Origin of the sequence: Polaribacter sp. Hel1_33_78 (assembly GCF_900106075.1) — a bacterium.
Classification (GTDB): Bacteria; Bacteroidota; Bacteroidia; order Flavobacteriales; family Flavobacteriaceae; genus Polaribacter.
On sequence record NZ_LT629794.1, the window covers coordinates 1,775,071 to 1,832,741 of the forward strand.

The 57,671-nt window shown below is 30.4% G+C and carries 47 protein-coding genes and 1 pseudogene (1 of these 48 running past the window's edge); 25 read left to right on the forward strand and 23 right to left on the reverse strand.

The genetic code is table 11. The annotated features are described in order from the left end of the window. The 3 genes from BLT88_RS07540 to BLT88_RS07550 all read right to left on the reverse strand — a co-directional run. Window positions 1–1,081: the 5' portion of an adenylosuccinate synthase gene (locus tag BLT88_RS07540; RefSeq protein ID WP_036788201.1), read on the reverse strand. It extends 191 nt beyond the left edge of the window; the window shows 1,081 of its 1,272 coding nt (coding positions 1–1,081); its start codon is at window positions 1,079–1,081; its stop codon lies off the left edge, out of view. A 40-nt stretch (window positions 1,082–1,121) separates the two neighbouring features. Then, window positions 1,122–1,571 carry a Fur family transcriptional regulator gene (locus BLT88_RS07545; RefSeq protein WP_036786308.1) on the reverse strand — a complete coding sequence of 150 codons (450 nt, stop codon included), beginning with the start codon at window positions 1,569–1,571 and terminating at the stop codon, window positions 1,122–1,124. A gap of 72 nt (window positions 1,572–1,643) precedes the next feature. Next, window positions 1,644–3,866 carry a bifunctional (p)ppGpp synthetase/guanosine-3',5'-bis(diphosphate) 3'-pyrophosphohydrolase gene (locus tag BLT88_RS07550; protein ID WP_091954002.1) on the reverse strand — a complete coding sequence of 741 codons (2,223 nt, stop codon included), beginning with the start codon at window positions 3,864–3,866 and terminating at the stop codon, window positions 1,644–1,646. Between the two features lie 112 nt (window positions 3,867–3,978). Here BLT88_RS07550 and BLT88_RS07555 point away from each other — a divergent pair, with 112 nt between their 5' ends. Continuing rightward, a complete protein-coding gene (locus BLT88_RS07555; RefSeq protein ID WP_091954004.1) occupies window positions 3,979–4,455 on the forward strand; it encodes a hypothetical protein in 477 nt (158 codons plus the stop codon). 3 nt (window positions 4,456–4,458) lie between these two features. On the opposite strand, the gene BLT88_RS07560 is transcribed toward BLT88_RS07555, so the two are convergent. From BLT88_RS07560 to BLT88_RS07590, 7 genes are all read right to left on the reverse strand, one after another. After that, complete coding sequence (locus BLT88_RS07560; RefSeq protein WP_091954006.1) at window positions 4,459–5,691, reverse strand: M48 family metallopeptidase; 1,233 nt, start codon at window positions 5,689–5,691, stop codon at window positions 4,459–4,461. Next, window positions 5,691–6,437, reverse strand: coding sequence for a polyphosphate--glucose phosphotransferase (ppgK, locus tag BLT88_RS07565; protein WP_036786317.1), 747 nt, complete (start codon window positions 6,435–6,437; stop codon window positions 5,691–5,693). Before ppgK ends, BLT88_RS07560 begins: the two co-directional genes overlap by 1 nt. A 6-nt stretch (window positions 6,438–6,443) precedes the next feature. Then, complete coding sequence (locus tag BLT88_RS07570; protein ID WP_091954007.1) at window positions 6,444–7,238, reverse strand: RNA methyltransferase; 795 nt, start codon at window positions 7,236–7,238, stop codon at window positions 6,444–6,446. Between the two features lie 60 nt (window positions 7,239–7,298). After that, on the reverse strand, window positions 7,299–9,671 hold the full coding sequence (locus BLT88_RS07575) for a T9SS type A sorting domain-containing protein (RefSeq protein ID WP_091954009.1): 2,373 nt from the start codon (window positions 9,669–9,671) through the stop codon (window positions 7,299–7,301). Window positions 9,672–9,780: 109 nt separating this feature from the next. Next, window positions 9,781–11,076, reverse strand: a complete 1,296-nt coding sequence (locus tag BLT88_RS07580) for an amidohydrolase family protein (protein ID WP_091955715.1) — start codon at window positions 11,074–11,076, stop codon at window positions 9,781–9,783. A gap of 5 nt (window positions 11,077–11,081) precedes the next feature. Beyond that, complete coding sequence (locus BLT88_RS07585; RefSeq protein WP_172824280.1) at window positions 11,082–14,039, reverse strand: amidohydrolase family protein; 2,958 nt, start codon at window positions 14,037–14,039, stop codon at window positions 11,082–11,084. Between the two features lie 90 nt (window positions 14,040–14,129). Beyond that, window positions 14,130–15,206: a DUF3810 domain-containing protein gene (locus BLT88_RS07590; RefSeq protein ID WP_091954012.1), complete on the reverse strand. Its 1,077-nt coding sequence runs from the start codon at window positions 15,204–15,206 to the stop codon at window positions 14,130–14,132. 214 nt (window positions 15,207–15,420) lie between these two features. Between BLT88_RS07590 and dnaB the strand changes: the two genes are divergently transcribed. The 5 genes from dnaB (at window position 15,421) to bshA (ending at window position 22,720) form a co-directional block, all read left to right on the forward strand. After that, a complete protein-coding gene (dnaB, locus tag BLT88_RS07600) occupies window positions 15,421–16,932 on the forward strand; it encodes a replicative DNA helicase (protein ID WP_036786327.1) in 1,512 nt (503 codons plus the stop codon). A gap of 140 nt (window positions 16,933–17,072) precedes the next feature. Beyond that, on the forward strand, window positions 17,073–19,100 hold the full coding sequence (locus BLT88_RS07605) for a S9 family peptidase (protein WP_091954015.1): 2,028 nt from the start codon (window positions 17,073–17,075) through the stop codon (window positions 19,098–19,100). A gap of 98 nt (window positions 19,101–19,198) precedes the next feature. Beyond that, window positions 19,199–20,383: a hypothetical protein gene (locus tag BLT88_RS07610; RefSeq protein ID WP_036788205.1), complete on the forward strand. Its 1,185-nt coding sequence runs from the start codon at window positions 19,199–19,201 to the stop codon at window positions 20,381–20,383. Between the two features lie 183 nt (window positions 20,384–20,566). Next, entirely contained in the window at window positions 20,567–21,412 is an 846-nt protein-coding gene (locus tag BLT88_RS07615; RefSeq protein ID WP_091954016.1) for a transketolase, read from the forward strand. A 174-nt stretch (window positions 21,413–21,586) separates the two neighbouring features. Next, entirely contained in the window at window positions 21,587–22,720 is a 1,134-nt protein-coding gene (gene bshA / locus BLT88_RS07620; RefSeq protein WP_036786333.1) for an N-acetyl-alpha-D-glucosaminyl L-malate synthase BshA, read from the forward strand. Window positions 22,721–22,774: 54 nt separating this feature from the next. Here the strand turns inward: bshA and BLT88_RS07625 are convergent. Next, window positions 22,775–23,413: pseudogene (locus BLT88_RS07625) on the reverse strand (DUF937 domain-containing protein). A gap of 122 nt (window positions 23,414–23,535) precedes the next feature. On the opposite strand from BLT88_RS07625, the gene BLT88_RS07630 reads away from it, so the two are divergent. The 3 genes from BLT88_RS07630 to BLT88_RS07640 are packed head-to-tail and all read left to right on the forward strand — an operon-like array spanning window position 23,536 to window position 26,065. Beyond that, the gene (locus BLT88_RS07630; protein WP_036786337.1) at window positions 23,536–24,864 is read left to right on the forward strand and encodes a dicarboxylate/amino acid:cation symporter; all 1,329 of its coding nucleotides are present in this window, start codon (window positions 23,536–23,538) and stop codon (window positions 24,862–24,864) included. Between the two features lie 21 nt (window positions 24,865–24,885). Beyond that, window positions 24,886–25,734, forward strand: coding sequence for a sulfurtransferase (locus tag BLT88_RS07635; protein WP_091954018.1), 849 nt, complete (start codon window positions 24,886–24,888; stop codon window positions 25,732–25,734). Between the two features lies 1 nt (window position 25,735). Further along, the gene (locus BLT88_RS07640; RefSeq protein ID WP_091954019.1) at window positions 25,736–26,065 is read left to right on the forward strand and encodes a hypothetical protein; all 330 of its coding nucleotides are present in this window, start codon (window positions 25,736–25,738) and stop codon (window positions 26,063–26,065) included. Window positions 26,066–26,290: 225 nt separating this feature from the next. Here the strand turns inward: BLT88_RS07640 and BLT88_RS07645 are convergent, their stop codons facing one another. Both BLT88_RS07645 and BLT88_RS07650 read right to left on the reverse strand, forming a co-directional pair. Continuing rightward, a complete protein-coding gene (locus tag BLT88_RS07645) occupies window positions 26,291–26,947 on the reverse strand; it encodes an HAD family phosphatase (protein ID WP_091954021.1) in 657 nt (218 codons plus the stop codon). 13 nt (window positions 26,948–26,960) lie between these two features. Continuing rightward, the gene (locus BLT88_RS07650; protein ID WP_036786345.1) at window positions 26,961–27,377 is read right to left on the reverse strand and encodes a thiol-disulfide oxidoreductase DCC family protein; all 417 of its coding nucleotides are present in this window, start codon (window positions 27,375–27,377) and stop codon (window positions 26,961–26,963) included. Window positions 27,378–27,552: 175 nt separating this feature from the next. Here BLT88_RS07650 and BLT88_RS07655 point away from each other — a divergent pair, with 175 nt between their 5' ends. From BLT88_RS07655 to BLT88_RS07670, 4 genes are read left to right on the forward strand one after another with little or no spacing between them, the layout of a single operon-like run. Beyond that, the gene (locus tag BLT88_RS07655; protein ID WP_091954022.1) at window positions 27,553–28,245 is read left to right on the forward strand and encodes an ABC transporter ATP-binding protein; all 693 of its coding nucleotides are present in this window, start codon (window positions 27,553–27,555) and stop codon (window positions 28,243–28,245) included. A gap of 3 nt (window positions 28,246–28,248) precedes the next feature. After that, a complete protein-coding gene (locus BLT88_RS07660) occupies window positions 28,249–29,478 on the forward strand; it encodes an ABC transporter permease (protein WP_091954024.1) in 1,230 nt (409 codons plus the stop codon). A gap of 1 nt (window position 29,479) precedes the next feature. Beyond that, a complete protein-coding gene (locus BLT88_RS07665) occupies window positions 29,480–30,697 on the forward strand; it encodes an ABC transporter permease (protein WP_036786351.1) in 1,218 nt (405 codons plus the stop codon). A 30-nt stretch (window positions 30,698–30,727) separates the two neighbouring features. Then, on the forward strand, window positions 30,728–31,837 hold the full coding sequence (locus BLT88_RS07670) for an efflux RND transporter periplasmic adaptor subunit (RefSeq protein ID WP_091954026.1): 1,110 nt from the start codon (window positions 30,728–30,730) through the stop codon (window positions 31,835–31,837). A 55-nt stretch (window positions 31,838–31,892) separates the two neighbouring features. Here the strand turns inward: BLT88_RS07670 and BLT88_RS07675 are convergent, their stop codons facing one another. After that, window positions 31,893–32,702 carry a DUF1853 family protein gene (locus BLT88_RS07675; RefSeq protein WP_091954027.1) on the reverse strand — a complete coding sequence of 270 codons (810 nt, stop codon included), beginning with the start codon at window positions 32,700–32,702 and terminating at the stop codon, window positions 31,893–31,895. 56 nt (window positions 32,703–32,758) lie between these two features. On the opposite strand from BLT88_RS07675, the gene BLT88_RS07680 reads away from it, so the two are divergent. Further along, a complete protein-coding gene (locus BLT88_RS07680; RefSeq protein ID WP_091954029.1) occupies window positions 32,759–33,433 on the forward strand; it encodes a DUF2461 domain-containing protein in 675 nt (224 codons plus the stop codon). A gap of 168 nt (window positions 33,434–33,601) precedes the next feature. Here the strand turns inward: BLT88_RS07680 and BLT88_RS07685 are convergent, their stop codons facing one another. Continuing rightward, window positions 33,602–34,939: an MATE family efflux transporter gene (locus BLT88_RS07685; protein WP_091954030.1), complete on the reverse strand. Its 1,338-nt coding sequence runs from the start codon at window positions 34,937–34,939 to the stop codon at window positions 33,602–33,604. A gap of 104 nt (window positions 34,940–35,043) precedes the next feature. Here BLT88_RS07685 and BLT88_RS07690 point away from each other — a divergent pair, with 104 nt between their 5' ends. Genes BLT88_RS07690 through BLT88_RS07700 form a run of 3 tightly spaced genes read left to right on the forward strand, consistent with a single transcriptional unit; the run spans window position 35,044 to window position 37,210 of the window. Next, window positions 35,044–35,439 carry a thioesterase family protein gene (locus BLT88_RS07690; RefSeq protein ID WP_036786362.1) on the forward strand — a complete coding sequence of 132 codons (396 nt, stop codon included), beginning with the start codon at window positions 35,044–35,046 and terminating at the stop codon, window positions 35,437–35,439. A gap of 28 nt (window positions 35,440–35,467) precedes the next feature. Then, window positions 35,468–36,589, forward strand: a complete 1,122-nt coding sequence (locus BLT88_RS07695) for a DEAD/DEAH box helicase (RefSeq protein ID WP_091954032.1) — start codon at window positions 35,468–35,470, stop codon at window positions 36,587–36,589. After that, window positions 36,590–37,210: a trimeric intracellular cation channel family protein gene (locus BLT88_RS07700; protein ID WP_036786366.1), complete on the forward strand. Its 621-nt coding sequence runs from the start codon at window positions 36,590–36,592 to the stop codon at window positions 37,208–37,210. It abuts the gene before it with no gap. A 52-nt stretch (window positions 37,211–37,262) separates the two neighbouring features. Here the strand turns inward: BLT88_RS07700 and BLT88_RS07705 are convergent, their stop codons facing one another. Next, window positions 37,263–40,502: a S41 family peptidase gene (locus BLT88_RS07705; protein ID WP_091954033.1), complete on the reverse strand. Its 3,240-nt coding sequence runs from the start codon at window positions 40,500–40,502 to the stop codon at window positions 37,263–37,265. Window positions 40,503–40,604: 102 nt separating this feature from the next. Here BLT88_RS07705 and BLT88_RS07710 point away from each other — a divergent pair, with 102 nt between their 5' ends. Next, the gene (locus tag BLT88_RS07710; RefSeq protein WP_036786370.1) at window positions 40,605–41,069 is read left to right on the forward strand and encodes a MaoC family dehydratase; all 465 of its coding nucleotides are present in this window, start codon (window positions 40,605–40,607) and stop codon (window positions 41,067–41,069) included. A 451-nt stretch (window positions 41,070–41,520) separates the two neighbouring features. On the opposite strand, the gene BLT88_RS07715 is transcribed toward BLT88_RS07710, so the two are convergent. The 4 genes from BLT88_RS07715 to BLT88_RS07730 are packed head-to-tail and all read right to left on the reverse strand — an operon-like array spanning window position 41,521 to window position 46,657. Further along, complete coding sequence (locus BLT88_RS07715; RefSeq protein WP_091954035.1) at window positions 41,521–42,921, reverse strand: TolC family protein; 1,401 nt, start codon at window positions 42,919–42,921, stop codon at window positions 41,521–41,523. A gap of 30 nt (window positions 42,922–42,951) precedes the next feature. Then, entirely contained in the window at window positions 42,952–44,313 is a 1,362-nt protein-coding gene (locus BLT88_RS07720; protein ID WP_091954036.1) for an HlyD family secretion protein, read from the reverse strand. A gap of 5 nt (window positions 44,314–44,318) precedes the next feature. Next, the gene (locus BLT88_RS07725; protein ID WP_091955717.1) at window positions 44,319–45,983 is read right to left on the reverse strand and encodes a peptidase domain-containing ABC transporter; all 1,665 of its coding nucleotides are present in this window, start codon (window positions 45,981–45,983) and stop codon (window positions 44,319–44,321) included. A gap of 2 nt (window positions 45,984–45,985) precedes the next feature. After that, complete coding sequence (locus BLT88_RS07730) at window positions 45,986–46,657, reverse strand: TetR/AcrR family transcriptional regulator (protein WP_091954038.1); 672 nt, start codon at window positions 46,655–46,657, stop codon at window positions 45,986–45,988. Between the two features lie 244 nt (window positions 46,658–46,901). On the opposite strand from BLT88_RS07730, the gene BLT88_RS07735 reads away from it, so the two are divergent. Then, complete coding sequence (locus tag BLT88_RS07735; RefSeq protein WP_091954039.1) at window positions 46,902–47,354, forward strand: cold-shock protein; 453 nt, start codon at window positions 46,902–46,904, stop codon at window positions 47,352–47,354. An 80-nt stretch (window positions 47,355–47,434) separates the two neighbouring features. Here BLT88_RS07735 and aroB read toward each other — a convergent pair whose 3' ends face one another. Continuing rightward, complete coding sequence (aroB, locus tag BLT88_RS07740; protein WP_091954041.1) at window positions 47,435–48,493, reverse strand: 3-dehydroquinate synthase; 1,059 nt, start codon at window positions 48,491–48,493, stop codon at window positions 47,435–47,437. 89 nt (window positions 48,494–48,582) lie between these two features. Between aroB and BLT88_RS07745 the strand changes: the two genes are divergently transcribed. The 4 genes from BLT88_RS07745 (at window position 48,583) to BLT88_RS07760 (ending at window position 52,555) form a co-directional block, all read left to right on the forward strand. Then, the gene (locus BLT88_RS07745; RefSeq protein ID WP_091954042.1) at window positions 48,583–49,746 is read left to right on the forward strand and encodes a proline dehydrogenase family protein; all 1,164 of its coding nucleotides are present in this window, start codon (window positions 48,583–48,585) and stop codon (window positions 49,744–49,746) included. After that, window positions 49,746–50,033 carry an LETM1 domain-containing protein gene (locus tag BLT88_RS07750; RefSeq protein WP_036786379.1) on the forward strand — a complete coding sequence of 96 codons (288 nt, stop codon included), beginning with the start codon at window positions 49,746–49,748 and terminating at the stop codon, window positions 50,031–50,033. The genes BLT88_RS07745 and BLT88_RS07750 overlap by 1 nt, the downstream gene beginning before the upstream one ends. A 268-nt stretch (window positions 50,034–50,301) precedes the next feature. Next, window positions 50,302–52,074 carry a translational GTPase TypA gene (typA, locus tag BLT88_RS07755; RefSeq protein ID WP_091954043.1) on the forward strand — a complete coding sequence of 591 codons (1,773 nt, stop codon included), beginning with the start codon at window positions 50,302–50,304 and terminating at the stop codon, window positions 52,072–52,074. A 100-nt stretch (window positions 52,075–52,174) separates the two neighbouring features. After that, on the forward strand, window positions 52,175–52,555 hold the full coding sequence (locus BLT88_RS07760; protein WP_091954045.1) for a hypothetical protein: 381 nt from the start codon (window positions 52,175–52,177) through the stop codon (window positions 52,553–52,555). 55 nt (window positions 52,556–52,610) lie between these two features. Here BLT88_RS07760 and BLT88_RS07765 read toward each other — a convergent pair whose 3' ends face one another. Beyond that, window positions 52,611–54,149, reverse strand: coding sequence for a sodium/proline symporter (locus tag BLT88_RS07765; protein WP_091954046.1), 1,539 nt, complete (start codon window positions 54,147–54,149; stop codon window positions 52,611–52,613). Between the two features lie 266 nt (window positions 54,150–54,415). Here BLT88_RS07765 and BLT88_RS07770 point away from each other — a divergent pair, with 266 nt between their 5' ends. Next, entirely contained in the window at window positions 54,416–54,949 is a 534-nt protein-coding gene (locus tag BLT88_RS07770; protein ID WP_036786387.1) for a cysteine dioxygenase family protein, read from the forward strand. A 26-nt stretch (window positions 54,950–54,975) separates the two neighbouring features. Further along, window positions 54,976–56,358 (forward strand): aminotransferase class V-fold PLP-dependent enzyme, encoded by a 1,383-nt coding sequence (locus BLT88_RS07775; protein ID WP_091954048.1) that lies wholly within the window; start codon window positions 54,976–54,978, stop codon window positions 56,356–56,358. A 327-nt stretch (window positions 56,359–56,685) separates the two neighbouring features. Here BLT88_RS07775 and BLT88_RS07780 read toward each other — a convergent pair whose 3' ends face one another. Further along, a complete protein-coding gene (locus BLT88_RS07780; protein ID WP_091954049.1) occupies window positions 56,686–57,666 on the reverse strand; it encodes a permease in 981 nt (326 codons plus the stop codon). Window positions 57,667–57,671: the final 5 nt, after the last annotated feature.

Here is a 57,671-nt window from a genome sequence, read left to right on the forward strand (position 1 = left end):
TATTATAAGGTAAATGACTAATTTCTTGTCCTTTGTAATTATATGTAGTACAAATTTTTAAGGTTTCAAAACCAGATAAAACATCTCCTTTCATCATCATTAATTGTGTAACTCCATTTACATCTACAGCATATTTTAATGCAACTAAATCTAGCCAACCACATCTTCTAGGCCTACCAGTAGTTGCTCCAAATTCATTTCCAATTCTTGCCATTTCTTCCCCATCTTTATCAAATAATTCTGTAGGAAAAGGTCCAGAGCCGACACGTGTAGTATATGCTTTAAAAATTCCAAAAACTTCACCAATCCTATTTGGCGCAACACCTAAACCTGTACAAGCACCTGCTGCCGTAGTATTAGAAGAAGTTACAAAAGGGTACGTACCAAAATCAATATCTAATAATGAACCTTGTGCACCTTCAGCTAAAATTGTCTTTTTGTCTTTTATTGCTCGATTTAAAAACTCTTCGCTATCAATAAATGCTAATGTTCTTAATTTATCTATGCCTTTAATAAATTCTGCTTCTAACTCCTTTAAATTATATTCAACCTGAACATCAAAAAAGGCTAACATTTTAATATGTTTCGCTGTTAAAGCATCATACTTTTCTTTCCAGTTTTCTAATTCTAAATCACCAACCCTCATTCCATTTCTACCTGTTTTATCCATGTAAGTTGGACCAATTCCCTTTAATGTAGAGCCAATTTTAGCCTTTCCTTTAGAGGTTTCTGAGGCTGCATCTAACAATCTATGAGTTGGTAGTATTAAATGTGCTTTTCTAGAAATTAATAATTTAGAGGTATAATCAATTTTATGTTTGTCTAAGTTTTCTAGTTCTTTTTTAAAGATAACGGGGTCAATAACAACTCCATTTCCAACGACGTTTAATGCGGTTTTATGAAAAATACCTGAAGGAATTGTATGTAAAACATGTTTATATCCATCAAAAATTAAAGTGTGTCCTGCATTCGGGCCACCTTGAAAACGCGCAATGATGTCGTAATTGGAGGTAAGAACATCTACAATTTTACCTTTACCTTCATCTCCCCATTGCAATCCTAGTAATAAATCTACAGCCATTAGTTGTGTTAATTTGTTGTTTTTAGTTGTGTATTGTTTGTTAAGATTTTTTCTTTTTTGTTCCATAAAAATACAGAGAATGATTTTGAATATCAATATCAAAAATCTCTTCAATCGTTTTTTTGATAATTTGAATTCTTGGATCGCAGAATTCTTTTACTTCACCAGAATCTGTAAAAATTACATGATCATGGTTTTTATCAAAATAACTTTTTTCATAACGCGCCATTGACTGCCCATCAAATTGATGTTTTCTAACCAAGTTACAATCTAATAATAAATCGATAGTGTTATAAAGTGTTGCCCTACTAACCCTGTAGTTTTTATTTTTCATTTTAATATATAAAGATTCTATATCAAAATGCTCATCAGCATCATAAATTTCTTGAAGTATGGCATAACGTTCAGGAGTCTTTCTGTGCTTATGCTCTTGCAAATATGAGGTAAAAACTTTTTTAACTACTTCTTGATTATCAAGAGAATTACTCATGGTTTTTATTTTTACGAAAAAACAAATTTACAGTTATTTCTGAATAAAAATTGATTTTTATATAAATGATATTTACAAAGTATTAACACGTTCTACTTTTTTCACTCCATCTACTTTTTGAATACTTTTAATTAACCTATTTAATTGAGAGATATTCTTTACTCCTAATGATATTTTTCCTTCGAAAACACCTTCATTTCCAGCAATATTTATTCCATGTATTAGAACACCTATATTATTAGAAATGATTCGGGTTACATTGTTTATAATACCTTTATTATCAACACCACTAATATGCAATATAACCTTAAAGTCTTGCTTTGTAGAATCAATCCATTTGGCCAACATAATTCGATAGGCATAATTCGACTGCAAAGAAATTGAATTGGGACAATTTTTTTTGTGAATTTTTATACCATCATTAATGGTTAAAAATCCAAAAACTTTGTCTCCAGCAATTGGGTTACAACATTTAGAAAGTGTAAAATCTAACTTTTCTTCTTCTTTACCAAAAACTAAAGCGTCATAATGATGCGTTACTTCATTTGTATTCTCGGCTATATCAGTAGTTGTATTAGATCTTCGTAACTTGGTTTTAAAGAAATTTAAAATTGTGCTATTTCTTTGCGATACATATCCTTTTAACTGCGTATTATCTATCGCTCCATTTCCTAACCTATAAAATAAATCAAAGCTAGTTCTTAAATTAAAGTAAAGTACTAATTCATTAACAGTTTTTTCATTAAAAGGGATTTTTAAATGACGAAGTTTACGGTTTAAAACTGATTTTCCTTCTTCTGCTATTTGTTTTTCGTCATCTTTTAAGGCAGCTCTAATTTTTGTTTTAGCCCGAGCTGTAATTACAAAATCTAACCACCTCGAGTTTGGTTTATTTTTAGAACTCGTTATTACTTCTATTTGATCTCCACTTTTTAAGGTGTGACTTAAAGGAACCAACTTACCATTTACTTTTGCTCCTCTACATTTTAAACCAACATCAGTATGAATTGAAAAAGCAAAATCTAATGCACAAGCATCTTTGGGAAGCGATTTTAATTCACCTTTGGGAGTAAAAACATAAATCTCTTTAGAGTATAAGTTCAGTTTAAAATCTTCAACAAAGTCAACTGCATTTATACTTTGGCTTTCTAATGTCTCTTTCAATTTATTTAACCAACCTTCTAACCCGCTTTCGTTTTCATTTCCTTGCTTGTATTTAAAATGTGCGGCATATCCTTTTTCGGCAACTTCATTCATTCTTTCCGATCGAATTTGCACTTCTACCCATTTTGCATCGGGTCCAACTACGGTAATATGAAGTGCCTCATAGCCAGTAGATTTTGGTTGTGATATCCAATCTCGTAAACGTGCTGGGTTTGGTTTAAAGTAATCTGTAACAATTGTATAAATCTTCCAAGCATCAAATTTATCATCGTTTGAAGAAGGAGAATAGATAATTCTAATGGCATACTTATCGTACACTTCCTCAAAAGTTACATTTTGGTTACGCATTTTTTTTCTGATAGAATAAATAGATTTAAATCTACCTTTAATATCATACGTAAAATTCTCTTTATCTAAACCACTTTTAAGTTTATCAGAAAATCGTTTTAAATAATTTTGTTGTTCTTCTTTACTTTCTTTGATTTTATCAACAATACTTAAAAAAACCTCTGGTTCTGTATATTTTAAGCCTAAATCTTCTAACTCTGTTTTAATATTATATAAACCTAATCTATGCGCTAAAGGTGCATAAATATATAAAGTTTCTGAAGCAATTTTAACCTGTTTATGATCTGGCATAGCATCCATAGTCTGCATATTATGCAATCTATCTGCAATTTTTATTAAAATAACTCTAACATCGTCATTTAATGTTAAAAGCATTTTCCTAAAATTTTCTGCCTGTATGGAAGCATCTTGTTCTTTATTTAAACGTGAAATTTTAGTTAATCCGTTTACAATTCTTGCAATAGTTTCTCCAAACAATTGCTCCATATCGTTTATTGTATACTCTGTATCTTCTACAACATCATGCAACAAAGCTGCAGCAATAGAAGTGGCTCCCAAACCAATTTCTGTAGCAACAATTTTTGCAACAGCAATTGGATGAAAAATATAAGGTTCACCAGTTTTTCTTCGTTGTTTAGAGTGTGCTTCTAAGGCAACGTCAAAAGCTTTTCTTATCAATTCTTTATCTTTTTTTGACAAGACTTCATAAGTACCTTTTAACAACTCTTTGTAACGATGAGTAATCTCCTTATTTTCTTCTTCTATCGTTGCTTCATACTCCATAAACTGCAATTCAGATATATTTTAATAATCTAAAGTGAAGTTAGAACAAACATTTTTAACAAACAAGAAATTACTTTTCTAAATTTTTAATTTTTTTGGTTAATTTTACAACATGAAAAAAGCTTTTTTAGTATTCGTAGTATTGTTTTTATCTAGCAGTATTCATTCTCAACACTCCGGAATTGGAGATGATCATTTTAAACAAGTTGAGAGGGAAATAAAAATAGACATTGATGAAACTATTTTTCCTAAAGTGAATACCAATACTTATATGTCCGGCAAGCCTAAATCACTTTTTTTATCAGCGCTTGTTGAGAATTCTTATATGAATGGCAAAAGTAAAATGCTTAAATTTTTCTATGATAAAAAATTTGATAAAAAGGAAGAAAAAATGATTGCTAGTAAAAAAGTATTTTCTATTGAAGGCACTATAAATAAAGATGGAATAGACTTTGTAAATAAAAATTACTGTATTCAGTATAATGAAAAATCTACTATTATGATAACTACTTTATTAGAAGTTGAAGCCGATGCCGAATATAAAGGCATGCTTGAAAAAATAGTACAATCAGTAGTAGAGAAAAATTAAATATTAATTTTCTAAATTATTAATTCTTTTCAACAAAGTGGGATGCGAATAATGCATAAAAACATAGGCTGGGTGAGGCGTTAAATTACTCAAACTATTTTTAGATAGTTTTTTGAGTGAAGTAATTAACGGATTCCCTGCAAACGTTTCTTTTGCAAAATCATCTGCTTGATATTCAAATTTACGCGAAACGTAATTCATAAATAAACCTGTAATTTCTGAAATTGGTGAATATAATATTCCAAAAGCAACTAAGCCAATATGAAAACTTGGTGTAGAAACACTTAATGCTTTAGATAAAACTGGTGAGTTTATAAATAATGATAAAATATACAAGGTAAAACCTGCGATTAGAGTGGAGGTTACCAAATTAAAAATGATGTGCTTTCTTTTATAATGCCCAACTTCATGCGCTAAAACAGCTACGATTTCATCTGTTTCTAAATCATTTATTAAGGTGTCAAAAAGTGTAATCCTTTTCTGAGAACCAAATCCTGAAAAGTAAGCATTTGCTTTTGTTGATCGTTTAGAACCATCAATAACAAAAATATTATCCAATTTAAAACCAACATTTTTTGCATAATTTTCAATAGCTGATTTTAATTTCCCTTCTTCTAAAGGAGTCTGTTTATTAAATAAAGGAACTATCAGTTTTGCATAAAATAGATTCATAAATAATGAAAAAGCTGCTATTAAAATCCAAGCATAGATCCAAAAATTTTTACCAGTAAATTGATAAAACATCATGATTAATGATAAGATTCCACCACCTAAAAGAATACTCATGAACCATCCTTTTAATTTATCTAACCAAAATGTTTTTTTTGTTGATTTGTTAAATCCAAATTTTTCTTCAATTACAAATGTTTTATAATAAGAAAAAGGAGTTGTTAAAATATCTGAACCAAAAAGAATAATACCAAAAAATATTAATGCTATTAAAATTGAATTATCTGAAAAGTTTCTTGCAAAAATATCTAAAAACTTAAATCCGTTGGCAAAAAAGAAAATGAGTGTTAGTACTATTGAAAAGGTCGATGTAAGAATAGAAAATTTAGCGTTTGTCTTTTTATAAGCTTGTGATTTTTTATATGAATCTTCATCATAAACATCTTTTAAATCATAAGGAATTTCATCATCAAAGTGTTTCGAATTCAAGGTATCTAAAACCTTATCAATAATAAAACTGATGATTATAATTGTTATTAAAATGTAAAATAGGGTAGTATGTTGCATTATTTGTTTTCCTTCTTACTAGCATACATTGCAGCACCAATTATACCAGCATTATTTCTAAATTCAGCTACTTTTATATTAACATCTGTAGTTAAATATTCTTTAAATTCATTATATTTTTTACTGATACCACCACCTAAAATAATTAAACTTGGTGAAAATACAATTCTGGCATAATTCAATAATATATCAAAACGCAAAGCCCATTGTTTTAATGATAATTCTTCTCTTTTTCTCACAGAATCTGCAGTAAAGTACTCAATGATTCTTCCATCTGTGTGTAGCATTTTTCCTATTTCCAAATTCGGAATTAATTTACCATTAAAAAAAAGGCCTGAACCAATGCCTGTTCCAATTGTAATTGCAATTACAACTCCTTTTTCACCTTTTCCAGCTCCTAAATTTACTTCTGCAACTCCAGCTAAATCTGCATCATTACTAACATAAAAAGGCAGTTTACATTCTTTTTTGAATAGTTTATCAACTTTTACATTCAGCCATTTTTCACTTAAATTTCCAGAATGAATACATTTACCGTCAACAATAGTGGTAGGAAAGCTACAACCAACGGCTTTCTTCCAATCAAAATGAACTATCATTTCTTTAATAACTTTTACAACATTTTCAGGTGTAGCGGGTTTTGGAGTGGCTATTCTATGTCTATCGGAAAGCAATTTCCCGGTTTTTGTGTCTATAATTGCCGCTTTAATTCCTGATCCACCGATGTCTATTCCTAATACTTTCATTAATAATTATTTAAATTCTCTTTGTCTTTTTGTTTCAAAAACTATAATTGCTGCAGCAACAGAAACATTCATAGAATCTATTTTTCCTTGCATTGGAATATTTATATTTTGAGTAGCTTTTTCTCTCCAAATTTCTGATAAACCAGTTGCTTCCGTTCCAACTGCAATTGCAGAAGCATTTGTGTAATTTTCTTTATGATATTCATTTGAATTTTGCAAAGTGGCAGCATATATGTTTATATCTTTTTCTTTCAGGAAATCAATAATTTCTTGGGATGTTGCCATTGCAATTTGATTGGTAAAAACACAGCCTACACTCGAGCGAATGATGTTAGGATTATATAAATCGCTTTTAGCATCTGCAATAAAAACAGCATCAACATTTGCAGCATCGGCAGTCCTTAATAAAGCACCCATATTACCAGGTTTCTCAATACTTTCAGCAACTAATATTAAAGGATTGTTATTTTTAAATTGAATATTTAGTAAAGAGAAATCTTTTACTTTCGTAACAGCTATAATTCCTTCCGTAGAATCTCTATATGCTAATCTCTGATAAACTTCTTTTGAAATTTCAATTCTATTTACATTCGCATTAAAAAGGTGTAAAATTTCTTTTTCCGAAATAATTTCGGGATAAAAAAGAATAGTATCAAATTCATATCTTGAGGAGATAGCTAAAGAAATTTCACGTTTCCCTTCAATAATAAATAAACCTTGTTTTTTTCGTTCACGAGATTTATCTTGAAGTTTTAGCAAGCTTTTTATATATGAGTTTTGAATACTTGTAATTTCTTTCATTATCACAAATATACCAAAATAAGCTTCAAAAAAAAGGCCAATAATTTTAGGCCTTTTTGTTTATTCAATGATTATTTTTTTAGTAATTATTTTTTTCTTTTTAGAATACATGGAAAGTAAGTAAACACCCTTACTGATATTTTCAATTTTGATTTTAGATTTATTATTAGAGTTAACAACGTAGTTTTTTTGATATTCCTTTATCAATTTTCCTTGTAGAGAAGTAATTCTAAATGTTGGATTTTGAATTTCAAAATCATATGTTATACTAAGATAGTTCTCTGAATTTACAGGGTTTGGATAGGTCGTTATTAAATTAGACTCAAAATCATCAATACTTGCAGTATTACTTGGATCTGCTTGTGCATATAATCCCGTATCAGTACCGACCAATAATTCATCATAAAATAAACAATTAATTTCTGTTCCTACGGGGTAAGAATAGCCTAATGTCCATGAAGAAGAACTGCTAGTTAAATAATAAATTTCATGATCTACTGCACAATATAAAGTATTTGTTCCGTCATGAACAATAGCTTTTCCTTGTTTATTTATTGTAGCTGTTGACGTTGGAAATCCAGAAGAGGTATTTACTGTCCATAAATTAGTACCTCCTAAAGGTTTGTAATATGAAACTGGATGATTTGTTCCTGCATCTGTTCCAGTTGCATAAATTGTATTGGTATTAACATTATAATCTAAATCATTAATTGTAACAACAATAACTGATCCTGTGCTTGTTCCTGATGAACTCATATCTTGAGACACACTCCATCCACCAGAAGTTTGAGTAACTTTATAAATACTATATCCTGAACCAGCTCCAGTATAATCAACACCTACATAAGCATTATTTGTACCAGATTCATTTGTAAAAGAAATAGCTCTAACGTCAACATCTTTGCTACCAGATGTTGAATGTAATAAAACTTGTGACCAAGTATTTCCAGCATCCTCAGAAATAAATAACCCCCCTTTATCTGTTCCTTGAATTTCTACTCCTGCAAACACAATATTTTCGTCAAAAGGACAGATTGTTAAAGCTTTTATTTGTGTACCAACATTTGGATAGTTGTATGGTGAATTTTCTGGGGTAAATACTTTTGTCCAATTTACACCATTATTACTGGTTTTGTAAACTCTAACATTACCGGCATACGCCGTGGCATCATCAGAAGGTTTCATTGCTATTGAATAATAACTAGATCCATCACTATTTGGCCAAAGTGAATTTGTCCATACTGGAGATGTATCATAATTTGTTACTTTTCTGATTCCAGATTTAGACGCTATCCAACCTGTTTTTTTGTCAGAAGTCATTTCCATATCATTCACCTGAACGGCTTCAATACCATCATCTGCACTTGAAACATTTTGTCCTTGATTATATGAAATTCCCAATCCTTGATCTGATGTCGAATAATAAATATTTGAATTATTTGGGTCTACAAAAACAACACCATCATTAGGGTGCGTATAATGCGATGATGTTCCAAATTTTGACCAAGTACCATCAATCCCGTTATTGTTACTGAACATAGATGCAAAAAGCACATGATATGAAGTTGAAGTCCCTGAAAAATCAAAATTAGTTCCTGACGTTCCAATAATAAAAGAATTATATTCTAAATATGTTGCACCACTATCATCAGAATAAGCAATGAATTTTGATGAATTATCATTTCCACCTAAAAAGAATCTTCCATCAGGACCTATACCAAAACCTGTCCAATTTACAGAAGCACTTGTTAGAGTGGGAGAGATATCTGAAAATGTTGTTGCTCCTGAAAAATTATCATAAGTATCTGATGAAACAAAAAGTTGAGGCGATGTCCCTTTACTAAAAATATACATTTTGTTTGAAATAGGATGAATTATGAAGTAAAATATATTTGTAACTGAAGGGAAAGAAATTGAAGAACCAGACCCAGCTGTAAAATTATTCGAAACATCTAATGTTCCAAAATTAAGCTGTCCTGCACCTGCTGCAAAAATATAATTATCTTGTATTAGTAATTGATTAACTGAAGAAAATCCTGTGTTATTTGCTGAAGTCAAACTTATATTTGTTGTATATAACTCATTAGAAGAGTTTATAAAATAAATACTTTCTGATAATTCATGTATTTGCACATTTTGAATACCAGATCCAAAATTATTCATATTGTCTAAACTTTCAACGACCTTAAATTGTTCAATTTTTGGAGTAGCACTGTTGCTTAAAACATCGGCATAAAAGACTGAGTTTGCACTTTTCGTTGCTACAAAAATTCTTGTAGAATCAGGATGAAATGAATATCCATTAATGGCTTTTATTCTTCCTCCATAAACATCTTCAACAGTAGGCACTCCTAAAGTTGAAAGAAATGAGAGTTCAATAAAAGCAAAAACTATTAGGCAAACTGAACAGATAAATAGTATTTTATTTTTCATATTTAGGTTATTTATTTATTACTTAGTGTGTTAAATTTAATAAAAAATTAGCATAAAAAAAAAGTCTTGATGATTTCAAGACTTTTTTTTTATGCTAATTTTCGTTTTTTTATTTCGTTTTGTATTTTTTTGAATACCGTTTCCAAAGTTTTGTTTGATGTGTTTCTAAACTAATTTTTCTTCCTTGTATAAAAGCATCCGATAAAATATTTGTTCTCATATCTAAAGCATCACCTTCAGAAATAAATAACGTTGCATCTTTTCCAACTTCTAAAGTTCCAACGAAATCATCTATTCCTAAAATTTTTGCGGTGTTAGAGGTTAGCAATTTTAAAGCAACTTCTTTATCTAAACCATGAGCTGCTAATGTGCCTGCATAAAAAGGTAAATTTCTAGTATTCATTCTTTCCATTTGTCCTTCCATCCCTAGACTTACCACGACGCCCTTATCAGTTAAAACCTTAGCAATTGTGTAGGTGTAATCGTAAGCATCATCTTCGCTATTTGGGTTTCTATGTGGTCTATCTATGATAACAGGAATATTGTTTTTAACTAATAAATCTGAAACCTCTTCAGCTTCATTTCCATGAACTAGTACAATTTTTGCAATGCCTAATTCTTTAAAAAGAGTAATTGCATCTGTAATTTCTCTTTGTCCATTTATATGAATAAACAAGCTCTGAGAACTTGTAAATAAACCTTTTGTAGACTCATAAGGCAGATGTTTCTTTGTATTATTACTTCCTAAATAATTTTTAGCATTCATAAAATAAGATCTTATGTTCCCTATATTTTTAGAATAGTTTTTATTTGGTTTTAAAGCAGGATCTTCTCCTAACCACCATCTGCCACTTGAAAAGCTACTTGGCCATTCCAAATGAATAGCATCATCTACTTTAATTGCCGCATCCTCCCAATTCCAAGCATCTAATTGCACAATAGATGAGGTTCCGGAAATAGTTCCTCCTCTAGGTGTAATCTGTGCCATTAATACACCATTTGGTCTCATGGATTCGACAATTTTACTCTCGGCATTATAAGCGATTAAACTTCTTATATGAGGGTTATTTACACCTATTTCGTCCGCATCTGCACTAGCTTTTACAGCATCGATTTCTACCAAACCAAGTGAAGCATTTGCAGCAATAAAACCAGGATAAACGTGTTTCCCTTTGGAATTCATAACTTTTCCTTGCCTTGCAATTTTAGCCATTGCAGAACCTACAAATGTTATTTTACCATCATTAAATATTATTAATGAATTTTCTATTACTTGTCCATTTCCTATATGGGCTGTTGCACCTTCAATAGAAATTGCTGTGCTTTGCTTGTCAGCTGGAGTTTGTTGTGCATTTAAATTTCCTATTAAAAAGAAAAATAGTAAACTATATATTGTTTTTTTCATCATTTCTAACTTTTAAGTTCTTCTAAAGTATCGCATTGAAAGTTTCTGTCCTTTCTTTTCATAGGTGCTTTGGTTTTTCCTCCGCCTATTTTTTCTTTCAACATCATATTAATTAATGTGCTTTTTTCTTTTTTAATTGCTGTACGTTTTTTAGCATCTTCAGCTCTGTCAAAGAATACTTTCCCTTCAATAATTGTTTTCTCAACTTTTGCATAAATAGACATCGGGTGATCGCTCCAAAGAACAACATCCGCATCTTTTCCTATTTTAATACTTCCAACTTTATCATCAATATGTAATAATTTTGCAGGATTAATAGTTACCGTTTTCCAAGCCTCTAATTCAGACATTCCACCATATTTTATGGTTTTAGCAGCTTCTTGATTTAAACGTCTAGACATTTCTCTATCATCTGAATTTATAGCCACAGTAACTCCCGCATTATGCATGATTGCTGCATTAAAAGGAATAGCATCATTTACTTCGTATTTATAAGCCCACCAATCTGAGAAAGTTGATCCTCCAACGCCATGCTTTGCCATTTTATCAGCAACTTTATAACCTTCTAATATATGAGTAAAAGTATTTATTTTAAAACCCATTTTATCTGCAACTTTCATTAGCATATTTATTTCCGATTGCACATAAGAATGACAAGATATATAACGTTCTCCGTTTAAAATTTCAACCAAAGTTTCCATTTCTGCATCTTTTCTATATGGCTTTCCACTTCTCTTTTTAACTTCATATTCCTTAGCTCTCGTAAAATAGTCTACAAACATTTGTTCAACACCCATTCTTGTTTGCGGAAAACGCGTTCCATTTGGACTTCTAGACTGTTTTACATTTTCACCTAAAGCAAACTTTATGAATTTTGGAGAATTTTTATACAGCATATTATCTGCATTTTCTCCCCATTTAAGTTTGATGATTGCTGAGCGCCCGCCGATTGGATTAGCAGACCCGTGTAAAATTTGTGCAGAAGTAGTTCCTCCAGAAATATTTCTGTAAATATTAATATCATTAGGATCTACAACATCTTCAATAGTTACTTCTGCAGATGAGTTTTGTGCTCCTTCATTAATAGCTGATGCTGCAATATGTGAATGTTCATCTACGATACCTGCAGTTAAATGTTTGCCAGATCCATCAATTTCTGTGGCACCTCTTTCTCGCAATTCTTTTCCAATTTTAAATATCTTTCCATCTTTCAAAAGTACATCTGTATTTTCTAAAATTCCTTCATCTTCACTCGTCCAAACAGTAGTATTTTTAACTAATATAGTTTGTGTTTTAGGTTGGACATAATTTCCAAAACCAATATTAGGATAAGTAATAGGTAAAACTGTAATGCCTGTTTTTTTTGATTTATTTAATGATTTTTTCTTGACATCTTTCTTAACTTGTTTACTGGCAGACCAAAAAGACTTCCTTCCTTCAGTATCAAAAGCATCACCTTCCATAACATTTGAAGCGTTTATTATTTTACCTAACATTCGTGTAAAATTAGCCTCATCGTTTAAGGTGATGGAAATCCAATTATTTTTAAAAGAGAATTTAGATTTAATTTTTTTATCTCCGATTTTAATAACTCCAGTTTGCTTAGCTCCTTTTCCTGAAATTGATAATCCATAATTTTTGTTGTTCACATATAACAAGTAATCACCCGTAATATCTTTAATATTCATTTCATTAATTACATTTTTATCTCCTTGAATCCAATTTTCATGAATAGTAGTTTTAGCGTCAAAAACATCTCCAGAAGTAATTATAAAGTTTGCATAACTACCTACCTTTAAATTTCCTATTTTTTTGTTTCCAATAATATTTGCAGGAATTGAAGTTAAAGCAGCTAATGCTTTTTCTTTATTTAAACCATATTCAACAGCCTTTTGCAAGTTTTTATGAAAAGATTTAACATCCTTTAATTTATGAGTTGTTAAAGCAAAATTAATTCCGTTTTTAGAAAGCACACTTAAATTTGAGGGCTCCTGATTCCATTTACGCATATCTCCTAAAGAAATATGTTGCGCTAATAAAGGATCTGCAACATCATAAGCAGCACTAAAATTAATAGGAATAATAAAATTTGCATTAGTAGATTTAATATCATTTATTCTTTCAAACTCCAGACCGCTTCCAACAATCGTGTACTGAACACCAAATTCATCACCAACTTTATCTGCCCTTAAAGCATCTAAAACATTATCTGTTTCAAAAATTTGAATTAAATCTTTATTTCCATTTAAAGCTTCTAAGGCCAAATCTTTATTCTTCATGTTCCCTTTCGCATACCAATCTGCATCATTATAAACTTGACGCAATAAAGCCATAGCTCCCATTCTTGAGGATGGATACGCTTGTTTAGATTTTGCACTTTTAGAGAATGAAAAATATTGTGCAGATTTTGTCTCTAAAATTCTGTAAGCATTTGAAGAATTGGGATTTAAAGCAATTAATAAACCATTTCCACGAATAATTCCGTCTTGTAAATGTGTATTTACAACTCCAAAACCGGCAGCAATAAAACTTTTAGCTTTTTTTGAATCAAACTTAAAATCATGAACAGGGTTTGTTTCGGGTCTAATATGATCATTCCAATAATAGCCCTCACGTTCAGATTCGTATTGTCTTGTTCTAGATCTAGATTGTCTTTTTGGCTTTGCAATTCCAAAATCAGAATAAATATCAATAAAAGATGGATAAATATTTTTTCCGTTTAAATCTTTGGTTGGAGTGCCTTTCGGTATTTTTATAGATTTACCAATACTGATTACTTTACCGTCTTTAATAAGTAAAGTTCCTTTTTTAATAACCTCGTCATGCGTTACATAAATGTTTGCATTTGTAAATGCGAAAACTGTGTTTTCTACAGTTTTTACTCCTGCATCCGTTGGGAAATAATCTTGCGCATGCATCACAGAAAGCGACAAGAAAAAGAGTAAGAATAATATTTTTTTCATGTAGTTTGAAATATTTGAATTAGGGTTCAATTTATAGATACCTTTTTTGATAAAAGTTAATTCTTAAGGTTTTAACAAAATTTTAAGAAGCTAGAAATTCTTTGAAGTTTGAAAATAAGAAATTAATAGGTCAACTACATAGTTATAAGATTGTACACCTTTGGATTGCTTATTCGCTTTTAAGTATGCATTATAGCCCTTTTTTACAATAGGTTCAAAAGGATTTTTATAAACTTGCCAAAACTGATAACTTGCATTAAAATCTTTAGCAATTCCTTTGTTTACAGTTTTCCAAAGCTCTTTAGAAATATTTCTATCACGTTTTCTCATTTCAGAAATACAATACCCAAAAGCCATTCTATAACTTGCATATTTAAAATAAAGATCATTTGTATAATTTGCTGCTAGAAACCCAACAAAATTTGCTTCATTTTCTGCCGCAAAACCAATTTGATGTGCTATTTCATGACAGGTAGTTGTAGGGTAACTTGTTTTAGGAATTCTGTCATTAACCTGCGCTTCACCGGTCAAGGGATTCAAATAACCAGAGGTTCCGTTATAGGTCTGTAATAAACTCATTAAAGAACTTTTTACAGATTTAAATTGATATTTTAACTGCGGAAAATCTTTAGACAGGTTATCATATCCAGTAGCAGCCATTATATACATTTCTTTTTGCTTATAAGGGTTCTCAACTTTTAAAGTATCGCTCTTTGTAATTTTGTGCTGATAGTAATTAAGTTTTTTAATAATATGTTCAGTAACTTTTTGAAGTTGTTCTGTGGTATATTCTTGTTGTTCATACTTTAGAGTTTTAGCCAAATTTTCTCGATAATAATTTAATCCCCAAAAAAGATAAAAGCAAAAATAAATGACAGATAAAACTGCTGTAAAATGAATAATTTTAGGAATAAAGTTTTTAAATCTAGTTTTTATTAATCTAATTAAAAACCGAATAAAAATAAATACGCCAAAAGCTACTAATAGGTCTCCCACTGAAAAAGGAATCCAACCCAAAATAATTCTAAAAAAGGATGAAATAACCGGATAAATTCCATTGGAGTAATAAAACTCTACAAATGCAGGATTACTTGCCGCAAATTGCAACAAAAGAATCTGAATTGGTAGAAAAATGGTTAAAACAATATGTTTTTTGTTAAGTTTCAAACAGTAAAATTTAGCTATACTTTTTGTTTTTTTATTTTGTAAAATTTAAAAATAACCTTGAAAAAAATGAATTTGACGAAGTAAAAATAGGAATTCAATTTAGAAGATGGCTGGTTATTAACAAGATAATAACATTTTTGTTTACAAAATATGTTCACAAATTAAAGTTCGTTTTTAGAAAGTACATCCAACCTAAAAAAGTACATTTGTATAGATGGAAAAAACGACTCCTATATCAGGCAAAAAGATAGATAAATCGAGATTAATTAGTCTTGAAAAAGGAAAAATTCCTCCACAAGCAGTAGAATTAGAAGAAGCTGTATTAGGAGCAATGATGATTGATAAAAAAGGAATTGACGATGTTATAGACATTTTAAGTTCTGACGCTTTCTACGATTCGAAACATAAAGAAATTTATGCTGCAATTTATGAATTATTCCAAAACTCGGAACCCATAGATCTTTTAACAGTCTCTAATTTACTAAAAAAGAATGGAAAGTTAGAATTTGTGGGCGGTGATTTCTTTTTAATTCGTTTAACTCAAAAAGTAGCTTCTTCCGCACATATTGAATTCCATGCTAGAATCATTTTACAAAAGTATATTCAGCGGAGATTAATCTCAATTTCAAGTGAGATTATAGAAAACGCTTATGATGAAAGTACCGATGTTTTTGACTTGTTGGATGATGCTGAGGCCAAACTTTTTGAAGTTACACAAGGAAACCTAAAAAAGAGTTCTGAAGATGCTGGTTCTCTTGTAAAACAAGCACTTCAAAAAATTCAAGAAATAGGTAATCAAGAGGGAATGTCTGGTTTACAAACCGGTTTTACAAAATTAGATGCCTTAACTTCTGGATGGCAACCATCAGATTTAGTGATTATTGCTGCACGTCCTGGTATGGGAAAAACAGCATTTGTAATTTCAATGGCAAAGAATATGGCGATTGATTTTAATCATGGTGTTGCTGTATTTTCTTTAGAGATGTCCTCTGTGCAGTTAATTACACGTATGATTTCTTCAGAAACTGGCTTAACATCAGAGAAATTAAGAAAAGGAAATTTAGAACCTCATGAATGGGAACAATTAAATGTAAAAGTTAAAAAGCTTTCTGATGCACCCATTTTTATAGATGATACCCCATCACTTTCAATTTTCGATTTACGTGCTAAAGCACGAAGATTAGTCTCGCAGCACAATGTTAGAATTATTGTAATTGATTATTTACAATTAATGACAGCCGGGGGAAAATCAGGAGGGAATCGTGAGCAAGAAATCTCTATGATTTCTAGAAATTTAAAAGCATTGGCTAAAGAACTAGCAGTTCCTGTAATTGCGCTTTCACAGCTATCGCGAGCAGTAGAAACTCGTGGAGGTAGTAAAAGACCATTACTGTCAGATTTACGTGAATCTGGTGCCATTGAGCAAGATGCGGATATTGTATCCTTTATCTTTAGACCAGAGTATTATGGAATGACAGAATGGGATGACGATGAACATACGCCATGTGAAGGACAAGGTGAATTTATCGTTGCAAAACACAGAAACGGTGGATTGGATAATATTCGTTTAAAATTTACTGGACATTTAGCAAAGTTCTCTGACTTAGAAGAAGGTTTTAGTTCAGAATTTCAATCTTCTATGAATGCAGATTTCCCTGATGATGTTTTTCCAGATCAAAGAATAGAGCCTAAAGATGCTTTTGGTGGTGAGGATGTTCCTTTTTAAGCATTAAAAAAAAATCTAATTTTACAAATACACAATTGCCTCAAAGTAATTGTGTATTTTAGTTTTTAAATAAAAAAACACTCACATTTTTTTAATCCAAAGTAGAATAATCGAAGAATCATCTCATTAATACTAGTTTTATGCAACGTTTTCTAATTTTCATAATATTTTTTATAAGTTTCCAAATTGTATCATCACAAGAACAAAAAACAGCTTTTCACTCTTTAGATGTATTTTCTTTAGAATGGGCATCAAATCCTCAAATATCGCCAGATGCTTCTCAAATTATATACAGAAGAAACGGATTTGATATTATGAAAGATAACCCTAAAGGTAATCTGTGGATTCTTAACACTGACGGTTCTTCACATAGAAAATTAACCTCTAGAGAAGTAAACGAATCACAAGCAAAATGGTCACCAAACGGAGATCGAATTGCCTTCGTAAGTTCTACGGATGAAGGTTCAGAACTCTATATGTATTGGGTTAAAACAGGACAAATTGCTAAACTTTCTCAGTTAGAAATGTCTCCGGGAAATATAACTTGGTCACCCGATGGGAAGCAGATTGCTTTCACCATGTTTAAGGCAGAAAAGCCGCCGGTTATTGTAAAAATGCCAGCAAAGCCAAAAGGTGCTAATTGGGCAAAACCTGCTAGAATTACAAATAGATTAAAACATGAACAGGATGGTAGAGGCTATATGAAACCTGGTTTTACACATATTTTTATAATTCCTGCTCAAGGTGGTACTCCTTGGCAAATAACTAGTGATAATTACAATCATAGTGGTAGTTTGTCTTTTTCACCTAGCGATAACTCTATTTATTTTTCTGCAAATCGTATTGAAGATTGGGAATACGATTTTAGAAATAGTGAAATTTATAAAGTAAACATAGAAACGAAAGTAATCACGGTTTTAACTTCTCAAAAAGGACCAGATTTTTCTCCAAAAGTTTCTCCTAATGGCAATAAAGTAGCTTTTTTAGGATTTAAAGATAAGGTGCAAGCTCATCAAAATAGAATTTTATATTTAATGGATTCTAATGGTAAGAATCGAAGGGCAATTTCCAATAATTTTGACAACAGTCTTTCAAATATTGCTTGGGATAGAGAAGGCAAAGGCTTGTATTGCACCTATGACGAAAAAGGAAATTCAAAAGTAGCTTATATAACCTTAAACGGAAAAATATCAAAACTAGCAGATAATTTAGGAGGCACAACCATAGGAAGACCTTATGCTTCTGGCTCTTACTCTGTTGCTAATAACGGTACTCTAGTTTATACTCAAACAAGACCTGAATATCCATCAGAGCTGGCGGTAATTCAAGATAAAAAAAGAACAAAACTTATTACCAATTTAAATGACGATGTTTTAGGTCATAAAATACTTGGAAAAACAGAAGAAGTTTGGTACAAATCTTCTTTTGATGGAAGAGATATTCAGGGTTGGATTGTAAAGCCACCTTTTTATGATGCGTCAAAAAAATATCCACTTTTGGTTGAAAATCATGGTGGTCCGATTTTAAATTATGGAGACCGTTTTACTGCTGAAATACAGTTATATGCTGCAGAGGGATATTTGGTTTTTTACCCAAATCCGAGAGGAAGTACAAGTTATGGAGAAGAGTTTGCAAATTTATTGTATCATAATTACCCGGGTCAAGATTATAACGATGTAATGGATGGTGTTGATTATTTAATAAAAAAAGGGGTGGTTGATACTCATAAATTATATGTTACAGGAGGAAGTGCAGGAGGTATAATGACCGCTTGGATAATCGGTAAAAACAATCGATTTAAGGCAGCAGTTGTTGTAAAGCCAGTTATGAATTGGATTAGTAAAACACTAGTTGCTGATAACTATTTCGGATATGCGAATTCTCGTTATCCAGGTCAACCTTGGGAAAATTTTGAAACTTACTGGAAGTTTTCTCCATTATCTTTGGTTGGTAATATAGAAACACCAACGATGGTTATGGTAGGTATGGATGATTTACGAACCCCACCAAGTGAATCGAAACAGCTATACCATGCTTTAAAGTTGAGGAAAATTGAAACTGTTTTAGTAGAAATCCCTGGAGCATCTCATGGAATCGCTCGAAAACCGAGTAATTTAATCAGTAAAGTTTCTCATACCTTGGCTTGGTTTAAAAAATATCAAAAATAACAAACTAAATAGATAATTTTACTTTGAAAAAACTTCTAACAATACTTGCTTTTCTTCTAATCTCAAACTCAATTTGGGCTTCTTTTATTTATGTTCCTATGGATCATAATAATCAAAAAAACCATTTAAAAGCTTACGGAATTGTCTTTTTCTCACTAGAAGTTGGCTTAAAATCTAAATGGTTATTAAATTATGATGGTGGTGCTTTTTTAATAGAAAATAATAAGATTGTTGAAAATGAATGTAAAATACGTGGCGTTTCTTATCAAATAATTTCTGATGCAAAGGCACAAATAATTCTGCAAGAAATTGCTGCACCATCTTCTAATAAAGATGCTGTTACTTTAGAAAAAGCTCCAAAAATTGCGGTGTATTCTCCAAAAGACAAAATGCCCTGGGACGATGCTGTGACCATGGTTTTAACGTATGCAGAAATTCCTTTTGATGTAATTTATGACAAAGAAGTTTTAGCAGATAAACTTTTATTATACGAATGGTTACATTTACATCATGAAGATTTTACTGGCCAATATGGAAAGTTCTACGGCTCTTTTAGAACTGCTCCTTGGTATATCCAAAGAAAACAAAATGCAGAAAAATTAGCTCGAGAACTTGATTTTATTAAAGTTTCTGAAGAAAAATTAGCCGTTGCAAAAAAAATTAGAGATTATGTAATAGGTGGTGGCTTTATGTTTGCCATGTGCTCTGCTACTGATAGTTTTGATATCGCCTTGTCTGCAGAAGGAATTGATATCGCAGAAGCTATGTTTGATGGAGATGCAACAACACCTAATTATCAATCTAAAATTAATTATAATAAAACTATGGCTTTTAAAGATTTTGATTTGGTTCGAAGTCCAACAACTTATGAGTTTTCTTCAATAGATATGACATCTAAACGTAAAATTCCAAAAACTTCAGATTATTTTTCATTAATAGAATTTTCAGCAAAATGGGATCCTGTACCAACAATGTTAACTCAAAATCACACAACTTTAGTAAAAGGTTTTATGGGACAAACTACTTCTTTTGATAGAAATACAGTAAAAACGAATGTGCTGGTTTTAGGAGAAAACAGAACAAATAGAGAAGCACGTTATATTCATGGAACAAAAGGAAAAGGGATGTTTACTTTTTACGGAGGTCATGATCCAGAAGATTACACGCATAGAATAGGTGATCCAAAAACTGAATTAGACTTGCACCCAACTTCACCTGGTTATAGATTGATTTTAAATAACGTTTTATTTCCTGCGGCAAAGAAAAAGAAGCAAAAAACATAATAGAAAAAAATAATAACAATATAATCTCTTTTAGCCTAAAAGATTTACTACAGTTTAAAGAACCAAACTTCTTAATTATATTTTAGTAAAGCATCTACTGTTAATAATTATCAAATAAATAATTATAAAACTGAATACAAATTCATTCACTTTTGTATTTTTGTCAACAAATTAAAAAACAAAATGCCAACAACACAACAATTACAAGATTTTACACAACAAGTTCGTAGAGATATATTAAGAATGGTACATGCTGTAAATTCTGGTCACCCAGGAGGTTCTTTAGGATGTGCGGAATTTATTACTTGTTTGTATCAGGAGGTAATGGAGTATTCTACAGACTTTGATATGGATGGAAATAATGAAGATTTATTTTTTCTTTCCAATGGCCATATTTCTCCGGTTTTTTATAGCGTTTTGGCACATAGTGGATTTTTCTCAGTTTCCGAATTAGCTACTTTTAGATTGTTAGATTCTCGTTTGCAAGGACATCCAACTACACATGAAGGTTTACCTGGCGTTAGAATCGCCTCTGGTTCTTTAGGTCAAGGAATGTCTGTAGGTTTAGGAGCTGCACAAGCTAAAAAATTAAATGGAGATGATAAATTGGTATATACTTTACACGGAGATGGTGAGTTGCAAGAGGGTCAAAATTGGGAAGCAATTATGTATGCATCAGCAAAAAAAGTTGATAATATAATTTGTACAATTGATTTAAATGGGAAGCAAATTGATGGTTCTACTGATGAGGTTTTACCAATGGGAAGCATTAAAGCAAAATTTGAAGCTTTTGGCTGGGATGTTCTAGAGGTGAAAAAAGGAAATGATATTGATGCAATATTAGCTGGTTTAGCGGAAGCAAAAGCGTTAACAGGAAAAGGGAAACCAGTTTGTATTTTACTATATACAGAAATGGGTAATGGAGTAGATTTTATGATGCACACACATGCTTGGCATGGTAAAGCACCAAGTGATGAGCAGTTAGAAAATGCTTTAGCACAAAATCCTGCGACTATAGGAGATTATTAAAATTGTTGTCTTGAGAGCAGTCGAAAGGTTTTTATAATTTATAACTAGGCCCACAATTTTTATTGTGGGTTTTTTTATGTTTTTATTTGGAATTAAAATGTAAGAATACTACTATCTTTACATTTGATGGATTAAGTTTTTTAATTTTAAAATAGTAAATATTTCAATTATAATATGAAAATAGGAATTGTTTGTTATCCCACCTTTGGTGGAAGTGGAGTAGTAGCTACTGAGCTAGGAATGGCTTTGGCTGACAATGGCCATGAAGTACATTTTATTACTTATAATCAGCCAGTTCGTTTAGACTTCTTATCACATAAATTGCATTTCCATCAAGTTTTAATTGAAGAATATCCCTTATTTCAATACCAACCGTATGAGTTAGCTTTATCGAGTAAAATGGTAGAAGTTGTTGAGAAACATGAATTGGAAGTATTGCATGTACATTATGCTATTCCTCATGCTTATGCCGCTTTTATGGCCAAACAAATGTTGTTGGAAAAAGGTATTTCTATAAAAGTAGTTACGACTTTGCATGGAACGGACATTACTTTAGTTGGAAGCCATCCTACATACAAAACAGCTGTTGAATTTAGTATTAATAATTCTGATGTGGTTACAGCAGTTTCTAACAGTTTAAAGCAAACAACAAATCATCTTTTTAAGATTAAAAAAGAAATACAAGTTGTTTATAATTTTATTGATATTGAAAAATATGATAAAGCTGAAAATCAAGAATGTAAAAGAGATGCTTTAGCCAAACCTAATGAACGAATTTTAACACATATAAGTAACTTTAGGCCTGTAAAAAGGGTTGAAGATGTTATAAAAATATTTTATGAAGTTCAAAAAGAAATTCCTTCTAAATTATTGATGATTGGCGAAGGTCCGGATAGAGCCAAAGCAGAAATTTTAACAAAGAAACTAGGCATTACAGACAACGTTTTTTACTTAGGAAATAGCACAGAAACTGTTAAAATTTTATGTTATACAGATCTGTTTTTATTACCGTCTCAAACAGAAAGTTTTGGTTTAGCTGCATTAGAAGCGATGGCTGCAAAAACTGCAGTTATTTCTACCAATACTGGAGGTTTACCAGAAGTTAATATTCAAGGTAAAACAGGGTTTTTAAGTGATTTGGGAGATATTAAAGATATGGCTAAAAATGCAATTTCTATTCTAAAAGAGGATGCTATTTTAGATCAATTTAAAAGGAATGCAAAAGAACATACAAAAAAGTTTTCTTTGCAAAATATTTTACCTGTTTATGAAGAGATTTATAATTCTTGTTACAAAACTAAGGTGTAATAAAAAAGCTCAAAATTAATGTTTTGAGCTTTTTTAATACTGAAAAGTTCAAATTTATTTTCCGAAAAGACCTCCTAACAAACCACCAATTCCACCAGATTGTTTTTTAGCACCACCTAAAAACATACCCGCAACATCATCCACAACACTTCCGTCACCGTCTGCATCTAAAATTTGCTCTAAAAAATTTTATTCATTTTTACTATCATTTCCTCCTAACAAACCTCCTAAAAGTCTAGTTATATCTCCAGAACTATTAATGTTTTGTTCTTTCTTTTGCTTTCCTAAAACCCCCATTAATAAAGGTGCAGCAACTTTTAAAATGTTGGCAACAGAACCAGCATCAATACCTGCTTTCTGGCTAAGAATTTGTTAAACTCCTTGTTGTCTATTTCCTAAAACATGACTTAAAATTCCAGCTCCATCTTGTTTAATAGTTTCATCAACGCCACCGCTAAACAATCCTCCAAGATTATCTAAAACACTACCATCATGCTTTCCTGATAAAGCTCCCATTAATCCTTCAGCACCCTCTGGAGTAGCCGCATTCCTCTCCATCGCTTTCATCAAAACGGGTAAAGCCATCGTTAAAACACTACTTGTTTTATCCGAATCATTCCCTGTAGAGCCTGCAACTCCTGATATAATTGATTTTCCTAAATCACTATTTAATAAATCTAAAATTCCTGACATTTTATGTTTTTAATAATTAATTTAAATGTTTTCTAAAAATATGACACAATATACAAATAAAGTCACCCTTAATTTTAAATATTTTTTTACCTTTCAACATCGAAATAATTTTAAACTAATAGATGAGAAAACTAGCATTACATTGGAAAATTTTAATAGGAATGGTTATTGGAATCCTTTTTGGGTTAGCCATGACAAGTGTTGATGGAGGAGCAACTTTTGTTTCTAATTGGATAAATCCTTTTGGAAATATTTTTGTAAAATTATTGAAATTGATTGCTGTGCCTTTGATTATTGCTTCTTTAGTAAAAGGAATTTCCGATTTAAAAGATATTTCTAAATTTAAAAATATAGGGCTAAAAACAATTGGGATTTATATTGGCACAACGGTTATCGCTATTACAATTGGATTGTTATTAGTTAATATTGTAAAACCTGGAGAAGGAATCTCTGAAGAAACTATTACCAAACTAACGGATACTTATGCAAATAGTGGAGGAGTTCAATCTAAGATTGCTGAAGCTTCTAGACAAAAAGGGAGTGGTCCATTGCAATTTATGGTCGATATGGTTCCAGATAATGCAATGAAAGCAATGAGTAATAATAAATCAATGTTACAAGTAATTTTCTTTACTATTTTCCTTGGAATATCAATGTTATTAATTGGTGAAAAAAGATCTAAGCCTTTAAAGGACTTCTTTGATTCTTTAAATGAGGTAGTTCTTAAAATGGTCGATTTAATTATGCTTTTTGCGCCTTATGCTGTTTTTGCATTATTGGCAAATGTGGTAGTTTCTTCGAATGATCCAGATTTATTATTGGCACTATTAAAATATGCATTTACGGTTGTTGGTGGTTTATTGATAATGGTGGTTTTCTATATGATTTTGGTGAGTGTTTTTACAAAAAAGAATCCATTTTGGTTCTTAAAACAATTAAGTCCGGCACAATTATTAGCTTTTTCTACGAGTTCTAGTGCAGCAACTTTACCTGTAACTATGGAAAGAGTTGAGGAACATATAGGTGTAGACAAAGAAGTTTCTAGTTTTGTATTGCCTGTGGGCGCTACCATAAATATGGATGGAACATCTCTATACCAAGCAGTTGCAGCTGTTTTTATTGCTCAAGCTTTAGGTTTCGATTTAACTTTTGCAGATCAATTAACTATTATTTTAACCGCTCTATTAGCATCTATAGGCTCTGCTGCAGTGCCCGGTGCTGGGATGGTAATGCTAGTTATAGTTTTGGAATCTGTAGGTTTTCCTGCTGATAAATTAGCCATTGGTTTAGCCTTAATATTTGCTGTAGATAGGCCATTAGACATGTGCAGAACTGTCATAAATGTAACAGGAGACGCAACAGTAGCATCACTTGTGGCTAAATCTGTTGGTAAATTACATGATAATCCACAGCCAAAAGAATGGGACGATCATTATGATGAAGTAAAATAAAATGAACAGTTAGCATACAAAATGTCTTTAAAAATTGATAAAGCTTTAGTTTCTGCAGATTGGTTGTTTAAAAACTTAAACAATGAAAATCTGGTTATTTTAGATGCTTCTATTTCGAAAGTAATAGCTGGAAATGAAGAAATTTCGACTTATAATAAGCAATGTATTAAAGGAGCTATTTATTTTGATATAAAAAATACATTTTCTGACCTAAAGGCTGGATTTCCTAATACTGTATTATCACCTAAAGAATTTGAAGAAAGTGCCCAGAGAATAGGTATTTGCAAAGATAGTTGTGTTGTTGTATATGATGATTTAGGCATTTATTCCTCACCAAGAGTTTGGTGGATGTTTCAATTAATGGGCTTTAAAAACATAGCTGTTTTAGATGGAGGTTTTTCGCATTGGAAATATAAAAAATATCCAACTGAATATCTAGAAAATTATCCCTCTAAAAAAGGTAATTTTACAGCAAGTTACCAACCTCAAAGAATAAAATTCACAAATGATGTATATTCTGCTATTGAAAATAAAACCATTTTAATAGTAGATGCACGTTCTAAAGGACGTTTTTATGCAAAAGCACCAGAGCCTAGACTTACTATAAAAGGAGGACATATTCCTAACTCCGTAAATTTACCTTACACGGAAATTATAGAAAACGGAATGCTAAAATCTGAAAAAGAACTAAAATTAATTTTTAATACATTAAACAAAAAAAAGAAAGCATTTATTTTTTCTTGTGGATCAGGAATAACCGCTTCAATTTTAGCATTAGGAGCAGAATTATCAGGAATTAAAAATCACGCTGTATATGATGGTTCTTGGACAGAATGGTCAAATACAGAAGGTTTGCCAATAAAAAAATAAAATGAAAACACTAAATTGGACTAGAAAAGAGTTTGAAGCATATGTGCTTTTATATGCAGCTCATTGCAATTTTTTTGAATCAAAAGAGGAACAAGCATATATTTTTTCTAAGGTTGATAAAAAAACATTTCATAGAATACACACAGAAGTTGTTGTTGATTCTGATGAAAATAATTTAAATAAAATACAACAATATGTATCAGAAAATAAGTTTAATCAAAAAGAGAAAGATGATTTAATTAGAGATATCAAAAATGTTTTTTTTGCTGATGGCTCTGTCGATGTAATTGAAAAAAAAGTATTCCATCTTTTAAAGAAAATTATTGATTAACTATTTTAAAAAAATGAACTTGTTTAAGTCTGTAAAGTTTATCCTTATTTTGACACTGAAGAAAAACCTGGATCTTTAGGAAAAAGGAAATTAATTTGTAAAATATGTATACATACTAAAATGAAATAATCTAATATTTCAACATAATTTCAGGTTAAATTTTTAAAAATTGTCAAACCTCAATAAGATTTTTTTTATTAAAAGTTACATTGAACATTTATAACTTTAAATTAATTCTTTTATCTCATTAAACTCCTCAATTACAAAATCAGCATTTTCTAAAGTTTGGTCTTCAGCCATGGGATTTCTATAGCCAAAAACAAAAATACCAGCATCATTTGCCGCTTTTACACCATTATCAGAATCTTCAATAACAATACAGTTTTCTTTTGGTGTGCTGCCTAAAATAGCAGCCTTTTCAAAAATTTCAGGATGTGGCTTGGAAGCTTTTAAATCTGCTCCACTAATTTTTGCTGTAAAATAGGTGTTTAACTTAAATCTATTAAAAACCCTATCAATATTTACCATCGCAGAAGAAGAAGCTAAAATTAAAGTAAAACCTTTATTATAGAAATATTTAATTAATTCTTCAACACCTTTTACCAAATGTAAAGTTGGGTCATTTTCAAAGAAATTCACATAACGCTTTCTTTTTGCCAAAACCAAATCCTCAGGATTCAAAGTCAAATTAAAATAGGTAACTAATTTTTGAAAAGCATTGATAGTAGAGGAACCCGTAATAGTTTTATATAAATCGTCAGAAACAGTAACACCAATAGAACCAAAGGTTTCATAATAGGCTTTTTTATGAATTTCTTCAGAATCTATAATTACCCCATCCATGTCAAAAATCACACATTTTACTTCTTTTGGTAGTTTCATTTATTTCAATAAATTATTCTAAAAATTTAGCTTTTATTTCTGGTGTTGGTAGCATACAACTTTCTCTTTTTCCAAACCATTGGTAACGGTTTTTAGCGATAAAATCATAAATCAAATTTCTCAATCCTTCAGGAAAAACGAAGAGAGTTTGTGATAAAAGCCAAAGACCTCCAAAATTATGCAACACTTTTAAAACAGCTGTAGATTTTATATCATAAGAAACTCCAGGTTCAAACAAAATAATAGAATCTACTTTAGAAACATCAATATTTAAATAATTTATAAGTTCTTGACCTGATTTAGACTGCAAAGAAGCAAACATAAAAGTATTCTTTTTATCGATTTTAATCAATTTTAAAACAACGTCATTACACAAATTACAAATACCATCAAACAAAATTATTTTCTTATTTTTTGGAATATCAATCATTTAAGCTTCATAATTTTTATTATTGACAAAGATACTTCATCTTTTTTTAGTTTTCTTGTAACATAATAGAATTAGAAGCGTCTTATGATTGTATTTTATTGGTAATTGATTTAACAAAAAATTAATAACTGCTATTAAAAGCTATCAGTAATTTCGCATAAAAAATAGCCAACGAATGATTAGAATAGAAAAGCTACATAAATCTTACCCCATAGGAAAAGAAAAATTACATGTATTAAAAGGTATTGACTTACATATCAAAGAAGGTGAATTCGTATCTATTATGGGATCTTCTGGTTCTGGTAAATCTACATTATTAAATATTGTTGGTTTATTAGATGGACATGATGAAGGAAATTATTTCCTTAACGGGCAGTTGATTAGGGATTTAAATGAAAAAAAAGCCGCTATTCTTAGAAATAAATTTTTAGGATTTGTTTTTCAATCATTTAACTTAATATCATACAAAACAGCTTTAGAAAATGTTGCATTGCCTTTATATTATAAAGGAATGGCCAGAAAAGAACGTTTGACAGTAGCTATGGATTATTTAGATAAGGTAGGTTTAAAAGATTGGGCTAATCATTTACCCAACGAACTTTCTGGTGGTCAAAAGCAACGAGTTGCAATTGCAAGAGCTTTAGTTACGAAGCCAAAAGTTGTTTTAGCAGATGAACCAACTGGAGCATTAGATTCTACAACTACAGATTCTGTGATGGATTTATTGAAAGATATTAATGGTGAAGGAATGACTGTTTTTGTAATTACACATGAAGAAGAAGTGGCAGAGCAAACAAAAAGAATTGTTCGCTTAAAGGATGGTATTATTATTAGTGATGAATTAACTAAAGTAGCTAAAGCCGTCTAACATATGTTTGATTTAGATCGTTGGAGAGAAATTTTTCAGAGTATTAGTAAAAACAAGTTACGTTCTTTACTGTCTGGCTTTACAGTAACTTTTGCAATCTTATTATTTACATTATTATTTGGTATTGGCAATGGTCTTCAAAATACGTTTAAAAAAGAATTTGCTGGTGATTCAATGAACTCCATTTACATTTGGTCTAATTATACTACAATAGCATACAAAGGAAATCAAATAGGCAAAAGAGTTCAATTTAAAAATGACGATTTTAAGTTTTTAAAAGAAAACTTTGAAAGCAAAATTCAAACAATTAGTCCAAGAATTCAAAGAGGTGTTAATGTTGTTTACAAAAATGAAAAAGACAACTACACAATGAGAGGCGTTTATCCAGAATATCAAGTTTTGGAGTCAGTAGAAATGAATGAAGGTAGATTTTTAAATTATAGAGATATTAATGAAAGATCGAAAGTAATAGTAATTGGTAAAATGGTCGAAAAAGATTTATTTGGTCAATTAAGCGCCTTCGGCAAAGATTTAAAAATTGGAGGTATTATTTATAAAATTATTGGAGTCTTCTCTGATTCTGGAGGAGATAGTGATGAGAGATACATTTATACACCATTTACAACTATGCAAAGATTATATGGTAATAATAATTATGTTGATGATTTTGGTATTACCTACAATCCGAGTTTAAGTATAAATGAAGCTATAGCCTTTGGTAATAAAATCAAACGCGAGTTAAAGAAAAAACATAACGTTTCTCCTGATGATCAAAGAGGAATAAGAATAAACAATTATGCTTCTAGTAACAAAGAAGTTTCAGGAATGATGGTTGGATTAGGAATTCTAATTTTTATTATTGGATTTGGAACTTTAATAGCAGGTGTAGTTGGTATTAGTAATATAATGGTTTACATCGTAAAAGAACGAACAAAAGAACTAGGTATAAGAAAAGCAGTTGGTGCAACACCGAAAGCAATCATTGCAATGATCATGCAAGAAGCGATTTTTATTACTGCACTCTCAGGATATTTGGGCTTAATTTTAGGTGTTGGGATTTTAGAATTAGCAGGTCCTAGTTTAGAGTCATTTTTTATTCTAAATCCAGGAGTTTCAAGGCCAGTTGTAATAGGTGCAACTATTACTTTAATAATAGCAGGTATGATTGCAGGTTATTTACCAGCAAAAAGAGCAGCAAGAATAAAACCAGTAGTAGCATTAAGCGCAGATTAATATGAAATTTTTATTCGAAAAAGACACTTGGCAAGAAATTTACGGAAGCATTCGTAAAAATAAAACCAGAACAGCAATTACCATTTTTGGTGCCTTTTGGGGTATTTTACTTTTGGTTGGTTTATTAGGTGCAGCAAAAGGAATTGAAAATAGCTTTAATAGCATGTTTGGAGACTTTGCTACTAATAGTGTCTTTATTAGTGGCAGTAGAACTTCTATGCCTTTTAAAGGATTTCAAGAAGGTAGACAAATAAAATTAACAACTAGAGATGTTGATTTAATTAGAAGTGAAATTAAAGGAATTCAGTTTGTAGTTCCAAGAAACGCAACTGGTGGTCAAGTTACTAATGGGTTTAAAACTGGTAATTTTACAGTTTTTGGTGATTTTCCCTTATTGGATAAAGTTCAGAAGAAAAAACTTACCGATGGTCGATTTTTAAATCAAAAAGATATTAATGAAAACAGAAAAGTCTGTGTGATTTCTGATGGAATTTATAAAGAATTATTTGATAAAGATGAAGAGGCAGTTGGTACTTATTTAAAAGTCAGTAATATTTCATATCAAGTTGTTGGCGTATATAAATCAGGACGATTTGAAGGTAAAAATAATTTACACATTCCATTTAGCACATTTAAATTGGTTTATAACCAAGGAGATAAATTTCAATGGATGGTGGTTACTGGTAAACAAGAATTTGATATTGTTCAAGTAGAAGCAGATGTAAAACTACTTTTAAAAAATATTCATAATATACACCCTAAAGATAATAGAGCTTTTAGGGGATTTAATCTTGGTAAAGAAATATCAAAAGTTACAGGTTTTTTAACAGGAATGCAATTTTTAACATGGTTTGTAGGTATCGCTACTTTAATTGCTGGTGTTTTTGCAATTGGTAATATTCTACTAATTACTGTTAAGGAAAGAACAAAAGAAATAGGTATAAGAAGAGCCTTAGGAGCAACACCAGGTATAGTAAGACAACAGATTATTTTAGAATCTCTGTTCTTAACCTTATTAGCGGGTTCTTTAGGTATAATTGCAGGAGGCTTAATATTGATGTTAATTGATTCTCAAGATTGGCTCACAAATCCAACAGTAAACATCCCTATAATATTAATTGCTTATAGTGTATTAGTCTTTTTAGGCACACTCATAGGTTTTATCCCTGCATATATGGCAACGATTGTGAAACCAATTGACGCACTAAGAGAAGAATAACAACCCAATAATAATAAACAGTAAATAAACATGAAAAAAATATTAATTTTTGGAAGCATAGCAGTCGCATTAATACTTGTATTAATATGGTTTGGTAAAAAAAATAGCGCCTCTCCAATAACTTATGAAACTGAAAAAGCCTTTAAAACTACTATTATAAAAAAATCTGTGGCTACTGGTAAAGTAACTCCGCTAGAAGAAATTGAAATAAAACCTCAAATTACGGGAATTATTGATAAAATATTATTGACAGAAGGTTCAAAAGTAAAAAAAGGAGATTTAATTGCAACTGTAAGAGTAGTGCCTAATGAGCAATCTTTAATTAGTGCTAAAGGTAGAGTTAACAATATTAAAATCCGTGTAAATAATGCTAAAATTCAGTATAATAGAAATAAGAACCTTTTTGACAAAGGGGTTATTTCCAGACAAGAATTTGAACAGATTGAACTTAATTACAATCAATCTAAGCAAGATTTAAAAAATGCTGAGAATGATTACATGATTATTAAAAGAGGATCAGCAAGTTCTGGAAGTGCCGCCAATACAAGTATAATTGCACAAATGTCTGGTACTATTTTGGAAATACCAGTTAAAGAAGGAGATCAAGTAATACAATCTAACAATTTTAATGCGGGTACCACTATAGCTTCAATTGCTGATATGAATAAGATGATATTTGAAGGTAAAGTAGATGAATCTGAGGTTGGTAAATTAATAAATGGAACAGCTATTGAAATTTCTTTAGGAGCAATTGAGGGTAAAAAATTTCCAGCAAACTTAAATTTTATTGCTCCAAAAGGAACAGAAGAAGCTGGTGCTGTTCAATTTAAAATTAAAGCAGATGTTGCTTTAGATGAAAATTATTTTATTAGAGCAGGTTACAGTGCAAATGCAGAAATAGTTTTAGAGAAAAAAGATAATGTAATGTCTATCAAAGAATCATTGCTTCAATTTGATAGAAAAACAGAAAAACCTTTTGTAGAGATTAAAAATGCAGAAGGCAAATTTGACAAGAAATTTATAGAATTAGGAACTTCTGATGGCGTTAATGTTGAAATTATAAAAGGTTTAACCATGGAAGATGAAATAAAGGTATGGAACAAGAAAACTGAAAAAGATGATGAAGATCAATTTAATTAATAATTAAAGTAAGCTCAATATTGAAAGGCATTCCCAAAAGGAATGTCTTTTTATTTTACCACCAAACCATAAAGAATTTTAAAATTTCTCCATTTTGTTTTTTTAACCAACAAAGTGGAGAAAATTTTCTATTTATATATTCTATTAATTCAATATCAAATTCATCGAATTTTAACCATGAAACATTTTTGTGAGGTATAATTATCCAATCTTTTTTAATAGGAATATAAAACTTACAATCTGTAAATTGATGCAATTCTTTTAAATTGCAATAAAAACCAGCAATACAATTATTATTTAAAGTTGAAAGTTTATTTTGATGTTGAAAAGGAACAAACAATTGTGCCTTAAAATATACTTGTTGCTCTATTTCTGAAGCCTCTAAATTGATACTGTTTAAATACGTTTTGCATTCATCAGAATAGAGTAGAGGTAGTTGTTTTTTTGATAGCTTCTCTAGTTTTTCTTTTAAAGAGTCTTTTCTATTAGGTCCAATAAAATGCTCAATTTCGGTTGTTCCCACACTTTCATCAAACAAATAAAATTTGTAAATAATTTCTAAATGAATAACTGTATTCTCTTTTTTAATAATGCAATCTAATTCCCCTAAAGTAATTTTATTTTGTTGAATTTGAATATTTTCACAAATAATAGAAATAGACTCTTCTTGCTTTAATTGAAAAGAAACGAGGCGCTCTATATATTTTCCAAGTCGTAATTTTTCATTTATTTCGGCATCGATTTTCGTGGATTTTGATTCAATATCAAATTGATTTAACGCATAGATAATAGCGCCATTCCACAAACAATTCGTTTGCAAAAATCCTTCATATCTTTTCTGAATATCTTTTCTTTTTTGATACATCTTAAAATCGAAGTTACAAATCTATTTTGTAAATTGAACTTTTAAAATTTATTAAAATGCAAATAGAAAAATCTACTTTCAAGTACCTTCAAGATTTACAAAAAAACAATAATAGAGATTGGTTTGCAGATCATAAAGAAACTTATTTAAGAGGGCAGCAAAATGCGAAAGATGTATTTGCAGAAATTCATGCAAACTTGCAAAAGCATGATGAAATTGAAAAATCTAAAATGATGCGTATTTATAGAGATGTGCGTTTCTCTAAAGATAAAACACCCTATAAAGCTCATTTTGCAAATTCATTTTCGAGATTAGGCAAAGAATTAAGGGGAGGCTATTTTTTAAGAATTAGACCAGGAGAATCTTTTTTGGCTGGTGGGTTTTGGGAACCTAGTAAGGAAGATTTATTCAGAATTAGAAAAGAAATAGAGCTAGATGCGTCAGAAATAAAAGATATTTTAAAAGATGAAAATTATAAAACACATTTTGGAGGAAAGTTCGAAAGTTTTTCTGAATTAAAAACAGCTCCAAGAGGTTTTGATAAGGGTCATCCTAATATAAATTTATTACGTAAAAAGGGATTTATTGCCTCTAAAAAATTTTCCGATGCTGAAGTATTATCTCCTGATTTCATAGATAGCGTTGACGAAAGCTTTAGAGCTTTACGTCCTTTCTTTAATCTATTTAGTGACATATTAAGTACCAATTTAAACGGGGAATCTTTAATTTAGAAGGTAATATTATGCTGAAAACGTATAGGCAAGAATCTTATATTCTGTTCTTTAAAACTTATTAAGATAAAAGAACTCATCATAAAATTATTATTAAATCAATCGTAATCTCTTAGAACAGTTCTAACATCAATCTTTAGGTGGACTGCATAAACTATCAACAGTCCTCTACTTTAAATTCTGATCAATTTCACGTTTTAATACCAAAACAGTAATAATAGTCGACAAAACATCCGCAATAGGAAAAGACCACCAAACCCCTTCTACACCGTAATATTTTGGCAAAAAATAGGCTAGAGGAATTAAGAAAATTCCTTGTTTTAAAAGTGTTAAAAATAATGCCGGTAACGCTTTTCCTGCCGCCTGAAAATAGGCCGAACCAATGAGTTGCATCGTAACTATTGGCGTTGCCAAAAACACAATAAACATTGCATTTGGTGTTTTATTTAACAAAGTTGTATCATTTGTAAAAACCCAAATAACCTCTTCTTTAAAAAGTAAAATCCCTATAAAAATAATAGACCCTAAAATAGAACCAAACCAAATAGATTTTTTAATGGTCTCTTGAACTCTGTTATTTTTTCTAGCTCCTATATTAAAACCAGCAACAGGTAAAAAACCTTGACAAACTCCTAAAACGGGCGATAAAGCAAACATCATAACCCTATTAATAATACCAAAAACAGCAATGGATATTTCACCTCCATATTTAAAAAGCGAAAAATTTAAAACAATCATTAAAATACTTATTGTGCCTTGTCTAACGATTGACACCCCTCCTAATTGAAAAATCTCAAGAACAATTTTAAAATCTAATTTAAAATTTTTAGGAATAATTCTCAGCTCACTTTTTGAAGATAAAAAGAAATATAAAATATATAATCCACAACTTGCATATGCAAAAGAAGTTGCTAAACCAGCTCCCCACATTCCCCAACCAAAAACTTTGATAAATAGAATGTCGAGCAAAACATTTAAAACAGCAGGAACCATCATGGCATACATGGCAAATTTTGGTTTTCCTTCAGCTCTAATAGTTGGATTTCCCATCATTGCAAAAGCCAAAAACGGAACTCCATAAATAATGACACCAAAATATTCTGAAGCAATGGGTAAAATCTCTCCTTTAGCGCCAAATAGATTAAGAATTGGCAAGCTGTAAATTTTTCCAACAGTTACAAAAAGGATTGCCAAAATGACTGTTAAAGAAATCTGATTCCCGAAAGTTAGAAAAGCTTTTTCAGAATTTTTAGCTCCTAAAGCTCTTGATATAATTGAACTTCCTCCAATTCCAATTCCCATTCCAATAGAAGAAATTAAAAAAGCAATTGGTAATACAACAGTAATGGCTGCAATAGCCAAAACACCAATCCATTGACCTACAAAAATAGTATCAACAATCATATTTAAAGACATTACAAGAATTCCAATAGTAGCAGGAACCGCTTGTTTAATAAGTAATCTAGTAATCTTTTCGGTACCTAAATCGTTTGCTAAATTTGTCATAAGATCTTGTAAAGATGATCATAAATATGAAGTTCATTGTAAAACTATCATCAATAATTCTTATAGATATATTATAATTTATAAGTTTGTCCAAATTCATTAAAATGGAAAACGTTTTTATATTAACAATTACAGTTTCTGCTGAAGATATTGACAATTTACAACATGTAAATAACTTAGTCTATTTAAAGTGGATGGATAAAATTGCAACTACTCATTGGACTCATTTAACAAAAAATAATCCTTTACCTCAGTACGTTTGGGTGGTAATGAGGCATGAGATAGATTATTTAAAACAAGCTAGTTTAGGAGATGAAATTATTGTAAAAACATGGGTAGGAGAGACCAAAGGTATCACCTCTATTCGTTTTATGGAGTTTTATAAAAAGGATGTGCTATTGGTAAAAGCTAAAACTATTTGGGCAATGTTAGATTCCAAAACTTTAAAGCCCGCAAGAATTAGAGAAAATGTTTTAAAAGTATTACAAGCTCCTAAATAAAAGTATATTTGCACAAAATTTAGATAAAATGTCAACTTTTTCTTCCTTAGGAATTCATAAAAATTATATTAAAGCAATTAAAGAATTGGGAATTTCTACACCCTCAGAAATTCAAGAGAAAACGATTCCTATTTTATTGAATTCTTCAACAGATTTTATTGGTTTAGCGCAAACTGGAACTGGAAAAACTGCTGCTTTTGGCTTGCCAGTTTTACATCATATTGATGCTAGTTCAAACGATATACAAGCGTTAATTTTATCACCTACAAGAGAGTTAGTTCAGCAAATTAAAAAGCAATTATTTAAATTCACGAAATTTAGTGAAGATAAAATTTTCATAGAAGCTGTTTTTGGAGGAGAAAAAATCGATCGTCAAATGAATAATCTTAAAAGAACCACGCATATCGTTGTGGCAACTCCGGGAAGGTTAATTGATTTAATTGAACGCGGAAGTGTCGATATTAGTCACGTAAAAACGGTGATTTTAGATGAAGCCGATGAAATGTTAAGCATGGGTTTTAAACAAGATTTGAATAGAATCCTAAAATTTACGACTAAAACTGATAGAAAAACTTGGTTGTTCTCAGCGACAATGCCAGAAGAAATTAAAAGGATTGTAAAGACGTATATGGATTCTAATGCTCCAAGAATAGAAATAAATAGAAGTTCTTTGGTCAACGCGAATATTCGACATCATTTTGCTAAAACAACCTTAAAAGAAAAGACAAATGATATTGTTTCATTTTTAGAGAAGAGACAAGCTCAAAGAGGAATTATTTTCTGTAGAACAAAAGCCGGTGCACAGAACTTAGCCAATTACTTAATTGAAGAAGGGTTTTCTGCTGCCGCTTTAGAAGGAGATATGCAACAAAAAGAACGCGATAAAGTGATGAGGGCTTTTAAAAAAGAGAATTTACAGTATTTAGTTTCAACAGATGTTTCTGCTCGTGGAATTGACGTCAGTGGTTTAGAATTTGTAATTCATCATCAATTACCAGAACAATTAGAATACTATACACATAGAAGCGGAAGAACCGCTAGAGCAGGAAAAACAGGAGTTTCAATTGCTTTTATCTTACCTTCAGAATTGGATAAAATTCATGAAATTCAAAAAGAATTAAATATTAAATTCACAGAAGTTACGGTGTAAATGGAACTGATTTATGTTTTAGACATTTTAGGAACTTTTGCTTTTGCGATTAGCGGAGCACAGGTTGCTAAAAAGAAACAATTTGATATTTTTGGAGTAATAATTATCGCTTTTGTTACTGCTGTTGGGGGAGGAATGATTCGTGATGTTTTAATTAATGCACATCCTATTAATTGGATAGGTGATTTAAATTATGTTTGGACAATCTTAATAGCTGTCCTTACAATGTATTTATTCAGAAGCAAAGTCGCCCATTTAAGTAAAACCTTATTTTTATTTGACACTATAGGTATTAGTGTATTTACTTTGCTTGGCTTACAGAAAGGATTGGACTATAATTTACATCCTTTTTTAGCCTTAATTATGGGAATGGTTTCGGCTGTTTTTGGTGGAGTAATTCGTGACGTTCTGACTAGAAAAGTTCCCTTGATTTTTAAGAAAGAGATTTATGCTTCAGCCTGTTTAATAGGTGGTGTCGTCTATTTATCTTTAGGATTCCTTGATGTATCCGAAAATATTCAATTTGTTTTATCAGGATTAGTGATTTTTGTAATCAGGCTAGTCGCTGTAAAATACAAATTAGAATTACCAAAAATTAATAACGACATTTTTGGGAAATAAAAAAGCGAAAATTATCTCTTCACTTTTTTACTTCACAGAAAAGTTATAACGATCATTCTACATCTTTCAATAACTCTTTTATAGAACGTTCTAATTGTTGGTCTCTTCCTTTAGAAATAACTCTAGGCATATTCTTTATTTTTATCATTGGTTCGGTTTGGTTATTTTCCATCCATTCACCTGCTTTATTTTTAGCACTTACAGGAACAACGCCCCAATAAGAACCGTTCGGTAGGCTTTCCCAACCAGCAAAACTACAAGTGCCAGGTACTGGCATACCCACAGTTTTTCCAATTTTTAAATCAGTATATCCAGAAGCGTAACAATGCCCATCAGAATACATACTTTCATTAAAAATTGATAAAGTTGGTTTTGTCCATCTGGAAGTTGGTTCTCCACCAACAACTTTATCTTCAGTTTCATATGTAATAAAAGGGACACCTGTAAAAAACATTGCTAAATCTGCTACTAAATCACCTCCACCATTAAAACGAGTATCTACGATTACTCCTTTTCTATCCGTATATTTTCCCATCATATCTTGATAAATGCTTCTGTAAGGACCATCTCCCATGCCTGGAATGTGAACATAACCAAGTTGGCCATTACTTTTTTTGTCAACTTCTTTTTCGTTAGTTTTTACCCATCTTTTATATAAAAGTCGATTTTCATCTCTTAAAGAAACTGGCTTCACAGTAATAGTTTGTTTCTTTTTAGTTTTAGGATTTGTAATATCTAATAACATAAATTTACCAACTTTTCTGTTTAAATATTTCGCAACATCTTGATTTTTATCAATAGTCTCTCCATTAATATTTTCGATAATCATTCCAGGAACAATCTTAAACTTTGCTTTATCTAATGGTCCTCCAGAAATAATTTCATCAATTAAAATACCATCACCTTTATGATTATAATTCATAAAAATTCCAAGAGATGCTGTTGCATCACCATTAGAGATTCCATTTCCTCTTGAGCCTGAACCTGAATGTGACACATTTAATTCTCCTAACATTTCTGATAACATTTCTGAAAACTCGTGAGCGTTTCCTATTGACGGAAGATACTTGGTATATTCTTTCTTCATTTTATTCCAATCAACTCCATGAAAAGTTGGTTCATAAAAAATAGCTTTTGTACGTATCCAAACATGATTAAACATGGCAGTTCTTTCTGCACTTGCATCAAATTCCATTTCACCATTAATTTTAACAGCTTTATTCTTCTTAGTACTTGGATCTAATTTAGAAATTTTACCACTGCTTAATAGGTATAAGTTTTTTACTTCTTTGTCCCATTTTAAACTACCAAAGTTGGTGTTTAATTTTATCAACATTTTTGTTTCTTTGGTACGTAAATTAGTGCTCCAAAGATTCATCTTACCTTCAAACCTTGCTAAATAATATAATTCATCTCCTTTTTTAGAAAGTACTGCATCTCCTAGACTTGAAGAATGAATAGTAAGCCTTTTTGTCCTATTTTTCATATGATCAAAATCAAAAGTAAGTGGTTTCACTTCCTTTTTTTTATCCTCTTCATCTTTATCTTTTTTAGTGTCTTTTTTATCTGATTTATCTTTTTTATCATTCTTTTTAGCTTCGTCTTTAATGGCTTGCATTAATTTATAATCTTCTTCACTTAAATTAAATTCATCCCAAGCATCCTGCGTAAAGAACATACTATAAACATCATTTTGAGAACGACCACTAGTAGCATAAGACTTTAATCCATTTCTGTTACTAAACCAAATCATTTGTTTGCCACCATTTACCCATTTCGGACTAGAATCATAATATCCACTTTCATTCAAATTTATTCTTTTAGATCCATCAGCAGCCATTAATAATACTTCACCATTACTTAAGGTTTTTCCCCAATCAATTAAAAGCCATTTACTGTCTGGACTCCAAGTAAAATATTGATCACCGTCACGCATATGATATAAATCTTTAGGTGATAATAATATTGTTTCTTTATTACTTGCAATATCTTTAACTTTTATAGTTCTTCTTCCTTCAACAAAAGCTATTTTTTTTCCATCAGGTGAATATTCTGCAAGATAATTATCATGTTTATTTTCAATTACTGATTCTTCTTTTAATACTGTTGCGGCATAAAAGAAAGGTTCTTCTTTTCTTACTTTTTCCGTTTTAAAAATGCTCCATTTTTCATTTCTTTCGCTGCTATAGACAACAGATTTTCCATCTGGCGTCCAAGAAACAAAACGTTCTCGTTCTGGTGTATTAGTTAACCTTTTGGTAAAGGTTTTATCTACAGAAGTTACAAAGACTTCACCACGAGCAATAAAAGCAATCTCTAATCCATTAGGAGAAATTGACATTTCATTGATTCCTCCATTTATAGAAATAAACTTATCATCATTGTCTATATTTTGAGTTCTAATATTAACTTTTAATTTTTTAGGTTTTTCATTTTCTTTCATGGTATATAATTCACCATCGAATCCAAAAGATATAATTCCATTGCCAAAACTTAAAAACCTAATTGGGTGTAATTTAAAATCTGTTAATTGCAGATCTTGATTTGGATTATCTAATGATAATTTGTGAATATTAAACGTTCCACTCTTTTCGCTTAAATAGTAAATACTTTTTTCATCAGCACTAAAAACTGGTTGTCTATCTTCTCCACCAAAAGAAGTAATCATTTTATGGGTATTTGTTTTTTGGTCATACAGCCATATATCTCGGGTAATTGAAGAAGTATGATGTTTTCTAAACTCATTTTCCCCTCCTTTTTTATCATGATAAACCATTGTCTTACCATTCTTTGAGAACTGAATATATTCAGCCGGAATAGTAAGTATTTGTTTGACTTTTCCTCCGTTAACGGGAACACTATATAGCTCTGGTTGCGATGCAGTAGGATATTGCCTATGATTTACATCATCTTGACGCATTGCTCCAAAAACAATTTCTTTATCGTTTGAAGAAAAAGAAAATGGAGATTCATTTGTGGAATGAAAAGTTACTCTGTTAGCAGACCCACCATTAGAATCCATCACATAAATATCAAAATTTCCATAACGGTCAGATGCAAAAGCTAATTTAGAACCGTTTTTATTCCAAACTGGCATAAAATCATGAGCCTTATGAAAAGTCAGTTGAGTGGCATTTCCACCCATTGTTGGCACTTTATATAAATCACCCTTATAAGTGAATGCAATTTGAGTTCCATCTGGAGAAATTGAAGAATAACGCATCCATTGTGGTTTATCTTGAGCATTTATTGAGAATGCAATTAAAGAGAAAAATAATAGTAATTTTTTCATTTTTAGTAAATTTTAGCTAAGCTAACAAATTAATATATAAACTTATAATCACAATGTTAAATTTGAAACGAATACTGTATTTTTACTAAAAAGATAACTCTAATGAATACATTAATTTTTAATTCTATGAAAGACTTTCTTTCTATGAAAGGAAAGGCACTGCCTGAAAGTAATTGGTATAAAGTCACACAACAAATGATTAACGATTTTGCGAATGCTACTTTAGACAAACAATGGATTCATGTTGATGAAAATAGAGCAGAGAAGGAGAGTCCTTTTAAAAGTACAGTTGCTCATGGTTTTATGTCTGTATCGATGATTTCTAAGTTATTGGAAGAATCTTTTTCTGTAAAAAGTATTAAAATGGGTTTAAATTATGGATTAAACAAAGCTCGTTTTCCAAACCCAGTTCCTGTAAATAGTCAATTAAGAATGATTTCGATGGTTAAAGACATAGAAGAGATTTCTAACAACGGATTTAAAGTTACCTTTCTATGCACCATAGAAATTAAAGGGCAAGATAAACCAGCTTGTGTTGCTGAATTTATTGCGGCTTTATTTGAATAAAAAAAGTAACAAATCACAGCTTTTAATTTATGAATAATTTCTTTTAAAAAAGACAACCTTTTGCAACTACTTTTTTAGAATTTAATTAGAAAAATATAAAGAAAGGAGATATCTCTATTATTATAGAATACTCTATTTCTGTGTATAATTCTCTTCCAGAGTTCATAAATAGATTCTCAGGACTTTAAACAACAACAACTATGAATCAATTATAAAAAATGTGACAGATATTTTTTATCAATGAAAAAAATATAAAGCTTTTAACTGAAAAAAACTGCAATGTAGAAAGGAAAATGAGCCCAATCAGCTATATTAAAATTATTTTTGGAACAATCTTAGTAACTTAATTTTGAACTACAGTATTATTTATTAATCTAAAAATATAATTTACGCTCTTTAGATTTTTAAAACCTAAAGTGTTTTTAGAAATAAATAATTTTTAGATATTTAATTATTCTGCTATAATAATGGCAGCAGCTTTAAACAAGTTTGCTTTAGATTTAAACAGAGAGTTTTCTATTATAATAGCTTTTAACTTGGTTTCTATTAATTTAGATTCTCTATAATTCACCAAAAACAAAGAACTTTCACCTAAAAAGAATTTTCTTTCTTCAGCTTTTAACAAAATATTATAATCGCTAACAATATTGCTTATATAATTACTTTGCAGTGAAAAAGAGGATAACTCTTGTTGTAGTGCTTTTAATTTATTTTTAATGGTAATCTTAGCAACTTCATTTTCATAAGTAGCCTCTTGTAACTTTATTTTCGAAAGTTTAAAATCTCCTCTTTCTTTTCTTAAAAATAGTGGTAATTTAAAATTGATTCCAGCCTTATAATTATCTATATTAAAAGAGTTTACTTGACGAGGAGCTTGTGATAAAAAATTATATTCAACATCCAACTTGGGCAACAAATTATTTGTTTTTAATTTTCTATCAATAACTAAGCTTTGTATTTTAAATTCTAAAGATTTTATCTTTGGATGATTATTCATATCAAAATACGTGTTATTAAACAAGGCAATATTAAACGCTACATCTATATTTTTATATGTTTTTACATCAGGAATTATATGTGCTTGTAATTCAACCGGCGTATTATTAGTCAACCATAAAAAGTTAGATAAACCTAGTGATGCTTTCACTAATTTAATGCGTGCTTTTTCTAAATTTAACTTTCTATTATTAAGCGTAATTCTTGCTTCGAGGGTATCAATAGCAGGTTTATCCCCTTCTAAAAAGGCTTTTTTAGTTCCTTTAAAACGAATTTGTGCATTGTTTAAAAAATCTTCATAAACCTTTTTCTCATTATAGGTCTTTAACCAATTAAAATAGGATAAAGACGCATTATATAAAATTTCATTTACCAATAATTCCTGATCTTCTTTTGCCTTATTAACGAAGAGTTTTGCCTGTTTTAAAGCCGCCATTCTTTTGTTTATGAAAAGTCCCTTTAACAAAGAAGCGGAAACACCCGCGGCGTATAAACCATCTTTTGGATTCGTTGATTCAAGATTTAAATAAAGCCCATCATTATTTTCAAAATTTGCTTTAAACTCTAATCCATAATAAACAGGTATTTTAAAAGCACCGTTTAATTTATTATAATATTCTTTATTCTTAAATTCTTTTTTATCAAAATCAATTTCAATTTTGGGATCAAAAGCGCCTCTAGCTTTTAACAACTTAGCTTCACTATTATTGATAATAAGGTTTGCTTGTTTTACAATTGGATGATAGGTTTTTACATATCCAAGATACTCTGATAAAATCATTACAGATTCAACTTTTTCTTGAGATGAAAGATCTGCAAACATTAATAAAAACAGCACCAAAATATATTTTTTCATGTTATAAAAATCTAGAAAATTAGCAAGTATTTATTTATTTTTAGAACTATACTTTACTTTAGTAATTACATCCGGTTGGTAATAGTTGGGTGGAAAACTGTTTAACTGTCTCCAAAGTTCAAACCAAATTGGCACATCTTCTAATAATGCAATAGTTTTTGCGCCAGAACCAACTCTAATACCCTCTGGCCATTCATGATCTGTTTCATCTGGTGATAATAGAACTCTATATTTACCATTATCACTTATAAACCTCTCTATGGCCACAACTTCTGCACCATAAGTTCCATAAGAAACATTAGGCCAACCACTAAAGACAATAGCTGGCCAACCGTCAAACTGTACACGAACTTTTTCTCCTTTATGAATTAAAGGCAGATCTATAGGCCTTACAAAGGTTTCGACCGCCAAATCATATTGTGCTGGCATAATCCCAACAATTTCTTCTCCTTCTTTAAAAGTAACTCCAAGTCCGCCTTTCAAAGCTTTGTTAATATACCCATTTTGAGGAGCGGTTATAAATAACAAGCTATTTCTTACTCTATAATTACTATTACTATTTTCTAATTTAGATACTTGAGCTTTAGCATCAAAACCACTAGACTGCGCAGTATATTTATCACTTTGAGATTTAGATATTTTATCAGTATAACTTGCTCTTATTCTAGAAATTTCAACTTTTGCATTTAATACTTCGTTTTTAGTAGCAAGTAATTTATTTTCTTTTGAGATTAATTTCACTTGTGTTTCTTGCAGTTTCAACCGTTTTTCTTCAACATCTTTAACGGCTTTTAAACCCTCTTTTTGTAATGCTTTTGTTCGATTATACTGTCTTTCTGCAATCTTAATATTCATTTTGGAAGCTTCAAATTCAATACTATCACTTTTTATTTTTAATTTGGATTGTAGAAATTTATTTTTTGCTTGTTCAAGTTTTAGCTTTCTTTCTTCTTTTAAAGCAATAATTTGCCTGTCTAAAGCCTCTACCTTATACTGATAGGCATTAACAGAAGATATTTTTGCGTTTATTTGGTCGTTTGTTCTTTCGATTAAAAGACCATCAAAATAATCACTTTTAACTTCAGAAATTCTTAAAATGGTATCTCCTTTTTTCACATAATCACCTTCTCTAACAAACCATTGCTCAATTCTTCCAGGGATTTGAGATTGTATTGCTTGTGGTCTTTGTCCTAGTGCCAGAGTAGTTACTAAGCCCTTACCAGAAATATTTTGTGTCCAAGGTAAAAACAAGGCAATTAAACCTATAAAAGCAAATATTAATAAAAATTTGTTAAGCGCCTTATAATATTCTTTGCTAAAAATATTCTTGCCAGATTTAAAACTTTTTAAATCCACGGTTTTGTATAATTGATTATTAGAAATATTTAACATCGTTTTTAATTTATGGATTTAATTTGGCCTTTCTCTAACGTAATAGTCTGAGTACATTTTGAGCGCCAGCTTTTTTTACTACTCACCACAATTAGGGACCAAGGTCTTTTTTCATCCGTTAAATAATTGATAATACTAATTGTTTCTTCCAAATTAAATTGATCTAAAGGGTCTTCTAAAATCATTATTTTAGGTTGTTTGATAATGGCTCTCGCTAAAATCATTTTTTTAGCAATAGTGTAAGACATTTGTTTTCCTTCAGGATATATGACAGTATCCAAACCATTGGGTTGCTCTTTTAAAAATTGAGATAATCCAACATTCTCTAAAACATCAAAAATTAAATCATCTTTTATGCTTTCATTTCCAAAAATTAAATTTTCTCTTATTGAACCTTCAAAAGGAGTTTCCTCTGAAAGAGATAAGCCTAATTGAGATCTGTAATGATTTAAATGTAAACTACTTAATGATAAATTATTAATGTAAATATTTCCAGCTGTAGGCTCTATAACCCCTGAAATTAAACGAAGTAAACTAGATTTTCCTGCACCACTTTCACCAACAACTAAAACTCTGCTCTTTGGAGATAACTTAAAAGACATATTTATAATAATTGACTTTTCTCTATCTTTAACTCCATAAGAAACTTCATCTAGCTCTAAGATCAAACCATTTTTAAAGAGAGGAGTTTCCCCATCTTGTGATTCTAATTCTTTATCTACTACTTGACCAATTTTTTCGATGGATGTAAGCACGTCATAAAAAGATTCTAATCCAATAATTAACTTTTCTACTGAGGCTATTACTAAAAGAATAATGATTTCTGCAGCAACAAACTGACCAATATTCATTTCTTGTCTCAAGACTAAAGCTCCACCAATTAACAATAAACCAGCAGTTACAATTACCTTAAAACCTATCATTTGAGAAAATTGTAAGAGTAAAATTTTAAAGTGATTTTCTCTCGCCTCTAAATATTCACTTACTAAATCATCGTTTTTAGACATTGCTAAATTGGTGTTTCCGGACAGTTTAAAACTTACTACTGTTCTTGCAATTTCTTGTATCCAGTGGACAACTTTATATTTATTTTTAGATTCTATCAAACTAGTTTCTAATCCCTTTCTAGCTGTAAATTTAAAAACTATAAAAATTAATAGGAGTAATAATACACCAAATACAATAAAAAATGGATGATAAAATGATAGTAAAATTAATGCAAAAAGAATTTGTAATATTGCCGTAGGAACATCAATTAAAATTTTTGATAATCCTTTTTGAATGGTCAGTGTATCAAAAAAACGATTCGCCAATTCTGGCGGATAATAATTACGTAATTCTGACATTTTAATTTTTGGAAAACGGTAGCTCAATTCGAAAGAGGCTCTCATGAAAATCCGTTGTTGTATGGTTTCGATAATTCTTAATTGCATTAATTGTAAAGCACCAGAAAAAATAACACCAAACGTTACAACAATAACTAAAACAACCCAGGATGTAGAGATTTGTGCACCTTGAATTAAATTAATAATTGCTTGAATTCCCAGAGGTAAAGAGAGCGCTACCACGCCTCCAAAAATTGCATAGTAAAATATTTGAAAAATATCTTTTTTCTCTAAAATTAGCAAACCTACGAAACGCTGCCAAGGATTTAATTGTTTATCATCAATCATTATTTTAAAGTATTTTTCACTAAATCAATAAAGAAATTTGTTGGGGTCTTTCCTTCTTTACAATTGGTAATTGATAGGAAATGTTCGTTTAAAAAATGTTGATGTAAACCTCCTTCAATAATTGTACTTGCTAAACTTAGCGCATAAGGATATTCTTTTTTTACATCTAAAATCATTTCACTAATTCTAATAATTAATCTCTTATAAACTTCAAAATATCCTTCTTTATTTTCTGTATCTACTTCTTTCGTTAAAAATGATTTAGAGCTTTCGTTTACAATAATTCTGTATAATAAAGTTTCGTTAATGTGAGAGAAATTATTATCATCCTCTATGGTTCTTGTTGCAATGGTAACTGCTTTTTCTAACTTATTAAAAGGATTAGAAATACTAAAAGTTTCAATGACTAATTGATATTCTAACCATGCCCAATACCAGGAAGATAGGTAAAGAAGTAATTTATGTTTACTCTCAAAATAACGATAAATCGAACTTTCATTAGAACCTATTTTTGTTCCTAATTTCTTAAAAGTAAAACTTTCAAAGCCAATCTCATTTATCAATATAATACTTCGCTCAATGATTCTTTTTCCTAATTCTGATGTTTCTGGATCTTTGATAAAAATTTTATCAGGAACAGAAATTTTTAAGACAGTTAATAAATTTTTCATGCTTTGTAATTTATAGTAAATATAATAGTAATACTATTATAAATTAATAGTATTACTAAAATTTAATAATTTTTTAACATCTACATCATTTCAAGTAAGAATAATTCCTGAATAAATCGTATATTTGCAGAGTAAGAAAGAATACACTCCAGTTATTACACTAGTTAGCGTAAGTTTGATTTTAAATTTTCAGTTAGGTATTTTATCTTATCAGAAACAATAATTTAAAACTCTTATATTTTTAATGGCAAAATCGCAACAAACATTTAGTAAAAGTGAAAAAGAAAAAAAACGTTTAAAAAAACGTTTAGACAAGCAAAAGAAAATGGAGGCTAGAAAAGCAGAAAAAGAAGAAAATGGACCGACAGGAATTCAGTTTGCTTACGTAGATCATAATGGAAATTTAGCAGATACTCCGCCAGATCCAGATTTAAAAGTGGAATACGAATTGGAAGATATTCAGATTTCAGTAACAAAAAAAGAAGATTTACCAGAAGAAGATCCTGTTAGAAAAGGAAAAGTAAACTTTTTCGATTCTTCAAAAGGATTTGGATTCATTATTGACCATGAAAATGGTGAAAAATATTTTACTCATGTTAGTGGTTTAATTGATGAAATTACTGAGAATGATAAAGTTTCTTTTGAACTCGAGAAAGGTATGCGTGGAATGAATGCAGTAAAAGTGAAGAAAATTTAGAGAATACTAGTTTCTCTGTGATAACTAAAATAACCTATTACTGCCCAAAGTAATAGGTTTTTTTAATTATATATATTGCTTTAAGAATTATAAAACTCCATACTTTCAATAATTAAATCTTCAGAAACTTTACAATCTAACTTAAAGTCTTCAAAATCATTTAAAAGCACAAAATTTACTTGTCCGTTTATGTTTTTCTTATCGTGTTTTAGCAACTCCATAATGTTACAAAAATCTTTTTTTAACAAAATAGTGCTATTATAAATGGATAGAACTACTTCTTTTATTTCATTTACATTCTTTTTAGGAAAACCTAACAACTTAAAAGACATGTAACTTTCACAAACCATTCCAATAGCAATCGCTTCTCCATGTGTCAGGTTTTCTTTCTCATCAGATTCTAAATAAAAAGATTCAATTGCATGACCTAAAGTATGACCGAAATTTAAAATTTTACGTATGTTCTGTTCCTTAGGATCTTGCAAAACTACTTCATTTTTTATCTCTACAGAACGAAATATTAAATCACTGATTTTTAAATACTTATTATTCTTTATCTCCTTAAATAATTTAACATCATAAGTAATACCATATTTAATAATTTCTGCGGTTCCAGATTTAATTTCTCTATCAGAAACCGTTGATAAATAATCAGTATCTACCAATACCAACTCAGGATTAGCAAACAACCCAATCTGATTTTTCAATACTCCCAAATCTACACCTGTTTTTCCACCAACAGAAGCATCAACCATGGACAATAAAGTGGTTGGAATATTTACAAAATCAATTCCACGTTTAAAGCAAGAAGCAACAAAACCACCTAAATCGGTTATTACACCCCCGCCTAAGGTGATTAACAAACTTTTTCTATCTCCACCTAATTCAGTAATTGCATTCCAAACTCCAATGCATGTTTCCAAATTTTTATTAATTTCTCCAGACTCAATTTCTATCAATTCTATAGTTTTATCAATAGATAAATTTTGAATAAACTTTGGGTAACAATACTCAAAAGTATTCTCATCCACCAAAATAAAGATTGTAGAGTAGTTTTTTATTTCAATTAATTTAGAGAGTTCTTGGTAACTATCTTTATGAAAATGAACAGGATATGTTACTGCTTGTATGGTTTTCATTTGTAATTTATTAGGTATGCAAATTAAAAATAAAAAATTCAATTATTACTATTCAATAGTTATATTTGTTTCAACTAAAATGACCTTGAATGAAACTTTTTGATAATACAGAAATTGCTTTTTCTTTAAAATCCGATTCCCAATTAGAGCGTGCCTATTTTTTGTTTAGGATGATACAAAATCAACCAATGGTAAGAATTGGTAGCGCAGTTACTAATTTTGCATTGAAAGCACATTTACCTATAGAAGGTTTAATCCGTTCAACAGTTTTCGATCATTTTTGCGGAGGAGTAACAGAAGATGATTGTTTGCCAATTATAGATAATATGTATAATAACGGCAAAGTTCATAGTGTTTTAGATTATTCCGTAGAAGGTAAAGATGAAGAAGTAAGTTTCGATGGTGCCTTAGCAAAAATTATAAGAATCATTAACTTTTGTGAAGAAAAACAATCCATTCCGTTTGCCGTTTTTAAACCGTCCGGCTTTGGTCGTTTTGCTTTATATCAGAAATTATCTGAAGGAAAAAAGTTAACCTCTAAAGAGGAAGAAGAGTGGAATAGAGTAGTAGCACGTTTTCATAAAGTATGCAAACTAGCCGTTAAAAAAGATGTTCCTTTGCTAATTGATGCAGAAGAAAGCTGGATGCAAAAAGCTGCAGATGAGTTAATTGAAGAATTAATGGAGCTCTATAACAAAGAAAAAGCTATTGTTTTTAATACATTACAAATGTATAGACATGATAGAATGAACTACCTAAAAGAACTTCACAAAAGAGCAAAAGAGAAAAATTTTTATATTGGTATAAAAGTGGTGCGAGGCGCTTACATGGAAAAGGAACGAGAAAGAGCGGAAGAAAAAGGGTATCCTTCTCCAATCTGCACAGACAAAAAAGCCACAGATCTTAATTATGATACTGCTATAAAATACATGATGGAACAACCAAAAATGGCACTTTTTGCAGGAACCCACAATGAAAATAGCTCTTATTTAGTGATGGATTTAGCAAAAACACACAATATTAAAGTAGATGATAACCGCCTTTGGTTTGGTCAGTTATTTGGTATGAGTGATCATATTAGCTATAATCTAGCCAGCAAAGGTTATAATGTAGCAAAATATTTACCCTTTGGTCCCGTTAGAGATGTAATGCCTTATTTAATAAGAAGAGCGGAAGAAAACACTTCCGTTGCTGGACAAACTAGTAGAGAACTAAATCTTTTAAAAACGGAGAGAAAGCGCAGAAAATTATAATGAATAGCATAGAAGAAATAAAAACGTTACTTCATAGAAATAAATTAAGACTTGCTCAAGAATTAAAGCAAAGTAAAGAAGCTGTGTTTCTTATAAAAAAAGGGACTCATTCTTCATTAACAGAGGAAGAAAAAGAAAAGGTTAAAATACAGTTGTTAGATATTTGTAAAGCAATACCAGCATTGGCAGTTTTTTTACTCCCTGGCGGCGCTTTACTATTACCGCTTTTAATAAAATTAATTCCTGATATTTTACCGTCTGCTTTTCAAGAAAATTTTGAAGAATAAGAGTTATTTGTTTACTATCGGAAAGGTAAATTACTCCTCAAAAGTCTGGAAATTATTATTTTTCAGACTATTTTCAAATTTTACTCTTGTTTCAAAAGATTAATATTTTAGAATGTTGCAACAAATAAAAATTCTTTAAAAAGATATAAATATCGCTATTAGGTTCCAACAGTTCTTCATTCGATTACTCTTAAATAAAAATAAATCGTTAGAATTCGTATAAATACCATAGAAACAATTACTTTTGCACGAAATTTAAGAAACACGCATGCAACCAATTAGAAATATTGCTATTATAGCTCACGTAGATCACGGAAAAACAACCTTAGTTGATAAAATTATTGATCAAGCAAAAATTTTAGACGATCGAAAAGAACGCACAGATTTATTGTTAGATAATAATGATTTAGAAAGAGAAAGAGGAATTACTATTCTTTCTAAAAACGTATCTGTAAACTATAAGAACACAAAAATTAACGTAATTGATACTCCTGGTCACGCCGATTTTGGTGGTGAAGTTGAGCGTGTATTAAAAATGGCTGATGGAGTTTTATTATTAGTTGATGCATTCGAAGGGCCTATGCCTCAAACTCGTTTTGTATTAGGTAAAGCCTTAGAGTTAGGATTAACACCAATTGTTGTTGTAAATAAGGTAGATAAAGAAAACTGTACGCCAGATATTGTACATGAAAAAGTTTTTGATTTGATGTTTGCTTTAGAAGCAACTGAAGAGCAATTAGATTTTGCAACTGTTTATGGTTCTGCAAAAAATAATTGGATGAGCACAGACTGGAGAAATGAAACAGATAATATTATTCCTCTGCTAGATGCTGTATTAGAATCTATTCCAAAAACTACATACAATGAAGGAACTCCACAAATGCAAATTACTTCTTTAGATTTCTCATCATTTACAGGTAGAATTGCTATTGGACGTGTTTTTAGAGGCGATTTACAAGTAGGTAAAGATTACATGTTGTGTAAAGCAGATGGTTCTACTAAAAAAGTAAGAATTAAAGAACTACACGTATTCGAAGGAATGGGTAAAGTTCAAGTAGATAAAGTTCCATGTGGAGATATTTGTGCAATTACAGGTATAGAAGGATTCGAAATTGGTGATACTATTGCTGATTTAGAAAACCCAGAAGCATTGCCAAGAACAGAAATTGACCAACCTACAATGAGTATGTTGTTCACCATCAACAATTCTCCTTTCTTTGGTAAGGAAGGTAAATATGTAACATCTCGTCATTTAAGAGACAGATTGTTTAAAGAATTAGAGAAAAACTTAGCTTTAAAAGTTGAAACTACAGATTCTGAAGATAAATTTAATGTTTTTGGACGTGGAGTTTTACACTTATCAGTTTTGATTGAAACCATGCGTAGAGAAGGATATGAATTACAAGTGGGAAGACCACAAGTAATTTTAAAGGAAATTGATGGAAAGAAGCATGAACCAATGGAAACATTGTCAATTGATGTTCCTGAGGATGCAGCATCTAAAGCAATTAATTTAGTATCTCTTAGAAAAGGAGATTTATTAATAATGGAGCCAAAAGGAGATCTACAACATTTAGAATTTTCTATTCCATCTAGAGGTTTGATCGGTTTAAGAAATAGAATCTTAACTGCAACTGCTGGTACAGCAATTATTAACCACCGTTTTTCAGAATATGGTCCTTATAAAGGAGACTTTACTGAAGATATAAAAGGAGCTATTGTATCCTCTGCTGCGGGTAAAGCAACAGCATATGCACTGAATCGTTTACAAGATAGGGGACGTTTTTTTATCGATATTAACCAAGAAATTTATATTGGTCAAGTAATTGGAGAAAACTCTAAATCAGATGATTTAGCAGTAAACTTAATTAAAGGAAAGCAATTAACAAACATGCGTAAATCAGGTACAGATGATGCTATGAAAATTGCTCCTAAAGTAGATTTCTCTTTAGAAGAAAACATGGAGTATATTAAAGGAGATGAATATTTAGAGGTTACGCCAGAAAGTTTACGTATGCGTAAGATTACTTTTAAAGGATAATAGAGAATAACTATTTCGTAATTCTGTACTCGTTTCAGAATTTAATAATAAAACCAAAAAGCTCAAGTTTAAAACTTGAGCTTTTTTTTATCTTTGCCATATGAGTGATTTTAAGCATCTTTTCAATATTTTAGAACATAGTATAGCCAGTAACAAATTTGTAAAGCTAACGTTAAGTAAGCCACTAAGAAAGAGTGAAGGTTTGTTAAATGTCTATATGCGTTTGTTTGTAGTTGATAAAAAAGAAGTTTTTCAGTTAAAATATCGTTATCCAACAGAAGAAAAGTATCAGCAATTTTCTTTAGAAGACGTAAAGACTGAGTTAGAAAAATTATTAATTGTATCCTTTAGGGCTGGAACCCTATTTACTTTAAGCGAAGATTTATTAGTAATGGTTTCTAAAAAGAAAGCTGTTTCGTATCGAGAAAATAGCCCAAGTTTTAAAAATAAATTACCAGAAATTTTGTTAAAATCAAAATAAAATAAAAAGCTCAAGTAAATTGAGCTTTCTATCTGGAGTTATATAAAGTGTATTTTTATTCATTTGAGATATCAATTTCTTCAATCATTTTTATAGCTTCAGCTCTCGGTGGATATTTTTTAGAGACTACAAAACCAACTACCATTGCAACGACAAAAGAAGGAAAAAGGACATCCATAGCAACAAAGTATTGTCCTATACTTTCTATTTCTTTAAATACAAAATTGAATAATACAACAGCTGCAAAACCTGATATCATAGAGGCAATAGCTCCTTTTTCAGAATATCCTTTCCAAAAAAGTGTAAGAATAATTACTGGACAAAAAGCGGCTGCAATGCCAGACCAACCAAAGAGAATCACCCAAAAAATCTGCCTATCAGGAGAAACATAATTCATAACCATGGCAATTATTAAAGCAGTAAAGGCCATTATAACTGTTGCTATTCTTGAAATTTTCGTTAAACTTTCGTCTTTAATATCTGGTCTAAATATTTTCTGATAAAAGTCACGCGTAATCGCACTTGATGCCAATATTAAAAGAGAATCTATGGTAGACATAATTGCAGATAAAACTATGGCAACAAAAATTGCTACTAAGATTGTGGGTAAGAACTCTTCTGTAACCATACTTAAAACATCCGCACCATTATTTCCCAAAACAGCTTCAGGATCTTGTCCTTCTTTTGTAAAATAGATACGAGCAAGAATACCAATGGTTACAGCTGCAGCATCTGTTAATAATGTAAAGGTAGTTGCCACCCATTTTCCTTTATCTATCTCTTTTTCATCATTTATAGACATAAATCGAACATATACCTGAGGCGAACCAAGAAAACCAAGACCAATCATTGAGAATCCTAGAATTGTAAAAAGATTCATCCATACGTCAGTACTTCTGCCCATTACTTGCGTTAAAGTTGGATCAATAGCATTTAACCCTGCAGTAACTCCAGCTCCATGATCCATAGAAAACCAAACAACAATTGGCAATAAAACCAATCCAAAAAACATCAGTAAACCTTGAAATAAATCTGACCAAACGGCGGCTACAAAACCACCGATAAAAATATAGGCGAGTACAATTAGAAACCCAATTAATGCGCCCAGTTTATAATCTATACCCAGCATTGAGTTAAAGGCAACACCAGTAACATCTATTTGTGAGGCTACATAAATAACTATAAATACAACCAAAATTGCTGCAGATATAATTCTTAATGTATTTGTTTTTGATCTAAAATGACTATTCAAATAATCAGGAATTGTTATTGCACCAAATGCATCAGATCTTTTTTTGAAACGTTTTGCCATAAATTGCCAAGAAACGAAGACACCAAGTAATTCTCCAACAACTACCCAATAGCCCGAATACCCCGCCATAGCACCCATTCCTGTAAGTCCTATAAGTAACCAGCCAGATTCTCCCGTTGCTCTTGCAGAAAAAGCAACAGCCCAAAAACCCATTTTTTTTCCGCCAACATAATAATCACTCATACTTTTTATGCGCCGTGAAGCTAAAATTCCAATTAGGAATAAAATTCCAACATAAATTGCCAATATGGCTATTTTGATTATAAAACTTTGGTCTTGCATAGTTATTAACTTTTTGGTTTGTCTGTAAAGAGAGAATAAAACAAACTTATTTTTTATTTTTATGAAAAGTAGTCAAATAAATAGGAAATAGTCAGTTTTTTTGCTTCAATCGTTTGAATAATTATTTAAACAGAATTAAAAAGTTTAAAATTTACTATATTTGAATCATTGAAATGAATTAATAAATTCACTCAATTATTTAGTTAGATTTGGGGAATGACCTTGGATTTGTACATTAAATGAACAAAAAAAAGTGATACATTATTGTGAATTCTAAAAAAGATAGCACCTCAGAACTCAAAACATTAAATGATTTAATAACGGCTCTTTCAGAAGGAGAGAGGACGACTTACAACAACATAATACATTCAATAATATTTCAAGAAAACACTTTTGAGAACTATGCTTCCTGGTCTAACGATTGTTATACCCGAAATTGCATTGTAAATAACGACAACTTTGAAATAATTTTAATCTGCTGGTGTGAGGGCCATGTTACGCCAATTCATGATCATGATGGAGAAGAATGTTGGGTAAAAGTAATCAACGGTGAATTCAAAGAAACGATTTACAAAGAAGATGATAAAGGCGAGCTGAATATTTTAAAAACTTCTATTTCAAAACCGAATGAAGTTACTTATATGAAAGATTTTATGGGATTCCATAGATTAGAAAATGTCTCTAATAAAAGAAGCATGTCACTTCACCTTTATGCAAAACCAATTCGTAAGTGCAGAATATTTGATGAAAAATCAAAAGCTTTTGTGAATAAAGATTTGGGTTATGATACCATTGCATAATCAATAATAAAACAGAAAAAAACAGTATGTCAAATATAAATAATGATCTAGCTTTATTTAATGAACTCGTAGAAGTTTTAATTACTGAAGAAGAAAAAAACCCGGTAGCAGAAAGAATAGATTCGAATAAATTGTACGAATCCGTCGATCTTTCGCTGAATGATGCTGCAATGATTGATGACGAGTTTAAAAACTTACTGCGTGATGTTATTGTTTCTACTCCAAAAACGGCAACTAACTTGTTTTTTAATCAACTTTTTGGTGGAAGACAGAGTAAAGCAGTTTTGGGAGATTTATTGGCTGTTATGCTGAATAACAGCATGTACACATATAAAGTAGCCGGTCCACAGGTAGGAATTGAGCAAGAAATTATTAGACAATCTTGCGACTTAATTGGATACGGTTCAAAAAGTAATGGTACGTTTCCAACTGGCGGTTCTATGAGTAATTACATGGCTTTGGTCATGGGGCGTGACGCAAAAGATCCTTCTTGTAGATTACATGGAATGACCAAACCCATGGTTATTTATACTTCTAAAGAATCGCATTATTCTAATTCCAAGAACGCAAGTTTTGCTGGAATTGGAAGAAATAATATTCGTTATATTGAAGCAGATTCTAAAGGAAGATTGATTCCAGAAAAACTGGAAGAACAGATACTAGAAGATCTCCAAAACGACAAGATTCCAACGTATGTGAACGCAACTGCTGGAACGACAGTTTTAGGTGCTTTTGACCCTATTGATAAAATTGCTGATATTACAGAAAAGTATAAGATTTGGCTGCATGTTGATGGTGCATATTGTGGAAGTGTAATATTTAGTGATAATTATAACCATCTTGTAAAAGGAGTAGAGAGATCAAATTCTTTTAGCTATAACGCGCACAAAATGCTCGGAACACCTTTAACATGTTCAATTATATTGGTCAATGATAAAAAATATTTACATGATTCATTTAGCAATGATGCAGATTATTTATATCAAACGGATGGTGATGATTTTAACTTGGGTAAAACTTCTTTCCAATGCGGAAGAAGAAACGATGCCTTAAAATTTTGGACACTTTGGAAATCTATTGGAACAAAAGGTTTAAAGAAAATTGTAGAGCAACAATTTGATCTAGCAAATGTTGCTTTAGACTATATTAGAAGCAATCCTAATTATACTTTGTATAGTTTTGATGATTCGATTTCTATTTGTTTTAATTATAAAAACATTGAACCAATGGCGCTTTGCACTGCATTGTATGAGCATCAAATTACAGTTGTTGGTTTTGGTTCTTTTAAAGAAGATACTTTTATTCGATTGGTAACCATTAATGCAAACAATGAAAAACAAGACATCTTAAATTTCTTTAAAGTTCTGGAAGATTTTGTTGACAAAACACCAAGCTTAAAAAGAATATAAATTATGAATTTATAGTCACTGATCTTGATAAAAAATAAGCGTAATTATTTTCTATATGTTGTACTCTACTATGTAATATCTTACGTCTATCTATTATTTCGAAAATTATTAAAAAGTAATAAATTATTTTTATTTTTAGAAGTAGGCTAAATACTGACAAAAAAAAAGATCATTTTGTCATTCTGCGGTAATGATTTCTTTTATCTTTTGAAATCATTCGTTAATAAAAAAGGCATTTAAACCTTTTCTTCTTAACCAAAACAATTTCAGAAATATTAGACCCCAAATTCTCAAAACTATATAAACTGCAATATTTAACATCTATATTCATTGTAACAGTAGATTAAACAAATACCCAGAAATAATAATACATAATGTTACCACTCCAAAAAAGATGGCAATTAGTTTTAACGTCATTACTTTTTTTAAGAGCATTGCTTCTGGTAAGGATAAACCAACTACACCCATCATAAATGCAATTGCGGTTCCTAAAGGGATACCTTTTGCTACTAATACTTGTACTATTGGTAAAATACCCGAAGCATTTGAATACATAGGAACAGCTAAAATAGTAGCGATAGGAACTGCGAATAAATTATCTTTATCCATGTACTTTTCAAAAAAGCCTTCAGGAATATAACCATGCATTAAACCGCCGATGGCAATTCCAATGATTACATAAGGTATAATGGCTTTGAGTATCGTTATAACTTCAGCCCAAATTATAGGCAATCTTTGTAATAAACGTTGTTTTTGAACAACAAAAATAGCCTGCTCTTTTTGTGCATTTTCTAAAACTGTTTTTACCCAAGGAGTTAAAAAAGAATCTAATTTTAATTTTTGAAGAATAACTCCAGAAATAGTACCTAATAAAACACCACTAATTACATATATAATGGTGGTCTTAAGTCCGAATAAGCCAACAAACAAACCAATGGCAACCTCGTTTACTAAAGGAGAAGTAATTAAAAAAGAAAAAGTAACTCCTAAAGGAATTCCGCCTCTTACAAAACCTATAAATAAGGGTACAGATGAGCAAGAGCAAAAAGGCGTTACAACACCAAAAAGACTTGCCATTAAATATTCTAAACCATGTAATTTATTTCTGGATAAATAGTTTTTAACCTTGTCTATGGGGAAGTAACTATTTACAATTCCCATAGAAAAAATAACAAAAAAAAGTAGTATTAAAATCTTTACAACATCATATATGAAAAAATTAAGCGCTTCTGCTAAATGCGCTCCTCTTTCTAAATTTAGTAAATTATAAACGAACCAATCTGCTATATTTTGTAACCATTGAAACATATAAC

What these genes read in the sequence shown, in the direction of transcription:
- BLT88_RS07575 (WP_091954009.1), bottom strand. Translation starts at nt 9,671, where the DNA reads ATGAAAAATAAAATACTATTTATCTGTTCAGTTTGCCTAATAGTTTTT.
- BLT88_RS07715 (WP_091954035.1), bottom strand. Translation starts at nt 42,921, where the DNA reads ATGAAAAAATATATTTTGGTGCTGTTTTTATTAATGTTTGCAGATCTT.
- BLT88_RS07690 (WP_036786362.1), top strand. Translation starts at nt 35,044, where the DNA reads ATGGAAAACGTTTTTATATTAACAATTACAGTTTCTGCTGAAGATATT.
- BLT88_RS07675 (WP_091954027.1), bottom strand. Translation starts at nt 32,702, where the DNA reads ATGTATCAAAAAAGAAAAGATATTCAGAAAAGATATGAAGGATTTTTG.
- BLT88_RS07545 (WP_036786308.1), bottom strand. Translation starts at nt 1,571, where the DNA reads ATGAGTAATTCTCTTGATAATCAAGAAGTAGTTAAAAAAGTTTTTACC.
- BLT88_RS07605 (WP_091954015.1), top strand. Translation starts at nt 17,073, where the DNA reads ATGCAACGTTTTCTAATTTTCATAATATTTTTTATAAGTTTCCAAATT.
- BLT88_RS07750 (WP_036786379.1), top strand. Translation starts at nt 49,746, where the DNA reads ATGAATAGCATAGAAGAAATAAAAACGTTACTTCATAGAAATAAATTA.
- BLT88_RS07670 (WP_091954026.1), top strand. Translation starts at nt 30,728, where the DNA reads ATGAAAAAAATATTAATTTTTGGAAGCATAGCAGTCGCATTAATACTT.
- BLT88_RS07635 (WP_091954018.1), top strand. Translation starts at nt 24,886, where the DNA reads ATGTCTTTAAAAATTGATAAAGCTTTAGTTTCTGCAGATTGGTTGTTT.
- dnaB (WP_036786327.1), top strand. Translation starts at nt 15,421, where the DNA reads ATGGAAAAAACGACTCCTATATCAGGCAAAAAGATAGATAAATCGAGA.
- BLT88_RS07560 (WP_091954006.1), bottom strand. Translation starts at nt 5,691, where the DNA reads ATGCAACATACTACCCTATTTTACATTTTAATAACAATTATAATCATC.
- BLT88_RS07735 (WP_091954039.1), top strand. Translation starts at nt 46,902, where the DNA reads ATGGCAAAATCGCAACAAACATTTAGTAAAAGTGAAAAAGAAAAAAAA.
- BLT88_RS07660 (WP_091954024.1), top strand. Translation starts at nt 28,249, where the DNA reads ATGTTTGATTTAGATCGTTGGAGAGAAATTTTTCAGAGTATTAGTAAA.
- BLT88_RS07760 (WP_091954045.1), top strand. Translation starts at nt 52,175, where the DNA reads ATGAGTGATTTTAAGCATCTTTTCAATATTTTAGAACATAGTATAGCC.
- BLT88_RS07745 (WP_091954042.1), top strand. Translation starts at nt 48,583, where the DNA reads ATGAAACTTTTTGATAATACAGAAATTGCTTTTTCTTTAAAATCCGAT.
- BLT88_RS07650 (WP_036786345.1), bottom strand. Translation starts at nt 27,377, where the DNA reads ATGATTGATATTCCAAAAAATAAGAAAATAATTTTGTTTGATGGTATT.
- BLT88_RS07645 (WP_091954021.1), bottom strand. Translation starts at nt 26,947, where the DNA reads ATGAAACTACCAAAAGAAGTAAAATGTGTGATTTTTGACATGGATGGG.
- BLT88_RS07610 (WP_036788205.1), top strand. Translation starts at nt 19,199, where the DNA reads ATGGATCATAATAATCAAAAAAACCATTTAAAAGCTTACGGAATTGTC.
- BLT88_RS07630 (WP_036786337.1), top strand. Translation starts at nt 23,536, where the DNA reads ATGAGAAAACTAGCATTACATTGGAAAATTTTAATAGGAATGGTTATT.
- bshA (WP_036786333.1), top strand. Translation starts at nt 21,587, where the DNA reads ATGAAAATAGGAATTGTTTGTTATCCCACCTTTGGTGGAAGTGGAGTA.
- aroB (WP_091954041.1), bottom strand. Translation starts at nt 48,493, where the DNA reads ATGAAAACCATACAAGCAGTAACATATCCTGTTCATTTTCATAAAGAT.
- BLT88_RS07585 (WP_172824280.1), bottom strand. Translation starts at nt 14,039, where the DNA reads ATGAAAAAAATATTATTCTTACTCTTTTTCTTGTCGCTTTCTGTGATG.
- BLT88_RS07700 (WP_036786366.1), top strand. Translation starts at nt 36,590, where the DNA reads ATGGAACTGATTTATGTTTTAGACATTTTAGGAACTTTTGCTTTTGCG.
- BLT88_RS07730 (WP_091954038.1), bottom strand. Translation starts at nt 46,657, where the DNA reads ATGAAAAATTTATTAACTGTCTTAAAAATTTCTGTTCCTGATAAAATT.
- BLT88_RS07655 (WP_091954022.1), top strand. Translation starts at nt 27,553, where the DNA reads ATGATTAGAATAGAAAAGCTACATAAATCTTACCCCATAGGAAAAGAA.
- BLT88_RS07580 (WP_091955715.1), bottom strand. Translation starts at nt 11,076, where the DNA reads ATGAAAAAAACAATATATAGTTTACTATTTTTCTTTTTAATAGGAAAT.
- BLT88_RS07615 (WP_091954016.1), top strand. Translation starts at nt 20,567, where the DNA reads ATGCCAACAACACAACAATTACAAGATTTTACACAACAAGTTCGTAGA.
- BLT88_RS07570 (WP_091954007.1), bottom strand. Translation starts at nt 7,238, where the DNA reads ATGAAAGAAATTACAAGTATTCAAAACTCATATATAAAAAGCTTGCTA.
- BLT88_RS07550 (WP_091954002.1), bottom strand. Translation starts at nt 3,866, where the DNA reads ATGGAGTATGAAGCAACGATAGAAGAAGAAAATAAGGAGATTACTCAT.
- BLT88_RS07685 (WP_091954030.1), bottom strand. Translation starts at nt 34,939, where the DNA reads ATGACAAATTTAGCAAACGATTTAGGTACCGAAAAGATTACTAGATTA.
- ppgK (WP_036786317.1), bottom strand. Translation starts at nt 6,437, where the DNA reads ATGAAAGTATTAGGAATAGACATCGGTGGATCAGGAATTAAAGCGGCA.
- BLT88_RS07780 (WP_091954049.1), bottom strand. Translation starts at nt 57,666, where the DNA reads ATGTTTCAATGGTTACAAAATATAGCAGATTGGTTCGTTTATAATTTA.
- BLT88_RS07705 (WP_091954033.1), bottom strand. Translation starts at nt 40,502, where the DNA reads ATGAAAAAATTACTATTATTTTTCTCTTTAATTGCATTCTCAATAAAT.
- BLT88_RS07720 (WP_091954036.1), bottom strand. Translation starts at nt 44,313, where the DNA reads ATGTTAAATATTTCTAATAATCAATTATACAAAACCGTGGATTTAAAA.
- BLT88_RS07555 (WP_091954004.1), top strand. Translation starts at nt 3,979, where the DNA reads ATGAAAAAAGCTTTTTTAGTATTCGTAGTATTGTTTTTATCTAGCAGT.
- BLT88_RS07665 (WP_036786351.1), top strand. Translation starts at nt 29,480, where the DNA reads ATGAAATTTTTATTCGAAAAAGACACTTGGCAAGAAATTTACGGAAGC.
- BLT88_RS07680 (WP_091954029.1), top strand. Translation starts at nt 32,759, where the DNA reads ATGCAAATAGAAAAATCTACTTTCAAGTACCTTCAAGATTTACAAAAA.
- BLT88_RS07765 (WP_091954046.1), bottom strand. Translation starts at nt 54,149, where the DNA reads ATGCAAGACCAAAGTTTTATAATCAAAATAGCCATATTGGCAATTTAT.
- BLT88_RS07775 (WP_091954048.1), top strand. Translation starts at nt 54,976, where the DNA reads ATGTCAAATATAAATAATGATCTAGCTTTATTTAATGAACTCGTAGAA.
- BLT88_RS07640 (WP_091954019.1), top strand. Translation starts at nt 25,736, where the DNA reads ATGAAAACACTAAATTGGACTAGAAAAGAGTTTGAAGCATATGTGCTT.
- typA (WP_091954043.1), top strand. Translation starts at nt 50,302, where the DNA reads ATGCAACCAATTAGAAATATTGCTATTATAGCTCACGTAGATCACGGA.
- BLT88_RS07710 (WP_036786370.1), top strand. Translation starts at nt 40,605, where the DNA reads ATGAATACATTAATTTTTAATTCTATGAAAGACTTTCTTTCTATGAAA.
- BLT88_RS07695 (WP_091954032.1), top strand. Translation starts at nt 35,468, where the DNA reads ATGTCAACTTTTTCTTCCTTAGGAATTCATAAAAATTATATTAAAGCA.